This is a genomic window from Pseudomonadota bacterium (genome assembly GCA_027624955.1).
Classification (GTDB): Bacteria; Pseudomonadota; Alphaproteobacteria; order UBA828; family UBA828; genus PTKB01.
Genome location: JAQBTG010000003.1, coordinates 57,672 through 114,888, shown reverse-complemented (window position 1 = coordinate 114,888; position 57,217 = coordinate 57,672). Strand labels below are relative to the sequence as shown.

Annotated in this window: 56 protein-coding genes (2 of these 56 only partly in view); 42 read left to right on the top strand and 14 right to left on the bottom strand. The window is 58.3% G+C overall.

Going from position 1 to position 57,217, the window contains the following annotated elements:
* From O3A94_02175 to O3A94_02145, 7 genes are all read left to right on the top strand, one after another.
* Window positions 1–2,223: the 3' portion of an NADP-dependent malic enzyme gene (locus O3A94_02175; GenBank protein ID MDA1355058.1), read on the top strand. It extends 87 nt beyond the left edge of the window; 2,223 of the gene's 2,310 nt are visible here — the last part of the coding sequence; its start codon lies beyond the left edge, outside the window; it ends in the stop codon at window positions 2,221–2,223.
* Between the two features lie 6 nt (window positions 2,224–2,229).
* Entirely contained in the window at window positions 2,230–3,630 is a 1,401-nt protein-coding gene (gene mgtE / locus O3A94_02170) for a magnesium transporter (protein MDA1355057.1), read from the top strand.
* A 39-nt stretch (window positions 3,631–3,669) separates the two neighbouring features.
* Window positions 3,670–4,842 carry an isovaleryl-CoA dehydrogenase gene (locus O3A94_02165; GenBank protein MDA1355056.1) on the top strand — a complete coding sequence of 391 codons (1,173 nt, stop codon included), beginning with the start codon at window positions 3,670–3,672 and terminating at the stop codon, window positions 4,840–4,842.
* Window positions 4,843–4,974: 132 nt separating this feature from the next.
* On the top strand, window positions 4,975–6,162 hold the full coding sequence (locus tag O3A94_02160) for an acetyl-CoA C-acyltransferase (protein MDA1355055.1): 1,188 nt from the start codon (window positions 4,975–4,977) through the stop codon (window positions 6,160–6,162).
* Window positions 6,162–6,764 (top strand): urea carboxylase-associated family protein, encoded by a 603-nt coding sequence (locus O3A94_02155; GenBank protein ID MDA1355054.1) that lies wholly within the window; start codon window positions 6,162–6,164, stop codon window positions 6,762–6,764. The genes O3A94_02160 and O3A94_02155 overlap by 1 nt, the downstream gene beginning before the upstream one ends.
* A 14-nt stretch (window positions 6,765–6,778) precedes the next feature.
* Window positions 6,779–7,933, top strand: a complete 1,155-nt coding sequence (locus O3A94_02150; GenBank protein MDA1355053.1) for an acyl-CoA dehydrogenase family protein — start codon at window positions 6,779–6,781, stop codon at window positions 7,931–7,933.
* 25 nt (window positions 7,934–7,958) lie between these two features.
* On the top strand, window positions 7,959–8,561 hold the full coding sequence (locus O3A94_02145; GenBank protein ID MDA1355052.1) for a 2-hydroxychromene-2-carboxylate isomerase: 603 nt from the start codon (window positions 7,959–7,961) through the stop codon (window positions 8,559–8,561).
* 13 nt (window positions 8,562–8,574) lie between these two features.
* Here the strand turns inward: O3A94_02145 and O3A94_02140 are convergent, their stop codons facing one another.
* Window positions 8,575–9,492 carry a phytanoyl-CoA dioxygenase family protein gene (locus O3A94_02140; protein ID MDA1355051.1) on the bottom strand — a complete coding sequence of 306 codons (918 nt, stop codon included), beginning with the start codon at window positions 9,490–9,492 and terminating at the stop codon, window positions 8,575–8,577.
* A gap of 6 nt (window positions 9,493–9,498) precedes the next feature.
* Complete coding sequence (locus O3A94_02135; GenBank protein ID MDA1355050.1) at window positions 9,499–10,464, bottom strand: threonine dehydratase; 966 nt, start codon at window positions 10,462–10,464, stop codon at window positions 9,499–9,501.
* A gap of 106 nt (window positions 10,465–10,570) precedes the next feature.
* Here O3A94_02135 and O3A94_02130 point away from each other — a divergent pair, with 106 nt between their 5' ends.
* From O3A94_02130 to O3A94_02055, 16 genes are all read left to right on the top strand, one after another.
* The gene (locus O3A94_02130) at window positions 10,571–12,178 is read left to right on the top strand and encodes a methylcrotonoyl-CoA carboxylase (protein ID MDA1355049.1); all 1,608 of its coding nucleotides are present in this window, start codon (window positions 10,571–10,573) and stop codon (window positions 12,176–12,178) included.
* A gap of 4 nt (window positions 12,179–12,182) precedes the next feature.
* Window positions 12,183–12,968 (top strand): enoyl-CoA hydratase/isomerase family protein, encoded by a 786-nt coding sequence (locus O3A94_02125; protein ID MDA1355048.1) that lies wholly within the window; start codon window positions 12,183–12,185, stop codon window positions 12,966–12,968.
* 34 nt (window positions 12,969–13,002) lie between these two features.
* Window positions 13,003–13,425, top strand: a complete 423-nt coding sequence (locus O3A94_02120) for a DUF1489 domain-containing protein (GenBank protein MDA1355047.1) — start codon at window positions 13,003–13,005, stop codon at window positions 13,423–13,425.
* Window positions 13,426–13,485: 60 nt separating this feature from the next.
* Complete coding sequence (locus O3A94_02115) at window positions 13,486–14,109, top strand: DUF1326 domain-containing protein (GenBank protein MDA1355046.1); 624 nt, start codon at window positions 13,486–13,488, stop codon at window positions 14,107–14,109.
* The gene (locus O3A94_02110) at window positions 14,106–14,774 is read left to right on the top strand and encodes a DUF1326 domain-containing protein (protein ID MDA1355045.1); all 669 of its coding nucleotides are present in this window, start codon (window positions 14,106–14,108) and stop codon (window positions 14,772–14,774) included. The genes O3A94_02115 and O3A94_02110 overlap by 4 nt, the downstream gene beginning before the upstream one ends.
* 31 nt (window positions 14,775–14,805) lie before the next feature.
* Window positions 14,806–15,600: a DUF2182 domain-containing protein gene (locus O3A94_02105; GenBank protein ID MDA1355044.1), complete on the top strand. Its 795-nt coding sequence runs from the start codon at window positions 14,806–14,808 to the stop codon at window positions 15,598–15,600.
* A 117-nt stretch (window positions 15,601–15,717) separates the two neighbouring features.
* Window positions 15,718–16,674 carry a nucleoside hydrolase gene (locus O3A94_02100; GenBank protein MDA1355043.1) on the top strand — a complete coding sequence of 319 codons (957 nt, stop codon included), beginning with the start codon at window positions 15,718–15,720 and terminating at the stop codon, window positions 16,672–16,674.
* 187 nt (window positions 16,675–16,861) lie between these two features.
* Complete coding sequence (locus O3A94_02095; GenBank protein ID MDA1355042.1) at window positions 16,862–17,197, top strand: hypothetical protein; 336 nt, start codon at window positions 16,862–16,864, stop codon at window positions 17,195–17,197.
* 201 nt (window positions 17,198–17,398) lie between these two features.
* Window positions 17,399–18,112: a VWA domain-containing protein gene (locus O3A94_02090; GenBank protein MDA1355041.1), complete on the top strand. Its 714-nt coding sequence runs from the start codon at window positions 17,399–17,401 to the stop codon at window positions 18,110–18,112.
* Window positions 18,113–18,153: 41 nt separating this feature from the next.
* On the top strand, window positions 18,154–18,870 hold the full coding sequence (locus O3A94_02085) for a DnaJ domain-containing protein (GenBank protein ID MDA1355040.1): 717 nt from the start codon (window positions 18,154–18,156) through the stop codon (window positions 18,868–18,870).
* Between the two features lie 126 nt (window positions 18,871–18,996).
* Window positions 18,997–19,875, top strand: a complete 879-nt coding sequence (gene galU, locus O3A94_02080; GenBank protein MDA1355039.1) for a UTP--glucose-1-phosphate uridylyltransferase GalU — start codon at window positions 18,997–18,999, stop codon at window positions 19,873–19,875.
* Between the two features lie 23 nt (window positions 19,876–19,898).
* Window positions 19,899–21,230 (top strand): UDP-glucose/GDP-mannose dehydrogenase family protein, encoded by a 1,332-nt coding sequence (locus O3A94_02075; GenBank protein MDA1355038.1) that lies wholly within the window; start codon window positions 19,899–19,901, stop codon window positions 21,228–21,230.
* A complete protein-coding gene (locus tag O3A94_02070; protein MDA1355037.1) occupies window positions 21,227–22,612 on the top strand; it encodes a phosphomannomutase/phosphoglucomutase in 1,386 nt (461 codons plus the stop codon). Before O3A94_02075 ends, O3A94_02070 begins: the two co-directional genes overlap by 4 nt.
* 23 nt (window positions 22,613–22,635) lie before the next feature.
* Window positions 22,636–24,045, top strand: coding sequence for an amidase (locus O3A94_02065; protein ID MDA1355036.1), 1,410 nt, complete (start codon window positions 22,636–22,638; stop codon window positions 24,043–24,045).
* A gap of 165 nt (window positions 24,046–24,210) precedes the next feature.
* Window positions 24,211–25,452: a D-alanyl-D-alanine carboxypeptidase gene (locus O3A94_02060; protein ID MDA1355035.1), complete on the top strand. Its 1,242-nt coding sequence runs from the start codon at window positions 24,211–24,213 to the stop codon at window positions 25,450–25,452.
* A gap of 27 nt (window positions 25,453–25,479) precedes the next feature.
* The gene (locus O3A94_02055) at window positions 25,480–26,205 is read left to right on the top strand and encodes a hypothetical protein (protein ID MDA1355034.1); all 726 of its coding nucleotides are present in this window, start codon (window positions 25,480–25,482) and stop codon (window positions 26,203–26,205) included.
* 425 nt (window positions 26,206–26,630) lie between these two features.
* Here O3A94_02055 and O3A94_02050 read toward each other — a convergent pair whose 3' ends face one another.
* Window positions 26,631–27,131, bottom strand: coding sequence for an isoprenylcysteine carboxylmethyltransferase family protein (locus tag O3A94_02050; GenBank protein ID MDA1355033.1), 501 nt, complete (start codon window positions 27,129–27,131; stop codon window positions 26,631–26,633).
* Complete coding sequence (locus tag O3A94_02045; protein MDA1355032.1) at window positions 27,128–28,210, bottom strand: type III polyketide synthase; 1,083 nt, start codon at window positions 28,208–28,210, stop codon at window positions 27,128–27,130. Before O3A94_02045 ends, O3A94_02050 begins: the two co-directional genes overlap by 4 nt.
* 188 nt (window positions 28,211–28,398) lie before the next feature.
* On the opposite strand from O3A94_02045, the gene O3A94_02040 reads away from it, so the two are divergent.
* Window positions 28,399–29,154 (top strand): DUF502 domain-containing protein, encoded by a 756-nt coding sequence (locus O3A94_02040; protein ID MDA1355031.1) that lies wholly within the window; start codon window positions 28,399–28,401, stop codon window positions 29,152–29,154.
* Here O3A94_02040 and recG read toward each other — a convergent pair.
* Window positions 29,151–31,232 carry an ATP-dependent DNA helicase RecG gene (recG, locus tag O3A94_02035; GenBank protein MDA1355030.1) on the bottom strand — a complete coding sequence of 694 codons (2,082 nt, stop codon included), beginning with the start codon at window positions 31,230–31,232 and terminating at the stop codon, window positions 29,151–29,153. The two genes, O3A94_02040 and recG, sit on opposite strands and share 4 nt — an antisense overlap.
* Before the next feature lie 97 nt (window positions 31,233–31,329).
* On the opposite strand from recG, the gene O3A94_02030 reads away from it, so the two are divergent.
* Entirely contained in the window at window positions 31,330–31,605 is a 276-nt protein-coding gene (locus O3A94_02030) for a succinate dehydrogenase assembly factor 2 (protein ID MDA1355029.1), read from the top strand.
* 65 nt (window positions 31,606–31,670) lie between these two features.
* Window positions 31,671–35,105, top strand: coding sequence for a transcription-repair coupling factor (gene mfd, locus O3A94_02025; GenBank protein MDA1355028.1), 3,435 nt, complete (start codon window positions 31,671–31,673; stop codon window positions 35,103–35,105).
* A gap of 63 nt (window positions 35,106–35,168) precedes the next feature.
* On the opposite strand, the gene O3A94_02020 is transcribed toward mfd, so the two are convergent.
* The gene (locus O3A94_02020; GenBank protein ID MDA1355027.1) at window positions 35,169–35,507 is read right to left on the bottom strand and encodes a 4a-hydroxytetrahydrobiopterin dehydratase; all 339 of its coding nucleotides are present in this window, start codon (window positions 35,505–35,507) and stop codon (window positions 35,169–35,171) included.
* A 122-nt stretch (window positions 35,508–35,629) separates the two neighbouring features.
* On the opposite strand from O3A94_02020, the gene O3A94_02015 reads away from it, so the two are divergent.
* The 3 genes from O3A94_02015 to hpnD all read left to right on the top strand — a co-directional run bounded on the left by O3A94_02015 (window position 35,630) and on the right by hpnD (window position 38,683).
* On the top strand, window positions 35,630–36,847 hold the full coding sequence (locus tag O3A94_02015) for a 1-deoxy-D-xylulose-5-phosphate reductoisomerase (GenBank protein ID MDA1355026.1): 1,218 nt from the start codon (window positions 35,630–35,632) through the stop codon (window positions 36,845–36,847).
* Window positions 36,848–36,927: 80 nt separating this feature from the next.
* Window positions 36,928–37,770 carry a squalene/phytoene synthase family protein gene (locus tag O3A94_02010; GenBank protein ID MDA1355025.1) on the top strand — a complete coding sequence of 281 codons (843 nt, stop codon included), beginning with the start codon at window positions 36,928–36,930 and terminating at the stop codon, window positions 37,768–37,770.
* A gap of 7 nt (window positions 37,771–37,777) precedes the next feature.
* Window positions 37,778–38,683 carry a presqualene diphosphate synthase HpnD gene (hpnD, locus tag O3A94_02005; GenBank protein MDA1355024.1) on the top strand — a complete coding sequence of 302 codons (906 nt, stop codon included), beginning with the start codon at window positions 37,778–37,780 and terminating at the stop codon, window positions 38,681–38,683.
* Window positions 38,684–38,701: 18 nt separating this feature from the next.
* Here the strand turns inward: hpnD and O3A94_02000 are convergent, their stop codons facing one another.
* On the bottom strand, window positions 38,702–39,448 hold the full coding sequence (locus tag O3A94_02000) for a phosphocholine cytidylyltransferase family protein (protein ID MDA1355023.1): 747 nt from the start codon (window positions 39,446–39,448) through the stop codon (window positions 38,702–38,704).
* Window positions 39,449–39,563: 115 nt separating this feature from the next.
* Here O3A94_02000 and O3A94_01995 point away from each other — a divergent pair, with 115 nt between their 5' ends.
* Both O3A94_01995 and O3A94_01990 read left to right on the top strand, forming a co-directional pair.
* On the top strand, window positions 39,564–40,223 hold the full coding sequence (locus tag O3A94_01995) for a CDP-alcohol phosphatidyltransferase family protein (GenBank protein ID MDA1355022.1): 660 nt from the start codon (window positions 39,564–39,566) through the stop codon (window positions 40,221–40,223).
* A complete protein-coding gene (locus O3A94_01990; GenBank protein MDA1355021.1) occupies window positions 40,220–41,239 on the top strand; it encodes an NAD-dependent epimerase/dehydratase family protein in 1,020 nt (339 codons plus the stop codon). Before O3A94_01995 ends, O3A94_01990 begins: the two co-directional genes overlap by 4 nt.
* On the opposite strand, the gene cutA is transcribed toward O3A94_01990, so the two are convergent.
* On the bottom strand, window positions 41,197–41,472 hold the full coding sequence (cutA, locus tag O3A94_01985) for a divalent cation tolerance protein CutA (GenBank protein MDA1355020.1): 276 nt from the start codon (window positions 41,470–41,472) through the stop codon (window positions 41,197–41,199). The two genes, O3A94_01990 and cutA, sit on opposite strands and share 43 nt — an antisense overlap.
* A gap of 88 nt (window positions 41,473–41,560) precedes the next feature.
* Here cutA and O3A94_01980 point away from each other — a divergent pair, with 88 nt between their 5' ends.
* The 5 genes from O3A94_01980 to O3A94_01960 all read left to right on the top strand — a co-directional run bounded on the left by O3A94_01980 (window position 41,561) and on the right by O3A94_01960 (window position 47,870).
* The gene (locus O3A94_01980) at window positions 41,561–41,989 is read left to right on the top strand and encodes a DUF1801 domain-containing protein (GenBank protein ID MDA1355019.1); all 429 of its coding nucleotides are present in this window, start codon (window positions 41,561–41,563) and stop codon (window positions 41,987–41,989) included.
* Between the two features lie 112 nt (window positions 41,990–42,101).
* Window positions 42,102–43,025, top strand: a complete 924-nt coding sequence (locus tag O3A94_01975; GenBank protein ID MDA1355018.1) for an acyloxyacyl hydrolase — start codon at window positions 42,102–42,104, stop codon at window positions 43,023–43,025.
* 146 nt (window positions 43,026–43,171) lie between these two features.
* Complete coding sequence (dxs, locus tag O3A94_01970) at window positions 43,172–45,091, top strand: 1-deoxy-D-xylulose-5-phosphate synthase (protein MDA1355017.1); 1,920 nt, start codon at window positions 43,172–43,174, stop codon at window positions 45,089–45,091.
* A 111-nt stretch (window positions 45,092–45,202) separates the two neighbouring features.
* On the top strand, window positions 45,203–47,116 hold the full coding sequence (gene shc / locus O3A94_01965) for a squalene--hopene cyclase (GenBank protein ID MDA1355016.1): 1,914 nt from the start codon (window positions 45,203–45,205) through the stop codon (window positions 47,114–47,116).
* A gap of 4 nt (window positions 47,117–47,120) precedes the next feature.
* Window positions 47,121–47,870 carry a hypothetical protein gene (locus O3A94_01960; protein ID MDA1355015.1) on the top strand — a complete coding sequence of 250 codons (750 nt, stop codon included), beginning with the start codon at window positions 47,121–47,123 and terminating at the stop codon, window positions 47,868–47,870.
* Here O3A94_01960 and hpnH read toward each other — a convergent pair.
* Complete coding sequence (hpnH, locus tag O3A94_01955) at window positions 47,820–48,995, bottom strand: adenosyl-hopene transferase HpnH (GenBank protein MDA1355014.1); 1,176 nt, start codon at window positions 48,993–48,995, stop codon at window positions 47,820–47,822. The genes O3A94_01960 and hpnH overlap by 51 nt on opposite strands.
* A gap of 40 nt (window positions 48,996–49,035) precedes the next feature.
* On the bottom strand, window positions 49,036–50,007 hold the full coding sequence (gene ispH / locus O3A94_01950; protein ID MDA1355013.1) for a 4-hydroxy-3-methylbut-2-enyl diphosphate reductase: 972 nt from the start codon (window positions 50,005–50,007) through the stop codon (window positions 49,036–49,038).
* A gap of 188 nt (window positions 50,008–50,195) precedes the next feature.
* On the opposite strand from ispH, the gene O3A94_01945 reads away from it, so the two are divergent.
* Window positions 50,196–50,675 (top strand): GNAT family N-acetyltransferase, encoded by a 480-nt coding sequence (locus tag O3A94_01945; protein MDA1355012.1) that lies wholly within the window; start codon window positions 50,196–50,198, stop codon window positions 50,673–50,675.
* Here the strand turns inward: O3A94_01945 and O3A94_01940 are convergent.
* The 3 genes from O3A94_01940 to O3A94_01930 all read right to left on the bottom strand — a co-directional run bounded on the left by O3A94_01940 (window position 50,672) and on the right by O3A94_01930 (window position 53,484).
* A complete protein-coding gene (locus tag O3A94_01940) occupies window positions 50,672–52,027 on the bottom strand; it encodes an O-acetylhomoserine aminocarboxypropyltransferase (protein ID MDA1355011.1) in 1,356 nt (451 codons plus the stop codon). The two genes, O3A94_01945 and O3A94_01940, sit on opposite strands and share 4 nt — an antisense overlap.
* Entirely contained in the window at window positions 52,024–52,575 is a 552-nt protein-coding gene (locus O3A94_01935) for a CoA-binding protein (GenBank protein MDA1355010.1), read from the bottom strand. Before O3A94_01935 ends, O3A94_01940 begins: the two co-directional genes overlap by 4 nt.
* Before the next feature lie 81 nt (window positions 52,576–52,656).
* Complete coding sequence (locus O3A94_01930) at window positions 52,657–53,484, bottom strand: enoyl-CoA hydratase (protein ID MDA1355009.1); 828 nt, start codon at window positions 53,482–53,484, stop codon at window positions 52,657–52,659.
* Between the two features lie 238 nt (window positions 53,485–53,722).
* Here O3A94_01930 and rplM point away from each other — a divergent pair, with 238 nt between their 5' ends.
* From rplM to O3A94_01905, 5 genes are all read left to right on the top strand, one after another.
* The gene (gene rplM / locus O3A94_01925) at window positions 53,723–54,196 is read left to right on the top strand and encodes a 50S ribosomal protein L13 (GenBank protein MDA1355008.1); all 474 of its coding nucleotides are present in this window, start codon (window positions 53,723–53,725) and stop codon (window positions 54,194–54,196) included.
* 55 nt (window positions 54,197–54,251) lie between these two features.
* A complete protein-coding gene (gene rpsI / locus O3A94_01920) occupies window positions 54,252–54,677 on the top strand; it encodes a 30S ribosomal protein S9 (protein ID MDA1355007.1) in 426 nt (141 codons plus the stop codon).
* Window positions 54,678–54,752: 75 nt separating this feature from the next.
* The gene (locus O3A94_01915; protein MDA1355006.1) at window positions 54,753–55,019 is read left to right on the top strand and encodes a hypothetical protein; all 267 of its coding nucleotides are present in this window, start codon (window positions 54,753–54,755) and stop codon (window positions 55,017–55,019) included.
* 17 nt (window positions 55,020–55,036) lie between these two features.
* Complete coding sequence (gene argC / locus O3A94_01910) at window positions 55,037–56,092, top strand: N-acetyl-gamma-glutamyl-phosphate reductase (protein MDA1355005.1); 1,056 nt, start codon at window positions 55,037–55,039, stop codon at window positions 56,090–56,092.
* A complete protein-coding gene (locus O3A94_01905; protein MDA1355004.1) occupies window positions 56,041–56,646 on the top strand; it encodes a gamma carbonic anhydrase family protein in 606 nt (201 codons plus the stop codon). The genes argC and O3A94_01905 overlap by 52 nt, the downstream gene beginning before the upstream one ends.
* Here O3A94_01905 and phaC read toward each other — a convergent pair.
* Window positions 56,630–57,217, bottom strand: partial view of a class I poly(R)-hydroxyalkanoic acid synthase gene (gene phaC / locus O3A94_01900; protein ID MDA1355003.1) — the 3' portion only. Its footprint extends 1,194 nt past the window's final position; only the last 588 of its 1,782 coding nucleotides appear in the window; its start codon lies off the right edge, out of view; the stop codon is at window positions 56,630–56,632. The genes O3A94_01905 and phaC overlap by 17 nt on opposite strands.

Below are 57,217 nucleotides of genomic sequence, written 5' to 3'. Positions count from 1 at the left end.
GCCAATCAGCGTGATCTGGCGCTCGCCTATTCTCCGGGCGTGGCCTATGCCTGCGAGGAGATCGCCGCCGATCCAGCAGCGGCATTTGAATACACGGCGCGCGGCAACCTCGTTGCCGTGATCAGCAACGGGACGGCGGTCCTTGGCCTGGGCGCAATTGGCGCTTTGGCGGCCAAGCCGGTCATGGAGGGCAAAGCCGTCCTCTTTAAGAAGTTCGCCAATATCGATGTCTTCGATATCGAAGTGGACGAACTGGATGTCGACGCCTTCGTCGATACCGTCGCCCGTCTGGAACCAACATTCGGCGCCATCAATTTGGAAGATATCAAGGCGCCGGAATGTTTTGAGATCGAACGCAAATTAAAGGAACGCCTGAATATTCCGGTGTTTCACGACGACCAGCACGGCACTGCGATTTGTGTCGCTGCGGCGACCCTGAATGGCCTGCGCATCGTTAACAAAAACGCAGGCGACATAAAGATCGTTTGTTCCGGCGGCGGCGCGGCCGCCATTGCCTGTCTCGATATGCTGATCGGCCTCGGCGTTGCACTTGAGAATATTCGTGTTTGCGACAGCAAGGGTGTTATTCACAGCGGACGCAACGATCTCAACATCGAAAAGACGCGCTTTGCCGTCAACACGCCGGCGCGCGACCTTGCCGAGGTGATGAAGGATGCCGATGTGTTTCTCGGCCTCTCTGGGCCCGGCACGCTAAGCGCCGATATGGTAAAGATCATGGCGCGCGACCCAATTATTCTGGCGCTCGCCAACCCTGTCCCCGAGATCATGCCCGAGGATGCTCGGGCTGTCCGCCCCGACGCCATCATCGCTACGGGGCGCTCGGACTATCCGAACCAGGTCAATAATGTTCTGTGCTTTCCGTTCATCTTCCGTGGCGCGCTCGATTGCGGCGCGACGGAGATAAATATGGACATGAAGCTGGCTTGCGTGCACGCCATTGCCGATATCACCAAAGCCGAATCGAGCGACATTGTCGCCAACGCTTACGGCGACCATTCACTTAAATTTGGCCGCGAATACATCATTCCGAAACCGTTCGATCCGCGTCTGATCAGCACTGTTCCGGTCGCCGTCGCCGAAGCCGCGATGAAGAGCGGCGTGGCCACACGCCCGATCGAGAACCTAAGCGCCTATGCGGAGAAACTCTCGGGACTGGTTTATCGCACCGGCTACGTGATGAAGAGCGTGTTTGACCAGGCCAAACGGGAGCGCAAGCGTGTCGTTTATGCGAACGGCGAGGACGACCGTGTACTGCGCGCGGCGCAACAAGCAATCGATGAGGGCATCGCCAGGCCGATATTGATCGGCCGCCCGTTTCGAATCCAGGAAAAGATTGATGATTTGTCTCTGCGTCTGCGGATCGACACAGATGTGACGATCGTCGACCCCGCTAACTACGAGAACTATGATCATTATTCCAGCTCCTATCACGATTTGATGGGCCGTGCTGGCGCCTCGCCAAAAACCGCACGTATAACGCTGCGTTCGCAAAACACCGTCATTGCCGCGATGATGGTGCGCCTCGGCGATGCCGACGCCATGATCTCCGGACCGGTCAGCCTCTACCGCCCTGAACTGATGCATGTGTTGGACGTGATCCCTCTGCAACCGGGCGTCATCGCCGCCGCCGCCATGCAAGTCCTGATCCTCGACAAGGGTGTCTATTTCATCACCGACACGCATGTTACTGAGGACCCGACGCCGGAGGAAATCTATCAATCTTCAGTATTGGCGGCGGAGCAAGTGAAACGCTTCGGCTTGGAGCCCAAAATTGCACTGCTGTCTTCATCTAATTTTGGCAGCAATGATTTCAAACTTTCAGTGAAGATGCGAAAGGCGCTGCAAATCCTGCATGAGCGCGCGCCGGCGCTTGAAGTCGAAGGCGAGATGCATGGCGATACGGCGCTCGACGAAGATATCCGCAACGAAATGTTTCCGAATTCTCGCCTCCATGGACAGGCCAACACGTTGATCATGCCTGATCTGACCTCAGCCAACATCGCCTATAGTTTGGTCAAGACGCTGTCGAACGGCATCTCCGTCGGGCCGCTTCTGCTTGGCCTCTCCGCGCCGGCGCATGTGTTGCACGGCTCGGCGACCGTCCGCAGCATTCTCAATATGACTGCCGTATCGGTGGTCGAAGCGCAGACCCGCTCGATCGAGCATAATATCGCCCGGGCGCTTGACGCCCAGGCAGGCTGATTTTCCATGACAAACGGGGCGCCCAGGCGAGAGACGCCCCCCGAGGCTGGCAAGGATGAGGGCCTCTATGGCCTGACAACGGCTTTGTTGCGGGCAGTCAGGGATGCGCTCGACGGTGGCGATGAGGGCCGCCTGCAAGAATTGATTACGCCGCTGCATCCCGCCGATCTCGCCGATTTGATAGAGCGCCTACGCGGCGAAGAGCGTCATCGCTTCGTCGCCATGGCAGGTAGCCTAGTTAGCGGCGAAGTGTTTGCCTTCATTGAGGACGATGTCCGCGAGGCGATTATTCGCCAATTGGATACGCGCGACGTCGCCGCGGCCATTTCCGAACTCGATACCGATGACGCGGTGGCCGTTATCGAAGATCTCGATCCACCGCAGCAGCGTGAAGTCCTGGACGCGATGTCAGATCAGGTAGATCGCCTGGGCGTTGAACAAAGCCTGAACTACCCGGAAAACAGTGCCGGGCGACTGATGCAGCGCGAATTCATCAGCCTTCCAGATTTTTGGACGGTCGGCCAGACCATCGATTTCATGCGCGAAAGCGAGGACTTGCCAGACCAGTTTTACGAAATTTATGTCGTCAATCCGCGCCAGGAGCCGATCGGCACCGTGCCACTAAATAGCCTGCTGCGCACCCGCCGTCCGGTCCGGCTGCGCGATATTGCAAAACAGGAGCTGTACATCATTTCAGCGGATACCGACCAGGAGGAAGTCGGCTATTTGTTCGATCAATATGATTTGATTTCGGCGCCGGTGGTCGGCGCCAGCGGCCGCTTGATCGGCGTGATTACCGTCGACGACGTGATGGATGTCGCCCGTGAAGAGGCCGAAGAGGATATTTTTCGCCTTAGCGGTGTGCCGGAAGCCGATATCTATCGCGCTGCCCTACATACCGCCGGCGGGCGCTTTGTCTGGCTGCTGGTCAATCTTGGAACCGCCATTCTCGCTTCTTTCGTGATCTACCAGTTTGAAGGCACGATTCACGAGATGGTGGCGCTAGCCGTGCTGATGCCGATCGTCGCGTCGATGGGCGGCAATGCCGGAACCCAAACCTTGACGGTCGCGGTGCGCGCTATCGCCACCAAGGACCTGGCCATCGGCAACATCCGACGGGTATTGGGCAAGGAAACAATTGTCGGCTTGTTGAACGGAGTTGTTTTCGCAGTTCTGACGGGTGGGGTCGCCGCCGCCTGGTATAAGAATCCAGTGCTTGGCTTTGTGGTCGGCGGCGCGATGGTCATCAATATGCTGGTCGCAGGCATGTTCGGCCTGATCATTCCGGTCGTCTTGTGGCGCCTCAAAATCGATCCGGCGACGGCGGCGGGGGTGCTGTTGACGACCGTTACCGATGTAATCGGTTTTCTCGCCTTTCTTGGCTTGGCCGGTATGTTTTTGCTTTAATAATCCGGCAAATTCCAGAAGAGGTAGCAGATGGCGAACATGATCCCCAATCGGTGGCCCGGGCTTAATTTTGGCCTGGGTGAAACTGCCGACATGATCCGCGATACGGTGGAGAGCTTTTCTGCTACGGAAATCGCCCCCCGCGCCGAGGAAATAGACCGCAGCAACGAGTTTCCGCGCGATCTCTGGCCGCGCCTCGGCGAGCTCGGCCTATTGGGCATCACCGTGGAGGAGGAGCTTGGCGGCTCGGGCCTGGGATATCTCGAACATACCATCGCCATGGAGGAGATTAGCCGTGCGTCGGCTTCGGTCGGCCTCAGCTACGGCGCCCATTCGAATCTCTGCGTCAATCAAATCCGGCGCAACGGAACGGACGCGCAAAAGCAAAAATATTTGCCCAAACTGATTTCCGGCGAGAATGTCGGCGCGCTTGCCATGAGCGAGACCGGCGCCGGATCTGACGTTGTCGGCATGAGCACGCGGGCGGTAAAGAAAGACGGCCGATACGTGCTGAACGGTAGCAAGATGTGGATCACAAATGGGCCGGATTCTGAAGTCCTGGTGGTCTACGCCAAAACCGACCCAGAGGCCGGTAGTCGAGGTATCTCAGCGTTTCTCATTGAGAAGGGTATGGCCGGGTTTTCGACGGCGCAAAAACTCGACAAGCTCGGTATGCGCGGCTCAAACACCTGCGAATTGGTGTTCGAGGATTGCGACGTGCCGGAAGAGAATATCCTTGGTGGGCTGAACAACGGTGTGAACGTGCTGATGAGCGGGCTGGATTATGAACGCGCGGTGCTCGCTGCGGGCCCGCTCGGCATCATGCAGGCCTGTATGGATGTCGTGCTGCCCTATGTTCATGAGCGCAAGCAATTCGGCAAGCCGATCGGCGAATTTCAATTGATGCAGGGCAAACTCGCCGACATGTATACCACCATGAATGCGGCCCGGGCCTATGTGTATACCGTGGCACGGGCGTGCGACCGCGGCGAGACAAGTCGCAAGGATGCTGCCGGCGCTATTCTCTATGCTGCGGAGAAGGCGACTTGGATGGCGCTTGAGGCGATACAGGCGCTGGGCGGCACCGGCTATATCAACGAATCGCCCACCGGCCGTCTGCTACGGGATGCCAAGCTTTACGAAATAGGCGCCGGTACTAGCGAAATTCGTCGCATGTTGATCGGCAGAGAATTGTTTAATGACACAATCTAACTCGCTGCAATTGCACAGATAAATTAATTTATTGCGATTGCACACCTAAGCTCACCTGGATTTCGCAATTGCAAAATAATAGAATATGCCCAAATGGACCGGTAGGCGGTCTGCAATAGAGAGGATTTCAAAATGAATGACGATCCCATCGTTATTGTCGGCATGGCGCGCACACCCATGGGCGGATTTCAGGGCGATTTGCAGAATGTCACGGCGTCAGAATTGGGCGCTGTTGCAATCCGAGCGGCATTGGCGCGCGCCGGGCTCGCCGGCAGCGATGTCGATGAGGTCATCATGGGAAACATTCTTTCAGCCGGGCAGGGCCAGGCGCCGGCCCGGCAAGCCTCCATCGGCGGTGGCATCCCGCAGTCTGTCGGCTGCACCACGATCAACAAGATGTGCGGCTCGGGCATGAAAGCAGCGATGCTCGCGCATGACCTGATTACCGCCGGCGCCAACAACATCATGGTGGCGGGCGGCATGGAGAATATGAGCCAGGCGCCCTATCTGCTCGACCGTGCGCGCCAGGGCTATCGCATGGGGCACGGCGAGGTGAAAGACCATATGTTCTTGGACGGTCTTGAAGACGCCTATGACAAAGGCACCTTGATGGGCGTGTTTGCTGAAGCGACGGCGCAAAAATACCAATTCACCCGCGAGCAGCAGGACGAGTTCGCGATTACCTCGCTCAAACGAGCCCGCACCGCCATCGAAGATGGCTCGTTCGACAGCGAAGTCGCGCCGGTAACCGTCAAGTCACGCAAAGGCGAGACAGAGATCACACAGGACGAGCAGCCGCCCAAGGCCAATCTCGAGAAAATCCCGCAACTTCGCCCGGCCTTTGCCAAGGACGGCTCGGTGACGGCGGCCAATTCGAGTTCAATTTCCGATGGTGCCGCGGCGCTTGTTTTGATGCGCCGCTCCGAGGCCGAGAAGCGCGGCCTGACTCCGCTTGGCATTATTCGCGGCCACGCCACCCATGCGCATGAGCCGGCCTGGTTCACCACGGCGCCGGGGCCGGCGATAGCCAACCTTTTGGATAAAGTGGGCTGGCAGAAGGACGACGTCGGGCTGTTCGAAATCAACGAGGCGTTTGCCGTCGTCACCATGGCGGCGATGCGCGATTGCGACATCCCGCATGACAAAGTCAACGTGCATGGCGGCGCCTGTGCCCTCGGTCACCCGATTGGCGCCTCGGGCGCGCGCCTGATCGTCACCCTGTTGGCGGCGATGGAGAAATATGGCGAGGATAAAGGGCTCGCCGCGCTCTGCATCGGCGGCGGCGAAGCGACCGCCATCGCCGTCGAGCGCGTGCACTAATGAGCGCGACTCGGGTCACGATACCGGCACGCCTCGGCAAAGCCGTGCGGCTGGACACTGGGCAAAGCATCAAGTTGATCAATACGCATGGCTCCCAAGTGGTCGACACCTGGGCCTTCAGTGTTTCCGATTTGAGCGAATTCATGTCCATGGAACATAGCCGTACCGCCATCGGCGGCATTTTCCCTCATGTTGGCGACACCATGGTGAGCAACCGACGCGAGCCTATCCTGACTCTTGTTGAGGATAGCTCGCCCGGCATTCATGACACGCTGATCGCTGCCTGCGACCGCTACCGCTATGAAAAACTTGGTTGCAAAGGCCATCACGATAGCTGCACCGACAATCTCGCCGCGGCGCTCGGCGAATTGGGCATGGTGCCACCGGAGACCCCGGCGCCGTGGAATATGTGGATGAACATCCCCGTTGCGGCGGACGGATCGGTCAGTTTCGAGCCGCCGGTAAGCCGCCCGGGAGATCACGTTGTGCTGCGCGCTGAGCGCGACGTCATGGTGGTGTTCTCCTGTTGCCCGCAGGACATGATCCCGATCAACGGCACAGACTGCGTGCCGAAGGATTGTCACTTCGAAATTCTATCCTGATTGGAGAGCCCGCAATGCCAGCAGACGGCCGCCTATTTCTGACCGAAGAACAAGGCATGATTCGCGACATGGCGCGCGATTTCGCCGCTCGCGAGTTGGCGCCTCATGCCGCCGAGTGGGACCGGAACGGCGGCTTTCCGAAAGATATGTACAAGCGCATGGGTGCGCTCGGTCTGATGGGCATGCTGGTGCCGGAAGAATATGGCGGCGCAGAGGCTGGTCATCTTTCCTATGCGTTGGCGATGGAGGAAATCTCCGCCGGCGATGTCGGCACTGCCTCGGCGATGAGCGTCAACAATTCGCTTGTTTGCTCCGGGTTGGCCGGCTTTGGCTCTGAGGACCAGAAAGACCGGTTTTTAAAGCCTCTCGCACAGGGCGATATGCTGGGCGCGTTCGGCCTCACCGAGCCACATACCGGCTCGGATGCTTCGGCCCTGCGCACGCGCGCGGTGCTGGACGGAAATTCCTTTATTCTCAACGGCTCCAAGCAATTCATCACCAATGGCGCTAAGGCAGATGTGGCTTTGATCATCGCCGTGACCGACCCGGACGCCGGCAAAAAGGGGTTGAGCTGTTTTGTTGTGCCGACCGATATGCCGGGCTTTACGGTGCTCAAGGTTGAGGAAAAGCTCGGCCAGAGGGCGCATGACACTGCCCAGTTGGTTTTCGAGGATATCCGCCTGACGCCGGATTTGATGCTGGGCGAGCCAGGGCAGGGCTATCGCATCGCGCTGTCGAATCTTGAAAGCGGGCGTATTGCCATCGCGTCGCAGGCATTGGGTGCCGCGCGCGCGGCTTATGAAGCGGCGCTCGCCTATGCCAAGGAACGCGAGACCTTCGGCAAGCCGATCATCGAACATCAGGCGGTGAGTTTCCGCCTCGCCGACATGGCGACCGAGATCGAAGCAGCGCGGCTGTTGACGCATCATGCGGCGCGCCTGAGTGATGCCGGCCTGCCGTGCATCAAAGAAGCGAGCATGGCAAAGCTCTATGCCTCAGAAATGGCCGAGCGGGTGTGCTCAAACGCCATCCAGACGTTAGGCGGCTATGGCTACCTCAATGACTTCCCGGTCGAACGCTACTGGCGCGACGTCAAGGTGTGTCAGATTTACGAAGGCACCAGCGACGTGCAGCGCATCGTCATCGGGCGCGCCATCGCGGCGGAGTAATTCAGAGAACGGGAGATCAAGAGAGATGCCGCAAGCCATCGATTTCTATTTCGACTTTTCCTCGCCTTACGCCTATCTCGGCTCAGAACGTATCGACGCGCTCGCCGCGAAGCACAATTGTGAAGTCATTTGGCGGCCCTACCTGATGGGCGCGGTGTTCAAACAGCTCGGCACCAGCCCGTTGATTTCGCAGCCCGTCAAAGGACCCTATTCGCGCCACGACCTGGCGCGCTCGGCGCGTCTCTACGGTATCCCCTTCAATATTCCCGACCCTTTTCCGGTCAACAGCTTGGCCGCCTGCCGCGCTTATTACTGGCTTGAAGCTTCCGACCCGGCGCGGGCCAAACAATTGGCGCAAGCACTCTACCGCGGCTATTTCGTCGACAACCGCAATCTCGGTGAGGCCGACATCGTGGTTGAAACTGCCATATCGCTCGGCATCGACAAAGACGCCGTCACTGCCGCCTTGCAAGATGGCGACGTCAAAGCGCGGCTCCGTAGCGCAGTCGAAGCGGCACTCGACAAGGGCGTCTTTGGCGCGCCGTTCTTCATCTATGGCGACCAGCAATTTTGGGGCTGCGATCGCATGGACCATCTCGACAGATGGCTCGAGACTGGCGGCTGGTAGGCGCGCGTGCCGGCTAGCGCTTGTGCCAGTCTTCGGTTAGCGGCTTGGCGGCGTTGAGCTCGCCGTAGCCGCCACCGAAGGTGCCGCTTAAGCCCGGCGCCATATAGCGCGGGTCGAACGGCTCGGAAATGGGTTGCCAGCGCACATCGCACGACACGCGGACCGGCTTCGATGGCGCGCGATTGTCGAAGGCGCCGTGTATCAAATACATGCTGAACAATAATATATCGCCGACGCCAAACCGCGTCGTGAGCAAGCGCGTGCGACGCGCCTCGGCGAACTTAACGATATCGTCAGTGAGCGTCGCGCGCCGTTCGCCTTTGGCGCGTTCGAGATCGAACCCACGCATCGCCGCGACATGATCCGCCCAGAGATGCGAGCCTTCAACGACATAAAGCCCGCCTTGCTCAAACGACAAATCGCTCAAGCCGAGCCAACAGGTCAGCACGCGCTCGGTCGCTCGGGTGAAGAAAGGGAAATCGCAATGGGTAGCGGTACCGCGACCGGCGACGGCGACGCGGAGGAAAACATAATCTTGGCCGCGCGCCGGTTCACCGAAAACGGTGGATATGATATCAGCCAGGTTCGGGTTTCCGATTGCCTCACGCAGGCGGGGGCCCTCGCAAACCGATTGCAGAAATTCGCCTGCTTGCGGTTCGCTGGTCGGACGTTGGCTATTGCCGCTGAACGTCTCCCCTGGCAGATCAATCTCGCCGGCCGCCGCCAATCGCTGCAAAACCTCTCGGCGCGCTGCTAATGCCGCTGCTGGTTCGATCGCGCCGCGCAGGAGCAGATATCCGTTCTCTAGCAAACTGGCGCGAAGCGCCTCCGGATCTGCCAGCATATCGCTTGAATCGATGAGCTCGCCGATCAACTGGGCCGGCACCCGGCGACCGTCGGCGGTAAATTCGGCTGCCGATGCTCCAGTCATGCGCGATCAATTTGTCGTATGTTGCAGAACCCTTTGAATCAAATCCGGATCGGCATTGCCGCCGGATAGGATGAGACCAACTTTTTTGCCGGCCATCTGCTCTTTTTCCTGGAGCACCGCGGCGAGCGGTGCAGCGCCGGCGCCTTCGGCAAGATTGTGAGTGTCGGTTAGATAATGCGCCATGGCGTTGAGGACTTCGTCATCGCTCACTTTAACGATGCGCTCCGCGCCAGCGCGGATGATCTCCAAAGCCTCCGCGACCGGCACGCGACAGGCCATACCATCCGCGAGGGTATCAGCGCTGTTGGTGCTAATGAGTTCGCCGGCCTCAAAGGAAAGCGCATAGGCGGCGGCGTTTTCGCTTACCACGCCGACGATTTTTGTTTTCAGGCCGAGTGCGTCGCGTGCCGATATGACGCCGCAAATACCGGAACCGAGGCCAATCGGCACATAGACCGTATGCAGGTCGGGAACCATGTAGAGCAGCTCTAGAGCGTAGCTGGCCACGCCCTTCACAAGAGACATGTCGAAGGAGGGGACGAGTGTCACACCATCTTCGCCTGCGAGGGTCATCGCGTGTTCCAGCGCTTCCTGAAAATCACGGCCATGCTCGATCAATTCCGCACCAAAAGCTTGCATTGCCTTGTTCTTGCCGGGTGAGTTGCCGTGTGGCACGACGATGGTGGCGGCGAGCCCAACACGCGCCGCGGCAAAGGCGATGCTTTGACCGTGATTGCCGCGTGTTGCTGCGAGTACTCGGCGGGTGGCGCCCTGGCGCTTTAGGGTGTCCAAATAGACCAATCCGCCGCGCACCTTGAAGGCGCCGATCGGTGTGTGATTCTCGTGCTTGACCCACACTTCCGCGCCAACCCGGCGGCTGAGGAGAGGCCAGCATATTTGCGCCGTTGGCGTCAGCGTTCGGTGGACCAGCTCGCCCGCCGCTTGAAGCTCGCCAATTTCAGGTAATCTCATATTGCCTCCGGTACGCACTATAGCTCAGCCAGCAGAAACAGCGCGACGATCATGTTTCATTCGCGTGCGCAGGCGGGTAATCTTGGAGTTCAGAAGGAGTCCCTGCATGGCGCAGTTGCCGAGCAAAGTCGATACCGGCTCACCGGAATTCGCGGAGAATGCCGGCGCAATGCAATCGCTCGTGGATGATCTCAACGCCACTCTCGCTGAAATCCGGGGCGGCGGTGGAGAAAAAGCTCGGGCGCGCCACGAAGAGCGCGGGAAAATGCTGCCGCGCGCACGCATTCAGGCGCTTATTGACCCGGGCACGGAGTTTCTCGAATTTTCACACTTGGCGGCGTATGGCCTCTATGGCGGCGATGTGCCGGCGGCCGGCATTATCACCGGCATTGGCTGCATTTCGGGGCGCGACTGCATGCTGATCGTCAATGACGCGACGGTAAAAGGCGGCACCTACTTTCCGATCACCGTAAAAAAGCACCTGCGCGCCCAGGAAATCGCCGCGAAAAACCGGCTGCCCTGCATTTATTTGGTGGATTCCGGCGGCGCTAATTTGCCGCACCAAGACGAAGTATTTCCCGACCGCGACCATTTCGGGCGGATTTTCTTCAATCAGGCACGGATGTCGGCTGACGGCATTTCGCAAATCGCGGTCGTCATGGGTTCGTGTACCGCCGGCGGCGCTTATGTGCCGGCGATGTCGGACGAAACCATCATCGTCAAAGAACAGGGCACGATCTTTCTCGGCGGACCGCCGCTGGTAAAGGCCGCAACCGGAGAAGTCGTGACCTCGGAAGATCTTGGTGGCGCTGACGTGCACACGCGAATCTCCGGCGTCGCCGATCACATGGCGGACAACGATCTAGCAGCGTTGGAACGCACGCGCGGCATCGTAGCTCGCTTGAACGGCGTCAATAATCGCGCGCAGGATAAGGTTCCGCCGGTTGCGCCGATGCATGACGCCAAAGAAATTTACGGCATCGTCCCGACGTCTCTCCGCCGAATGTTTAACGTCCGCGAAGTCATTGCGCGCATCGTCGACGGCAGCGAATTCGACGAATTTAAGTCCCGTTACGGGAAGACTCTGGTGACCGGATTTGCTCGGATAGAAGGGCGCTTGGTTGGAATCCTCGGCAATAACGGCATCCTATTTTCGGAATCGGCGCTGAAGGGTACGCATTTTATCGAACTCTGCTGCCAGCGCGGCATACCGCTGATATTCCTGCAGAACATCGTCGGCTTTATGGTCGGCAAGCGCTATGAACAGGGTGGCATCGCCAAGGACGGCGCCAAGCTGGTGATGGCTGTTGCCTGTGCCGCGGTGCCGAAATTCACAGTGATCATCGGAGGCAGCTTCGGCGCCGGCAATTACGGCATGTGTGGGCGCGCCTATGATCCGCGCTTCCTGTGGATGTGGCCCAATGCGAGGATTTCCGTAATGGGTGGTGAGCAGGCGGCAAGCGTCCTGGCGCGCATCCGGCGCGACCGCATCGAAGAAGACGGCGGCATTTGGCCCGAAGAGGAAGAGGCCGAGTTCAAGGCGCCGCTCCTCGAGCAATATAATACCCAAGGACAACCTTATTATTCCTCGGCCCGCTTGTGGGACGATGGCGTAATCGACCCGGTGGATACCAGAGCCGTTCTCGCCCGCGGACTCGCGGCGGCGGCGAATGCACCGGTGGAGCAGTCAACATTTGGCATATTCAGGATGTAATCAAATGCCCGAAGGAAGTGTGCTTGTCACCATAGACTCCAAGGGTGTGGCCACGGTCACGCTCAATCGGCCCGAAGTGCACAACGCGATCGACGAAGAGACGATCGAGCGCCTGACGCGTGAATTACGGACCTTGGGCGATGACAGAGATGTCCGAGTGGTGCTGTTAACGGGCCGCGGCCAGACCTTCTGCGCCGGCGCAGATCTCAAATGGATGAAGCGAACATCGGAGTTTTCCGAAGCAGATAATTTACAAGATGCCAGTGCTTTGGCTGAACTTCTTCTAGTTTTAGATACACTTCCACAACCCACTGTCGCGTTAGTTCAAGGCCCGGCGTATGCGGGTGGTGTCGGCTTGATCTGTGCCTGCGATATCGCCATTGCAGCACGCAGCGCTCAGTTTTCGTTAACCGAGGTAAGGCTTGGGCTAATTCCCGCCGTGATCAGCCCGTTCGTCATCAGCACGATCGGCGAGAGTTACGCACGCAGATATTTCCTCACCGGCGAACGCATAAGTTCGACCGATGCGGAACGCATTGGGCTGGTTCATGAAGTCGTGCCTGACGAAGCCTTGACCGTGCGCGGAGAAACATTTGTGAAGTTGCTTCTGCAAGGTGGCCCGGTTGCCCAAGCTGAGGCCAAGGCCCTAATCAAGGACGTGCGGGGGCACTCGCTGGAAGGCGATTTATTGGTCGATCTTGCGAAGCGAATAGCGCGTATCCGTGTATCGGATGAGGCCCAGGAGGGCATGGGCGCATTTCTCGAAAAAAGGAAACCGCGTTGGCAATAACACGCCGGCGGCGGCGCGCCTATCGGGTGCTTTGATGGCCCTTCATTTGCTCAAACTTGCGGTGGGAATAGAGAATGTCGGCCATTTGCGAGCAGTTCAGGAACGCCGTTTGGCCGAAAGCGGAAAATTGTGCCATATCACCCGCTTCATGCCGCGGCGCGCCGAAAAAGTGTTAGATGGCGGCTCCTTGTACTGGGTCGTGCGCAATTTCATCCGCGTACGGCAGCGACTTCTCGATTTGCAAGTCGTTAAAAGTGAGGAAACAGGAGGGAGCAAATGCGCCTTCGTTCTCGATCCCGAGTTAGTGCTGACCGTTCCGGTGCGCCGCCGACCGCACCAGGGCTGGCGCTATTTCGAAGCCGATAGCGCGCCACCGGATCTAGGCGCGTCGATCGAAGAATTCGGCGATATGCCGGCAGAAATGGCGGCCGAACTTCGGACGCTCGGTCTCTTGTAGGATCGCCCAAGGGCGATCATGCTGGGTGTTAGTCAAGAGCGAAACGGATGGGGGAGCAACATGGCTGGGACAAGCTGGCAGATTACCGGCGATTATTTTGAGACCTGCAATTGCGATTATCTCTGCCCTTGCATCTATACCAACATGCAGGCGCAGCCGACTCATGACATCTGCATTGCCGCCATCGTGATGCGAATTAACGATGGGAATTTCGGCGATATCGATCTCGACGGTGTCGCCTTTATCATCGCCATCTCGGTCGAGGGCCCAATGGCAAACGGCGACTGGACCGTCGGGCTAATCATTGACGACAAGGCGAGTGACGCGCAGGTCGATGCCGTTGGGCAAATTTGTTCCGGCGATGTTGGCGGCCCGATGGAATTGGCCGCAGCCCTGGTCGGCAATTTTGCTGGCATTGAGCGCGCCGCCATCGAGATCGACAAACAGGCTATGTCGTTCAGCGTTAAGGCCGGGGCGCTGTTTGAAAATGCGGCGGTGGGCACGCCAAACGCGCATGACCCAAACGTGCCGATCTTCATTGATAATACCGCGCACCCGGCGAGTAAGCGGCTCGCTCTGGCAACAGGAACTAAGAGCCACATGCATGCATTCGGCATCAACTGGGACGACGATGAGGGCGGGCACAATGGCCATTTCGCACCATTTGAATGGGCCGCGGCATGACGCAGAAAACAAGACAAAGCAACGGCGCCAAGGACTACACGGATTGGCGCATCAAAGGTCCGGAATTTGGCAGCTGCAATTGCGCCTGGGGCTGCCCGTGCCAGTTTAACTCCCTGCCGACATATGGCGATTGCCGGGGCATGGCAGTGATGCATATCTACGAGGGCTATTTCGGCGATGTGCGATTGGACGGCCTCAATTGGATAACCCTTTATGCTTGGCCGGGAGCGGTGCATGAGGGCGGCGGCGAAAAGCAGAATATTATTGATGTGCGCGCCGACGCGGCGCAGCGCGACGCAATTGTGGCCCTTCAGACCGGTGACCACAGCGAGCCAGGCGCCACGGTGTTCAATGTTTTCGCCAGCGTCATCGACACCACCCACGAACCGCTGTTCGAGGTGATCGATTTTGAAATCGATGTTGCGGCGCGAACGGCGCGGGTGCACGTGCCGGGTCTGGTGCAATCGAACGGCACGCCGATTCGCAATCCAGTCACTGGCGACGAGCACCGCGCCCAGATTGTCATGCCGGGAGGCTTCGAGTTTACCGAGGCCGAAATGGGCAGCGGCACCACAAAATCGAGCACGGCCATCGCGCTCGATTTTACTGATAGCTACGGCCAGTTCGCCATGATCCACATGACGCCTGAGGGGCCCGTAACCTAGACAAGGCCAAGAAGACGCGTCAGCCGACAATATGCTCGTAGATGTCCTGAAACGCGACCGATTGGTCGTCCTCGCCAGCCTCTTTGTGCTGATATCGCTCGCTTGGGCCTATCTGATCCATTTGGCGCTCGCCATGGGCGGTATGGCGACCGATAGCGCGGGAATGGCCATGAGCGGCATGGGCGATATCGGCGATATCGCCGTTAAAATGAAGCCGTGGACCGTGGCCGATGGTCTCCTGATGTTCGTCATGTGGGCGATCATGATGGTGGCTATGATGTTGCCCAGCGCGGCGCCGATGCTACTGATCTTCGCCCGCGTCAACGCCAAGCAGCGTGACAAAGGAAATGCCTATATTCCGACTGCTATATTTGCCGCTGGCTATCTTGTCGTGTGGATTTTGTTCAGCCTGATTGCCACGGCAGCGCAGTGGGGCCTGCAAAATGCCGCACTGCTATCGCCGGGGATGGTGAGCACCAGCAAGTACCTTGGCGGCGCATTGTTCATCGCCGCAGGAATATATCAGTGGACGCCTTTAAAGCAGGCGTGTCTCAAACATTGCCGCTCGCCCCTAGGATTTGTCATGCACCATTGGCGCCCCGGAACTGCAGGCGCATTCCGCATGGGTTTGGGCCACGGCGCCTTTTGCCTCGGTTGCTGCTGGTCGGTTATGGCGCTGCTATTCGTCGGCGGCGTGATGAATTTGATATGGGTCGCCGTTATCGCAATATTCGTGGCGGTCGAGAAAATTTTTCCGCATGGCCCCTGGGTGGCGCGTGCTACCGGCCTAGCGATGATGGCGGCGGGCGGATATCTTATGGCCTAATCCACGAAGCGCCGCCGTCCAGCTTAGCGGCCACGCACAAATGAAGGGTGAAATTTTCGACCTCATCCGTCACATTGTCTGCGGCAGTTCCGGCCAGCGCATCTGCGAGGACATACCGTGAGCAATACCATCAAGGCGCTACCGCTTATTATCGATTGCGATCCCGGTCAGGACGACGCCATCGCCCTTATGCTGGCGATGGCTTCACCGGAGGAACTGGATTTGCTCGGCATTTGCGCCGTTGCCGGAAACGTCCCTTTGGTCCTGACCGAAGCCAATGCTCGGCGCATTCGTGACGTTTCAGGCCGGCCTCAAATACCGGTCTTCGCCGGTTGCCCACGGCCGATGGTGAAGATCTTGGAGACGGCCGAATATGTGCATGGCAAGAGCGGAATCGACGGCGCCGGTCTGCCCGATCCGAGCCGCCCGGTGGAAGCAGCGCATGCCGTCGATTGGCTGATCGATACGCTGCGCCACGCCGACAATCCGATTACCGTGGCGACGCTCGGGCCACTCACGAATATCGCCATGGCCATCGTGATGGCGCCGGACATCATCGAGAACATCAGCGAGCTGATCTTGATGGGGGGCGCGCTGTCGCTCGGCAATATCTCACCGGCCGCTGAGTTCAACATTTACTCGGACCCGCATGCGGCGCATATCGTTTTTGAGGCGGGTATAAAATTGACGATGATCGGCCTTGATGTCACCCATCAGGCGCGCGCGACACCAGAGCGCCTCAAAGCGATCCGCGCGATCAACAATCCGGCGGCGATCTGCGTTGCCGGCATGCTAGATTTTTACAGCGCACAATATATTGAAACATTTGGCGAGGGGGCGCCGCTGCACGATCCCTGCGTCATCGCCTATATCCTTCGGCCCGACTTGTTCACAGGCCAGGAGATGCGGGTCGATATTGAAATCTCCAGCCCGCTGACGATCGGGCGCACCGTGTGCGACCAGCATGCCCGAAGCGGCCGGGCAGCGAACGCGAATGTTCTGGAGAAAATCGATGCGGATGGATTTTTTGCGCTGCTCGGGGAACGCTTGGCGCGCTTGCCTAAAGCTGGCTAACTCGCTGAATTGATGCGGCAAAGAAACTCTTTCTTAACCACTAAGCGGCATTATCGCCAATAGCGCGATGAAGCGTGATTGTCCGGCAGCGCTCTTACTGGCGGGCAATCGTCTTCTGAGCAGCGGGAAAGGTGAATAAATACGCCCTCGGTCCTCATCCGACCGGGCCTCCAAAGGATCGGTATACATGGAAAACCCAAATGTCTTTGAAATCCAGACCCTCAAAGATGGCCGCTGGATGATCGAGCAGCGTTGCCGCAACGAAGATGAAGCCGTCGCAGAAGCTAGGGGTCTGTTTGATTCCCGCCACTTCCAATCGGTGAAAGTGGTACGAGAGGCGTTTGATCAGGCTGCCAAGCTTTATCGGGAGACAACTGTTTTTAGCCTGCCCAACAGCAATGGCGATGCCAGCGGCCCGATGTTGCAGGAGCCTAAGAAAATCGAATCAGCGCCGAGAAACGCGGTGAAAAAGAAGATAGCGAAGCCACAAAAACGCTCCTTTCTAGATTTCTTCCGCGAGTAAACTGTTTCGCGCGCCGTTCGTGCCGCGCGAGTTCCTCTTTAAGCCAGCCAAACGCGAGGCCCGACCGGCGCCGCCAAAATGCGGCACCCATTTGCGCTTACCGGCCACTTCCTCTGGCTGAACATTGAAGCGGTGCCTTAAGCCCTCTATCTACCTGCAAGCAATGACGTTAGAATCGCAGGCGGAAAAGAGAACGACTACATGTCAGAACGGAAGAACGGACTGCCGACCGAAGGCAAGCAAGCCAAGTCGGACATCGATAGATTCCTGGCCAAGGTCGCTACGACGCCCGCACCTGTCAGCGGCCAAGGTAAGGGACGCTTGCTGTTCGCTATGGACGCCACCGCCAGCCGCGAACCGAGCTGGGATCATGCCTGCCAAATCCAAGGCGAAATGTTCGACTCTACCGCTGCACTTGGCGGCCTTTCCGTGCAATTGATTTATTACCGCGGGCTTAGTGAGTTTCGCGCCACCAAATGGCTCGATAATTCACGCGCTCTGGTTCGTCATATGAGCGCGGTTAATTGCCTCGGCGGGCATACCCAAATTCGTAAAGTTCTGAAACATGCTATTCGTGAGGCCAAGCGCGAAAAATTGGGTGCTTTGGTGTTTGTTGGCGATTGCATGGAAGAGAATGTCGACGATCTGTGTGCGATGGCGGGCGAGCTTGGCCTGTTGAAAGTGCCTGCTTTCATGTTTCATGAGGGTGGCGAAACACAGGCATCGCTGGCGTTTCGCCAAATAGCCCGACTCTCCGGCGGCGCTTATCTACAATTTGACTCGCATAGCGCGGCGCAACTCAAGAGCCTTCTCGCCGCGGTGGCGGTTTATGCGGCGGGCGGGCGGCGGGCGCTGGCCAAGCTCGGCAAACGCCAAGGCGGCGCCGCCCTACAAATCTCGCATCAGGTCAAGTAACCTTGAGCGCTGTCGAGCATCTCAGAGGAATTCGCTAAGGCATGGTGAAATATTTAATACTCGGAGTCGCGCTGCTTGTCGCCGTTCTGCTCATCGCCCGCTGGTTTGAGAGCGCCAATCCGTCGCGCCTCGCCAAAGCCCTGAAGTGGGGCTTCATCGGCCTTGGCGGCGCCGTTGCGGTCTTTCTCGGCGTGACCGGCAAGATGAATTTGGCCGCGATCCCGTTGGCTCTGATATTCCTGCCGCTGCTCCTGCGCGGCATGCGCGGCGCGAGCGCGGCCGGGAAAAGCGGAACGCCCTCACCTGGCAAGCAATCCGAAGTCGAAACAGACTATTTACGAATGATGCTGGATCATGACAGCGGTGAAATGGACGGCATGGTGCTGCGGGGAGAATACCAGGGGCGCGAATTGCGCGAACTTTCACAGGCCGAACTTCTAGATCTCCTAGATGTGTGCCATGCTCATGACGAGCAATCCGCGCGGCTCATCGAAAGCTATATCGACAGGGTCTTTGGCGAAGAATGGCGAGAAAGTGAAAATACCACGCGGAGCGGACGTGCAGCGCGCAGCTCAGCCAGTCCGATGAAGCGTGACGAGGCGTTTGAAGTGCTCGGACTCGCGCCGGAAAGCAGCGATGTGGAAATTCGCGAAGCCCACCGTAAATTACAGCTCAAAAATCACCCGGACCATGGCGGTTCCGATTATTTGGCGGCAAAAATAAATCAGGCAAAGGAAGTCCTGTTGGGCGGCAAATAAGGCGATTCCGCAGACTTAGCAAACGCAGGGCGAATGCAGGCGAAAGCCTTGCCGGATGGCAAAAAAGATGAGAAACACTGCGCTGACGCGGCGCCGAGAAGACCCAAGTTCGAGGATTAACTGTGCATGATTAAGCCGGTCAAGAAGGCTGTATTTCCGGTCGCCGGTCTGGGCACGCGGTTTTTGCCTGCGACGAAAGCGATGCCCAAGGAAATGTTGCCGGTCGTCGACAAGCCGCTCATTCAATATGCGGTGGAAGAGGCGGCTGCGGCAGGGATTGAAGAGTTCATTTTCGTCACCGGGCGCGACAAAAGTGCGATCGAGAATCACTTCGACCATGCCTATGAACTTGAGGCCGAGTTGATCGCGCGCGGTAAAACGGCCGAGTTGGAGGACGTCACAAGATTCATTCCGCCGGCCGGCGCGCTCTCCTTTACCCGCCAGCAGGAGCCGCTTGGGCTAGGCCACGCGGTGTGGTGCGCGCGCAATTTAATCGGCGACGAACCGTTTGCGGTGATATTGGTTGACGAACTCGTACTTTCGAAGACGCCGTGCATGACGCAAGTCGTCGATGTGTATAATGAACGCGGCGGATGCGTTTACGCGCTCGCCGAAATTCCCAACGAACAGACCTATAAATATGGCATCGTTGATGTCGCAGCGGACGATGGGAAAATCATCGATATCAGGGGGATGGTGGAAAAACCCGCGCCCAGCGAAGCACCTTCCAACCTCTGCATTATCGGGCGTTATGTGTTGCAACCTGAGGTATTCGGCTATCTCGAACGCATGGAGCGCGGCGTCGGTGGCGAAATTCAACTGACAGATTCATTGGCCAAATTGGTTGATGACGGGATGGCATGCCACGGCCTGCGTTTCGAAGGACGGCGCTTTGATTGCGGCGCCAAAGCGGGGTTTCTCCAAGCCAACATCGCCTTTGCTCTGGAACGCCCAGATCTGCGCGACGACCTTATGGCGTTTCTCGAAAATCCGTCCGCCTCGTGAATAAAATCTAACAGGATATCACCATGCATGTTGCCATGATCGGCACAGGCTATGTCGGCCTTGTCTCCGCCGCTTGTTTCTCCGAGTTCGGCGTTAATGTTGTCTGTGTCGATAAGGTGCAGAACAAAATTGATGGCCTCAAGGCCGGGAAAATTCCAATTTTTGAGCCCGGGTTGGACGATCTCGTCAAACATAATATTGCCGCCGGCCGGCTGAGTTTTACGACCGATATCACCGAAGCGGTGCCACAGGCCGATGTCATCATGTTGGCGGTCGGCACGCCCAGCCGGCGCGGTGACGGCCACGCGGATCTATCGTTTGTGTACGCCGCGGCCGAGGAGATCGCCGATGCGATGAACGGCTATTCGGTCGTGGTGACGAAGTCCACCGTGCCTGTCGGCACCGGCGATGAGATCGCCCGCATCATCCGCTCGCGCCGCCCCGACGCAGAGTTCGACATCGTCTCCAACCCCGAATTCCTGCGCGAGGGTGCGGCGATCGCAGATTTCATGCGCCCGGACAGAGTTGTTGTCGGCGTCGAATCTGAACGCGCAAAAGCGCTGATGGCAGAACTGTATCGCCCGCTTTTTTTGATCGAAACACCGGTGGTTTTTACCGGCGTCAAAACCGCCGAACTAATCAAATATGCCGCCAACACTTTCCTTGCCACCAAGATCACATTCATTAATGAGATTGCCGATATTTGCGAAGAGATTGGCGCCGACGTGCATGATGTTGCCAAGGGGATCGGATTGGATGGCCGTATCGGCAACAAATTTCTGCATCCAGGCCCGGGTTACGGCGGCTCCTGCTTTCCCAAGGATACGCTCGCCTTCGTGCGCATTGCCCGCGAATGCGGCGCGCCCAGCCATATCGTTGAGGCGGTGGTAGATATCAATGAAAAACGCAAGGCGCGGATGGCGCAGAAGATCATCGCGGCGAGCGGCGGCACGGTCGACGGCAAACGGATTGCCGTGCTCGGCGTCGCGTTCAAACCCAATACCGACGATGTCCGCGACAGCGCCAGCCTGACGATTATCCCGGCGTTGCAGCAAGAGGGCGCCTCGATCCATGCCTATGATCCCGAAGCCATGGGGGAAGCCGAACAATTGCTCCCGGGTGTCCAGTGGTGCGCCAATGCGTACGGGACCATGAAAGGCGCGGACGTCCTCGTTATCTTGACCGAATGGAATGAGTTTCGCGCTCTCGATCTGGAGCGGGTTAAGCAATTGCTTGCCAGCCCGGTGATCGTCGATCTGCGCAATATCTATGAGCCCCGTGCCATGGCCGCAGCCGGGTTCCAGTATATCTGCGTCGGCCGCCCCGCGCCTGAACCCGCCGCTGCCGGCATATGAACGGGGGTCACCGTTTCGACCCGACGGTGCTACGCGAATATGATATTCGCGGCGTCGTTGGACGCACCCTCGGCCGCAACGATGCCGAGGCGATAGGTCGCGCCTTCGCCACCATGGCAGCGCGGGACGGCGCCACCAAAACCATTTGCGTCGGCTATGACGGGCGCGTCAGTTCTCCGCAATTGGAAGCGGCGCTTATCGCTGGCCTCAACGCCGCAGGGGCCAATGTGATCCGCGTCGGGCTCGGGCCGACGCCAATGCTTTATTATTCGGTTCATAGCCTCAACGCCGATGGCGGCATCATGGTTACCGGCTCGCACAACCCGCCAGACAATAACGGCTTCAAGTTTATGCTCGGTAAAAGCTCCTTTTTCGGCGCCAGCATCCGGGAGCTTGGCGCATTGGCCGGGAAGGGCGCCTACCGTGTGGGCGCTGGGATACAGCGTGACGATCCGATGTTGGCCCGCTATGTCGCCCGCTTGGCGGAGGAAAGCGCGTCCCTATCGCCGTTGAAAGTGGTCTGGGACGCTGGAAACGGCGCAGCCGGAGAGGCCATGGCCTTGCTTACTGCCAAGTTGCCGGGCGAGCATATTCTCCTCAACGAGCGCATCGACGGCAGCTTTCCGGCTCACCATCCCGACCCGACGGTGCCCGAGAATTTGACCCAGTTGATTGAAGCGGTACACGCGGGTTCTTGCGATCTCGGCATTGCCTTCGACGGCGACGGCGACCGTATTGGCATCGTCGATGGCGATGGTGAAATATTGTGGGGTGATCAAATTCTCGCGTTATTGTCGCGCGAGGTGCTGCGTAAACAACCAGGCGCCACGATCATTGCCGACGTCAAAGCGAGCCAAGTGTTGTTCGACGAAGTCACGCGGCTCGGCGGGACGCCTCTCATGTGGAAGACTGGCCATTCTCTGATCAAAGCTAAAATGGCCGAAACTGGGGCGCCGCTCGCGGGCGAAATGAGCGGCCACATTTTCTTCGCCGATCGCTATTTCGGTTACGACGACGCGCTCTATGCCGCCGTTCGAATGCTCGGCGTGATCGCCGAAGAAGGGCAGAGCCTAGCGGCGCTGCGCGCCTCTCTGCCGGAGCGCATCAACACTCCGGAATTACGATTTCCGTGCGACGATGCGCGCAAGTTCGGCGCCATCGAGGAAGTCCGCGGGCGTTTGGGAGCCAGCGATGCCGATGTGAATGCGATCGACGGCGTGCGGGTCAGCACCGCAGATGGTTGGTGGCTATTGCGCGCTTCAAATACGCAGCCAGTGTTAGTGGCGCGCTGTGAAGCAAAGGACGCGGCAGGTTTGGCGCGCCTGAAAAATGCGCTGGTGGCACAATTGAGTGAGAGCGGCATTCAACCGCCAAATTTCTAAGAACATGACCGGGAGAACTGACTGTGAGTAGCGAAATTTGCGCCATGTCCGCCACCGAGTTGCTGGCCGCCTATGAGTCAGGTGATCTTTCACCGGTGCAGGCGACAGAATCCGTTCTCGAGCGAATTCATGACCACAACGACAGCTATAATGCCTTTTGCCTGATTGACGATGACGGCGCTCTGGCGGCAGCGCGGCGTTCGGAAAAACGTTGGCTCGCTGGCGCACCCGAAGGGCGCCTCGACGGCGTGCCGGCGTCGGTCAAGGATCTGGTGCTGACCAAGGGTTGGCCGACATTGCGGGGCTCCAAAACCACGAAGCGCGATCAGCCATGGGACGAGGACGCGCCTGCCGTTGCCCGCCTGCGCGAGCACGGCGCCGTACTGCTCGGCAAGACCACGACGCCCGAATATGGCTGGAAGGGTGTCACCGACAGCCCGCTTACCGGTGTGACAAAGAACCCGTGGAATCCTGCGCACACACCGGGCGGCAGCAGCGGCGGCGCAGCCGTCGCCGCATTATGTGGCATGGGGCCACTTCATATCGGCACCGACGGCGGCGGATCGGTACGCATCCCGTGCGCGTTTAGCGGCATTTTCGGAATCAAAGCGAATTTTGGCCGCGTGCCAGTTTATCCGGCCAGTCCGTTCGGCACCTTGTCGCATCTTGGCCCGATGACCAGAACCGTCGCGGATGCGGCGTTGATGCTCACCGTCATGGCGGAGCCTGATACGCGCGACGCTCATGCCTTGCCGTTCGACGCGCGCGATTTCGGCGCAGCGCTTGAGGGCGGTGTCAGCGGTATGCGCGCGGCGTTCAGCCCAGACCTTGGCTATGCCAGCGTCGATCCGGAAGTCGCGGAACTGGTGGCAGCGGGGGTAAAATCACTTGCCGCCCTCGGTGTCGAGGTCGAGCAAACCGATCCGGGGTTCGACAATCCGCAAGATATTTTCCGCTCGCATTGGTACGCCGGCGCAGCATTTGTCTTGCGCGCAATGACCGAGGCGCAGCGCGAACTGGTCGATCCAGGATTGCTGACAGTGGCCGAGAGAGGCGAGGCCATCACGATGGAGACTTATCTGAAGGCCGCCATGGCGCGCAGCCACTTGACTTCTCTCATGCGGGAGTTTCACCAAAGCTATGATTTGTTGCTCACGCCGACGATGTCGTTGCCGGCCTTTTCGCTCGGTAGCGACACGCCGATCGGCCCCAACGGATCATCCTGGGACGATTTTAGCCCGTTTACCTATCCCTTCAATTTGACCGGCCAGCCGGCGGCCACCGTGCCTTGTGGTTTTACTTCGAAAGGCCTGCCGGTGGGCCTGCAGATCGTCGGACGGCACTATGACGAAATAAGTGTCTTGCGTGCCGCCTACGCCTTCGAAGCAGCCAATCCAGAGCACAGTAAATCGCCCAACTTTTCCGTCGCATGATCTTCCATGCGCATTGATTACAAGAAAAACCAAGAATCAGTTGGTGAAACAAAAAATCTTAATCTGGTGTTAGACTTGACGCGAGAATCAATTCTGCTTCATAAGGGATAATTCCTGATTCGCAAGACAACCAGTATTATGGGCAATTTGGTGGCGAGCAGACACGTGAATAGGCGATCCGACGCGTTGCGGCTTGTGGTTTTGTGCTGCGCAGTTTTGTTGATTGCCGTCGCGGTATTGCTCGCGAGCGCTAAATCGAGTGAAGCGGGTTACGCCTCAATCATTCTCGACGCCGATACCGGTGAAGTGCTGCGCCAGCGCAATGCTGATACGCGCAACTATCCCGCATCGCTTACCAAGATGATGACCCTCTACATGCTGTTCGACGAACTTGACGCAGGACGCATGCAGTTGAGTGACAAGTTAGCCGTCTCAAAGCGGGCAGCGGGCCAACCACCGACGAAATTGGGCCTAAAGCGCGGCACGACGATCACGGTAGAGCACGCGATCTTCGCTTTGGCGACAAAATCGGCAAACGATGTCGCCACAGTCATTGCCGAAGGCATCAGCGGTACGGAATGGGAATTCGCGGTGGCGATGACTAAGCGGGCACGTGGGCTCGGCATGAAACACACCCGGTTTAAGAATGCGTCCGGGCTTCCCAATAGAAAGCAACTCAGCTCAGCCCGCGACATGGGCGTGCTGGCGATGGCTATTCTCCGGGATTTTCCACATTATTATGATTATTTTTCAGTAAAATCTTTCCGCTTCAATGGAAAGACCCATCACACCCACAATAATTTGTTGAACAGCTATCCGGGCGCGGACGGCATGAAAACCGGATATATTCGTGCCTCGGGTTTCAATCTGGTGGCGTCTGCAATGCGCGACGGCCGACGCATCATCGCCGTTGTATTTGGCGGTCGCACCGCAAAATCGCGCGACCAACATATGGTCAAGCTACTAGACCTTGGGTTCGAACGCGTGGCGCAGCGCGATCAACGCTTAGGGGTAAAGCGAATCGTCGTTTTAAACAGTCGCAAGGTTCCTCTTCCTGTCTTCAAGCCCGTTGCAGCCGAAATGCAATTGGCCTCGGCCGGCGTCAAGCCGCCAGTGCAGCGCACCGAATCCGGCCAGTGGGCGATTCAGGTCGGCGCTTATCAAACTGTCTCTGCTGCCGAGAGTGCCTTGCGGACGGTATCCTCGCGGCTACCTGATCTGCTCAGCCATGCGTCAGCCGCTCTGACACCGATCGAGATGAAACGCGGCGATATTCTCTATCGTGCACGATTCCTCGGTCTCTATAAAGGAGAGGCGAAAGAAGCGTGCGCCACTCTCAAGGCCGTGACCATGCCGTGCACGGTCGTGCCCAATCCAGATTTCCGCTTGGCTGATCGTTCCTCCTAAGCAATTCGCTTTGGCATGAGATCAGGTATGAACAATTCTTGGCCGGGGCGGGCTCAAAACCTATTCATCATATGTTTTGTCGTGCTGCTCTTGGGCGCGTGTGAATATGTCGAAAGGCCGGACAATGTGGTCGAGCGGCGATTCACTTGGTTCAGCTATCTTGCGGGCGAAGATTTGAAAGAATCTTGTCGTACTCACGGACCGCCGCGATATCGCTTCATCTATAATGCGATATTTTCCGAGGAAGTTCGGACCTACGAGATAAATGGGTTTTCCGATGGCGGCGGAGGCATGATCGACGTCGAAATAATGTCATCTGAAGCGAGCCCCGACTTTCTAGTGCGTTTTCCGTCTTGGCCGTGGTCGGGAAAGCGCTCGATCGGCCAAATAAACGAAGTTGAAATGGAATTGCTACGCACGTCTCTTGAGGCCAGCGGATTTTCCGATAGACCGCCGGTCGGTGAGATCCTCGACTCCCATTCGTTTTATTGGCTGGTCAGTGCCTGCGAGGGCAGCCGTTTTCACTTCAATGTGTGGGTCCATCCGTCGCGGGAATTCGCTAATATTCGCTTCGCCGAGATCCTGCAACAGCTTGACGGCACCTTGGCCGCGCTGCCTGAAGCACGCGACCTGCCCGCAGAAGAAACGGAATTCCGTCCCCGGCCGGCGGTCGCGCAAAACATTGGTCTCGGATATTACCGCTTTTTCGCCGAGATCCTGCCCGATGGCTTGAGAGCCGCTGCTCAACCCTAGACAGGGGAGCAAGGGCGCTCGAATTTAGCAACGCAATTCTCCACCGTTTATCATCAAACAAAATTCACGGGTTAGGCCATTTGAGTCAGACTTAAGCGCGGGAAAAATCTATTTGAATAATTTCTGACAATCGCCACTTGGCGAATTTAAATCCCTCCCCATCTAATATTTATAAGGATGAGCGACAAACATTTGGTGGAAAGAAGATCATGGCGAGAAAGCGGAGTTCCGTGAGACCGGCCACTTTCGCACTGGCCCTGTCAACCCTGGGACCGGCTTGGGCAGCACGTCTGGAAACGCCAACCTATGTATCAAACAGGGGCGGAATATTCAGACGCGTGGCACCCTGTCATGTTGTCAACGGCACATTCGCGACGTTCCTTTGCTTGATCGGTCTGTCGATTTAATTAGGCACTCAACGGAATCTATTTGAGTTGGCTAAGCGCATCGTTCTCGACACGGATACGATGAAATAGCAGGACGCCGTTGAGAAGTGAGAAAACAAGCGCCAGCGGCCAAGCGTTGAAAACTAATGGCAGCACCGCGATTTCGGCGCATACCAGCCAATAGTTCGGATGGCTGATAAAACGGTACGGTCCGGCGCGGACTAGCGGCGCATCCGGCAGAATAATTACTCGGGTCGTCCAGCGCTCTCCCAGACTAATTAAGATCCAGGCGCGGAATATCTGCAACGCGCCATAGACCGCGACCAATGGCCAAATGACATTCTCCAGATCGACAAATATCAGCCACAGCGCCAGTGCTACGAGCCAGGCGCCGTGCAGAAGCGCAAATAGTGGATAGTGGCGGGCGCCGAACTCCTGGCCGCCTTTGGCCAGTAATCGGCGGGTGTTGGCGCGTGCGTAAACAAGTTCACTGAGGCGTTGGGCCAGGACCGCGAGAAGAATTATCCAGGCGGCGATCATGCGCCTTCGAGAACCAGAAATCCGGCGGTGAAGCCCGGCCCCAGGCTCGACATCATGCGCCGTCCACCATTTTTACCGGCGCCCTTCGCGTCACCATGTGCGAGCGCGCGTTCAAGCACGAACATGATTGTCGCCGCCGACATGTTGCCATATTGGCGCAACGTCTCGCGGCCATGCTCCAGACCGCCGGATTGCAGACCAAACGCCTCTTCGAGAGCCGTCAGCACTTTTGCGCCGCCCGGATGACAAACAAATTCGTCGATATCCTTGAGCGCAAGGTCATGATCTGCCAAAAATTCCTCGGCTGCTGCGCGCATTTTCGAGCGTACCAAGTTGGGGATATCGCGCGAAAACAGCACGCCGAAACCGTCATCTTCAATGCGCCAGCCCATGATTTCGAGGGTATCGGGCCACGTATGTTCACCCCAGGCCGAAATTTCCGGCCCCTGCATCTCAGTGTTCACGACCGCGGCGGCGGCGCCATCACCGAACAATGCCGTGGCGATCACGTTACTTTTACTGCGGTCGTTGAAGCGGAAGGTCAGTCCACACAGCTCGACCACGGCGAAAACGACATTGGCGCCCGGCATGGCACGCGCCAGGGCGCCCGCCCGTGCCAAGCCGATCACGCCGCCGGCGCAGCCGAGGCCGAAGATCGGCAGTCGCTGCACATTACGCCGCATCTCAAGACGTTCGAGTAACAGCGCATCCAGGCTGGGCGCAGCAATACCCGAGGTTGAGGCAACCACCAGGGCGTCGACGTCTTCGATGGCGAGGCCGGCGCGTTCCAAACAACGCAAAACTGCCTGCTCAAGGAGGTTCACGGCGTTCTCTATGAACAATGCATTGCGCTCGGCAAAGCTATGCTCTTCCAAATACCATTCGATCGGGACGCAGGAATGGCGCGTGCCGATGGCGGCATTCTTGAATACCGGAATCAACCGCTCGAAATCATGAAAGGAGCCCTGAAATAGTTTTGCCGCGCCGCGCATGACGTCTTCCTGATTCAACACATGATCTGGAACGGCTGTTGCCAGCCCGCCGAGGCGCGCGTTCGCTGCTGTTGCGGTCGATGCCATAGTTATATTCCTGCCAGGCGCGCGTTATGCGCATTATATATGCTTATACCATTTATGAATTATCACGGCGAAGGCTTCTGTGCCCGCCGTCACTGCGCTCTTTTGCGTGCATGTCGCTTGCAAAAAAATGCTGTAATCGCCGCGGTCGTTGATGTTATCGGCCCATTAGGTACGCTCGATAGGTACGTATGAACGCGAAAAAGACCAAAAATAGTCCGACATCGGAGGCCGGCAGCAAGGAACGCCCGGTCCTGATCAAGCCGGCGCCCAAGCGCGGCTTGCTGGCCCGGCTGCGCCGTTATTTTCTCACCGGTATCGTTGTCTCTGCGCCGGTCGGCATTACGATCTGGCTGATTTGGCTGTTCGTCGCCTTTGTCGACGACACAGTGGTGCCGCTCATTCCGGACGCCTACAACCCGTCCAATGTGCTCGGCGTGAGCGTGCCCGGCATCGGCGTAATCGTGGTGCTATTTGTGGTCACCATCATCGGCTTCCTGGTGACCAATTTATTTGGCCGTTTCATGGTCAAATTGGGCGAGAACATGGTTTCGCGCGTCCCCGTGGTACGCACGATATATGGCGTCTTGAAGCAAATATTCGATGCCGTATTGGCGCAATCGGAAGGCGCCTTCCGCGAAGTCGTTTTGATCGAATATCCGCGCAAGGGCATTTGGGTGCTCGGATTTGTGACCAGCAACACCCAGGGCGAAGTTCAGCGCGTGACGGCAGATGAGATGGTCAATGTTTTCCTGCCAACGACGCCAAACCCCACATCTGGATTCCTTCTGTTCGTCCCGCGTAAGGACTGCATCACCATGAACATGACGGTAGAAGAGGGGGTAAAGTTGGTCATCTCAGGCGGCATTGTGTCGCCGCCTGATTCAAAGAGCCCGCCAGCGCCCGGGGATGGGGACGGTACGGTCGACCAATCGAGCCAAACTTAGGCCGAGCGCAAATAACGCGCCGCGGCGTCGCGCTCAAAGAGATATAGCAGAACACGCAGGGCGTTGCTGCGCTCAGACTTCAATTCCGGATCGCGCTCCATAATCAGGCGGGCATCGTCGCGTGCCGTTGCCAACAATTCGCCGTGCCGGGCGAGGTCGGCGAGGCGAAGCTCCGGCAATCCGCTCTGGCGCGTACCCAGCAATTCTCCGGCGCCACGCAGTTTGAGATCCTCTTCGGCGATACGAAAGCCGTCATCGGTTTCGCGCAAGATTTCGAGGCGTGCGCGCGCGGTCTCGCCGAGTGGTGGCGCATACAACAGCAGGCAGTTGCCGGGCTTGTCCGAACGCCCCACGCGGCCGCGCAATTGATGTAATTGGGCGAGACCAAAGCGCTCCGCATGTTCGATCACAATGATTGTGGCATCAGGCACATCTATGCCGACTTCGATCACCGTGGTTGCTACGAGAACGTCAAGCGCGCCGCTGGCGAAAGCAGACATGGCGGCGTCTTTTTCGTCGCTTTTTAGGCGGCCATGCACAAGACCGACACGGGCGCCGAATATGCTCTTGAGTTGCCCATGGCGCTCTTCTACTGCCGCCAGGTCGAGGGCTTCCGATTCCTCGACCAAGGGACAAATCCAATAGACTCGTGCGCCTGATTCCACGGCTCTCCTGATACCGGCGACAACCTCTTCCAATCGCTCGATCGGCAGCACACGGGTTTTGATCGCGGCCCGGCCGGCGGGCTTCTCAAGCAAGCGCGAGCTCTGCAAATCGCCATAGGCGGTCAGCATGAGGGTGCGCGGAATGGGCGTTGCCGTCATCACAAGCACATCCACCCCTTTGCCCTTGGCCGCCAGGGTCATGCGTTGATGCACGCCAAACCGGTGTTGCTCGTCGACGACTGCTACCGCCAGATCGGAAAATTCTACGCCGCTTTGGAAAAGCGCATGGGTGCCTACGGCAATATCCACTTCGCCTGCAGCAAGGCGCGCCAATACGGTCACACGTTCACTCTTCTTGGCGCGCCCGGTCAGCAGCGCCACGGTCACACCACTCTCCGCTAACAGTTTTTCAAGCGTCGCAAAATGCTGGCGCGCCAGGAGTTCGGTCGGCGCCATCAATGCCGCTTGGGCGCCGGCCTCGACAGCGATCAACATGGTGAATAGCGCGACCACCGTCTTGCCGCTGCCGACATCTCCCTGCAGCAGGCGCAGCATTCGGTGCGGTTGCCCAAGATCGGCCTCAATTTCTTGAACTGCCGATATTTGCCCGGCGGTGAGCGAAAACGGCAACTGGGCGCCGACAGTCTCGCGAAGTCGCCCATCGCCCTTGGTTTCGCGTCCTTTAGCACGCTGGAGAGAAGCCCGTAACAGCGCTAGAGCCATTTGATTGGCCAGCAATTCGTCATAGGCGAGGCGCTCGCGCGTGCTCGAATTAGCGTCCAAATCTGCTTCGCCTTGCGGTTGGTGCGCGGCCATCAAAGCGGTTTTCCACGCCGGCCATTTCTGGCGCGCAAGATAGGCCGGGTCACACCATTCCGGCAGTTCAGGCGCGCGATCGAGTGCCGCCTGTATCGCTTTCGACAGCGGCTTCAAGTTCAAACCCGCCGTCAAAGGATAGATCGGCTCGACGCTCAGCAGGTTTTCGATCTCATCCTCGCGCGCAATGTGATCCGGATGCACCAGCTGAATTTCGTCGCCATAGCGCTCCGTCCGCCCGCTGACTACGCGAATTTCGCCAATTGGCAGGTTTTGGAGCAGATATTTTTCACGCGCATGGAAAAACACCAGGGAGAGTTCGCCGCTTTCATCGGAACAGCGCACTTTGTAAGGCAACCGGCGCATTGCGGGTTTGTGGTGGGACTCGACGCGCACTTTCAAGGTGACGATGACGCCGGCCGGGGCCTCAGCGATTGTCGGTGAGAACCGCCGGTCAATGAGACCGCTTGGCAGATGCCACAACAGGTCGACGACCAGCGGCCCGGCGCACTGCTCGATGGCCGCAGCGATGCGCGGACCCACCCCGGGAAGAGTGCTCACTGGGGCGAAAAGTGGGTTCAAAATTTCCGGACGCATGGTACTCAGAGGCTACCTCCGCACCGGCAAAGCGGCAATGGCTGACAACGCCGCAGAGCTCTCCTATTATCCCGCGCGAACAGCGCCGGAATACCCCATGGAACATAGTTTAGAGACCCGCAGAAAACGTCTGCGCTACCGCACCAACCACACCGGCACCCGGGAGACGGATGTCCTGTTAGGTGGCTTCGTGGCGGAGTATGGCGATTGCTTTGATACCGAAGCGACGGGCGCCCTCGAAGATCTGTTGGACGGCGCCCATGATCCAGAAATTCTCGACTGGATTACTGGCCGCCAACCGATTCCGCAGCGCTTCCAGACGAGCACCATGGACCGGCTTCTAGAATTTATCAAAGAGCGGCACAGCTCTTGAATCCGGTGGCCTCCAGTTTGCGATCCCTCGCGCTCGACCGCCCTGGGCGCGTAGCTATCGGCGGTATGCCGGAGGGCTATGATGCACTTATATTGGGCCGGTTGGCCGCCCAGGCCGCACAGACGACGCTCCTGTTCATCGCGCCCAATGACGTCCGCCTCGCCAACACGCGCGATTGTCTCGGTTTTTTCGCCCCCGAAGTCGAATGCCTGCTCATTCCAGCTTGGGATTGTCTGCCCTATGACCGTATCTCACCGCGCAACGATCTGGTGAGTGAGCGGATTTCCTCGCTGGTGAAGTTAGCGACGAAGGGAAACGGCCCGCGCGTGGTGCTGGCGACCGTCAATTCGTTGCTTCAGCGCGTGCCGCCCAGAGACGCATTGGCGCGCGCCACATTTACGCTGAAGAAAGGTACCGAGCTCAATCTCGACGACTTGTTCGCCTATCTAGAAAGCAATGGCTTCACCCGCGGTGGCACGGTGATGGAGGCAGGTGACTATGCGGTGCGCGGCGGTATCGTCGATATTTTTCCTCCCGGTTCGGAAATACCGGTGCGTCTCGACCTATTCGGCGAGACGCTTGAGGCGATCAAGACTTTCGATCCAGTGACCCAGCGCAGCGAAGGCGTTTTGGCTAGCGTGCAACTCGTACCGGTTAGCGAAGTGGTACTTAACGAGGCCTCGATCGCTCGATTTTGCGCTGGTTACCGGAGCCAATTCGGCGCCGTCACCGATGCCGACCCGCTGTTCGAAGCGGTAAATACTGGGCGGCGCTATCCCGGCATGGAGCATTGGCTGCCGCTGTTTCACAACAAGCTTGAAACCATTTTCGACTATTTGCCGGGAGCGCCGGTCTTTTTTGATCAGCTCGCAGAAAATGCCTGCGACGACCGCTGGGAAGCTATTGACGATTATTACCGGGCGCGCACGGAGGGACCGGGCGCCGTAGCGGGTATGGCGATTGAGAATTACAAGCCACTGCCGCCGGAGATGTTGTACCTGACCCGCGAAGAGCGCGATTCACGCCTCGACAAACATCCGTTCGCGGTGCTTTCGCCGTTTACTGCGGATGCCGCGCCAGATCGGCAGATATTCGACCTTGGAGGACGGCAGGGCAGGGTGTTTGTCGCCGAACGCAGCAAGCTCACCGGCGATCTATTCGATGCGGTGCGTGGCCATCTTGGCGCTGAGGCTCGGGCCGGAAGGCGTGTTTTGCTCGCCGGCTGGAGCGTGGGGACACGGGAGCGTATCGGCCGCCTGTTGGCGGAACACGGCGTTCAATCCCTTACCGCGGTCGATACGTGGCGCGCCGTCGAAAATCTTGCCGTCAGCAGTGGCGCGTTGGCCGTGCTGCCGATGGAGCATGGCTTTACCTCGCCGACGCTTACCGTTATCGCCGAGCAGGATATTCTCGGTGATCGGCTGAACCGCCGCCAACGCCGCCGGCGCGTAAAGGCGGCGGACTTTCTCGCCGATGCTTCCGAGCTATCACAAGGCGATTTGGTGGTTCATGCCGATCATGGCATCGGGCGCTATGACGGGCTGGTGACGCTCGACGTCGACAACGCGCCGCATGATTGCCTGCGTATCCTCTATGGCGGCGACGACCGCCTGCTTCTGCCGGCGGAGAATATTGAGCTTCTGTCGCGCTTTGGCTCCGCCGACCAACCGGTTTCGCTCGACCGTCTCGGCAGCGCCGCGTGGCAGGCGCGCAAGTCACGCCTCAAAAAGCGCGTCAAGGAGATGGCCGGTGAATTGATGAAGATGGCCGCCCAGCGGGCGTTGCGTACAGCCCCTGTATTGCAGGCGGATCAAGGGGTTTTCGAAGAATTCTGCGCGCGCTTTCCGTTTACCGAAACGGACGATCAGGCCAACGCAATCGATGAAACCCTCGGCGATATGGCGAGCGGGCGGCCGATGGACCGCCTCATCTGTGGCGACGTGGGGTTCGGCAAAACCGAAGTCGCCCTGCGCGCTGCGTTCTACTGCGCAATGAGCGGCAAGCAGGTCGCGGTCCTGGTGCCAACCACGCTGCTGAGCCGTCAGCATTTCAAAAATTTTAAGGAACGGTTCAATAATTTGCCGGTGCGGATCGAACAATTGTCGCGGCTGGTCAAACCCAGCATGGCCGGCGAAATCCGCGAGGGCATGAAAGCCGGCACGGTCGACATCGTAATCGGTACCCATGCGCTTCTCAGTAAGGCCATCGAATTCGCCGATCTCGGTCTGTTGATCGTCGATGAAGAGCAGCATTTCGGCGTGGCGCATAAGGAGCGGCTCAAGAAGATGCGCGCCGAAGTACATGTGCTGACTCTGAGCGCCACGCCGATTCCGCGCACGCTTCAAATGGCGCTGACCGGTGTGCGCGATATGACCATCATCGCCACGCCGCCGGTCGACCGTCTGGCGGTGCGGACGTTTATCATGCCGTTCGATCCGGTGGTCACGCGCGAAGCCTTGATGCGGGAGCATTTTCGCGGCGGTCAAAGTTTTTACGTTTGCCCGCGTATCGCCGATCTTGACGGTGTCGCCGCGCGGATTAGATCGCTGGCGCCGGAAGTTAGAGTGAGGATCGCGCATGGCGGCATGCCGGTAGCCGAACTGGAAGCGGCCATGGAGGATTTCTACGACGGCAATTTCGACGTGCTTGTCTCTACCGCGATTATTGAATCAGGCCTCGATCTGCCGCGCGTCAATACGATGATCGTGCACCGTGCTGATATGTTCGGCCTCTCACAGCTCTATCAGTTGCGCGGTCGTATCGGGCGCTCGAAATTGCGCGGCTACGCCTATTTTACCTTGCCGCCGGCGCATAAGGTGACGCCGACGGCGCGCAAGCGGCTTGAAGTGATTCACCGCCTCGACAGTCTGGGTGCTGGGTTTAGCCTGGCCAGCCACGACATGGACATTCGCGGCGCCGGAAACTTACTGGGCGGCGAACAGTCGGGCCATGTCCGTGAAGTCGGCATCGAGCTCTACCAGCATATGTTGGAAGAAGCCGTCGCCCAGGCGCGAGCTGAAGCCGACGGTACGTCCGATACGTTGGTCGCCGAGTGGTCGCCGCAAGTAAGCCTTGGCACGGCTGTGCTAATCCCGGAGAGCTATGTTGAGGATTTGGATGTGCGCCTGACGCTATACCGCCGCGTGTCACGCCTTGAAGACAGCTCCGAAACTGAGGAATTTATCGATGAACTGGCCGACCGGTTTGGCCCGGTGCCGGAAGAGGTGCGCTATCTACTTGATATCGTCGCCATCAAACGGCTGTGCCGCGCCGCCGGCGTTGGGCGAATTGATGCCGGACCCAAAGGCGCGGTGCTGACCTTCCGGCCCGATACCGCGGTCAATCCTGAACAGCTGATCGCCCATATCGCCAACCCCTCGCACGGCCTCAGGCTCCGCCCCGACAACAAGCTCGTCGTCACGCGCAACTGGCCGGTGGCAGGGCAGCGCCTCGAAGGCGTACAGCGTGTGCTTTCGACCTTAGGCGGAATGGCCGCATAGACGTGATTCACCAGAGCGGAGCACCCCTAACCTCGCTCTATTGGCAGCGGAATAGCCGCCTTACTAGGCCCCATCGCCCACCAATTCATTGACCTTGGCAGCCATGATGAAATCATTCTGGTGTAGACCCTTGATCTTGTGGGTGTAGAACAAAACGCTGCAATAGCCCCATCCGAAGCTGATATCTGGGTGGTGGCTTTCGGCTTCGGCAAGCGCGCCGATTTTGTTGACGAACGCCAAAGTGGCGGCGAAATCGCTAAGTTTGAATTTGCGCCTAATTTTGGTGGCATCGTCGAGCAATTCCCAGCCCGGCGCGCTGGCAAGTAATTGTCGCGCTGAGGAGGGCTCCAGAGGCGCTGCTCCACTGCGGCAGGGGATGCAGTTATGTTGCGTCAAATCCATGATCTCTTCTCCTAGAACCTCATATAAGCCATTTTATGTTGCGTCACGTGCAAGCTGTTGAGAGAATCGCGGCAACCGGTCACTCCAACGCCGGAAGGGGTGTGGTCTGTGGTGGTTACATAATGGATGCGGCGGCGAAAATTGCCAGCGATACGGCGAGCGTCAACCTGCCTCTTCGCGACACGGAGCCGCGCAGCGTCACGATATTGGGCTCAACCGGCTCGATCGGCAGAAGTACCATCGACCTCCTGCAGCGGCATAAGGGCTCCTTTACGGTTGAGGCATTGACGGCGCACAGCAATATCGAGCTGTTGGCTGAGCAAGCCCGGCTGACCGGCGCAAAAATGGCCGTCACCGCAGACTCTAGCCGCTATCAGGACCTGAAGGACGCGCTCTCAGGAACGAATATCAGTGTCGCGGCGGGGCCCGAGGCGGTGGAAGATGCCGCTGCCGCGTCGGCTGACTTCGTGATGGCCGGGATTGTCGGCGCCGCCGGTCTTGGCCCGACCATGGCGGCAGTCAAGCGCGGCGCCATCGTCGGCCTGGCCAACAAAGAATGCCTGGTTTGCGCCGGCGAATTGATGTTACGCGAAGTAACGCGCGCCGGCGCGACACTGCTGCCGGTCGATTCCGAGCATAACGCCATCTTCCAGGTGTTTGATTTCAAGCGCGAGGCTAGCGTTGCGCGCATTATCCTGACGGCTTCTGGCGGGCCGTTCCGCAAAGCTGATATGGAGCATATGGTCAACGCTTCGCCGGAGCAGGCGGTTGCCCATCCCAATTGGGATATGGGGGCGAAAATCAGCGTCGATTCGGCGACCATGATGAACAAGGGCCTGGAGATGATAGAGGCCTTTCATCTGTTTCCGGTGTCCGTGGCCCAGATCGACGTGTTGGTGCACCCGCAGTCAGTGATTCACAGCATGGTTGAATATATCGACGGCTCCGTCCTGGCCCAACTAGGGACGCCTGATATGCGAACGCCAATCGCCTATTCACTGGCGTGGCCGGAGCGCATCAGCACGCCGAGCGCCAAGCTTGACCTAGCCGAGATGGCAACATTGACCTTCGAAAAGCCTGATTTGCAACGCTTTCCCTGTTTGCGGCTGGCGCAAGAGGCGTTGAATGATGGCGCGTCGGCGGCGATTGTTCTCAATGCTGCCAACGAAGTCGCGGTGCGCGGCTTCCTCGACAGAAATATCGGCTTTATGGATATCCCGCGCGTCGTCGAATCATGTCTTGAGAGCCATGAAGCGGGCCCTGTGACATCGATCGATGTGGTCAAACAGATTGACGCTCAAACGCGTATTTCCGCCGCAGAGAAAATCTCAAAACTTTAAAATTATCAAATGTTTCCGACGATTTTTTATTATTGATATTGATGGCAGTTAATGTGGCTGGTGGCAAAATGACCAGGCGGATGGCGGATCAAATCGAACCCGGCGAAAATGCGCGGCAATTGATCGACGCCAATACGGAAAATTTTCCTGTCGGATCATTTCTTATCCCGCGCGAGTTTCGCCCGCACGTTCATGCCTTCTATATATTCGCCCGCCAAGCCGACGATATTGCCGATTCACCGGATATCACGGCGCCGGAGAAAGTGACGCGGCTCAAGGCGGTGCAACGCGCCCTTGGTGTCGATGAGACGTCCCTGCCGGACTGGGCGCTGCCCTATCATCAAAGCTTGCTGGCGAGCGGCAAAACGCCGGCCAATGGGCGCGATCTGCTTTCCGCCTTCATCCAGGACGCAACTAAGCTGCGCTATCACGACTGGGCTGATTTGATCGATTATTGCATGCGCTCCGCGGCGTCCGTCGGCCGAGTGATGTTGGACATTCACGGGGAGCGAGACGCGGATATCGAGGGCTCGGACGCGCTTTGTTGCGCCTTGCAGATGCTCAATCATTTGCAAGATTGCAAAAAGGACTATCTGGCGCTCGACCGCGTATATTTGCCTGAGCCGTGGCTCAAGGAGGCTGGCGGCAGCGTTGAAGATCTGAGGCTGGACAGCGCGACACCGGCGGTGCGCCGGGTGATCGACCGTTGCCTGGACGAGACTGAAACATTGTTGCGGCGCGCCGACGCGATGCCGCGCAGCGTGCGCCGCCGTGGCCTGCGCTGGGAGAGCGCATTTATCCTCAAGCTCGCTTGGGCATTGGCGGGTCGGCTAAGGCGGGAAGATCCGATTGCCGGGCGCGTCGAGGTGAGCAAAGCTGGCTGGCTGGCCTGTGGCCTGCGCGGCATTCTCGGCGCATGGTGAGGCGGCCATGGTAAGCGCCGATCAGGCGGGAAATCTGCCGACGGATTTTGACGGCCTGCCGATACCGGCGACCGACGATCCCAAACAATATGTCGCCGAAGTGACGCGCGCGTCAGGCTCGTCTTTCTTTTTGCCCATGATGCTACTGCCGCGGCCCAGGCGCGAAGCCATGCTGGCGCTGTACGCGTTCTGCCGAGAAACCGACGATGTCGCCGACGAGATCGAGGATTCCGCCCTTTCCAGCGCGCTAATCAAGGCCTGGGCGGAGGAGATCGAAGCGCTGTTCGCCGGGCATCCCAACCATCCGGTGAGCCACGCACTGGTCACACCGATAGAGCGCTACGGATTATCGAAGGGTCTATTTCTCGACATTCTCGAAGGCTTCGAGATGGATCGTTCGGGCGCCATGCTGCGTCCCACTCTGGCCGAATTGGAGCGCTACTGTTATTGCGTCGCGTGCTGCGTCGGCTTGCTCTCGGTAGAGATATTCGGCTATCGCTCACCCGCTATCCCGGACTTCGCCCTCCATCTCGGGCATGCCTTTCAGCTCACTAATATCCTGCGCGATGTGGCCGAGGATGCCGAGCGCGGGCGCATCTATCTACCGGCCGAACTGCTCGCCAAACACGGGCTGGAGAACGTCACGCCGGATGAGATCATCCATGCACCCGGCGTAGAGAAAGTTTGCGCCGAGGTCGGTGCGATGGCGCGCCGGCGTTTTCTTGAGGCCGCTCGCGCCATGCCGACTTCAGAGCGCCGCCGTATGCGCCCGGCACTGCTGATGCGCGGCGTTTACGAACCCTATCTCGACCGGATCGAAGCCGGCGGGTTTCGAGTCGACGGCCCGCGCATCAAATTCGGCAAGCTGCAGAAATTATCGATGGTCTTTTCGGCCCTGCTGCGCACACTTTAGAGTTAACGGTCCAGAGAGTTAGCGGTCTACCGCAATCAGTCGCGGCAGGATTTCGTTCTCCGCCCGCGCCAGATCCGCGGCGAAATCGATTTCGATCCAGGGCAGGCCGGTGATGTCCTCGAAGCCGAAACGGCCTTTGGGTGAGACGAGGAGCACGTCGCGGATGGCTTCCTCCATGTAATCACTGCGTCCGCCCTTGGAGATGATTTGTCGGGCCGCCGCCGAGAGGTCTCGCGCCGCGGATTCATCGAAGCGGAAGAAACCGACCGACTCACCGTAATATTCATGCGCCCGTTCCAAGATTTTTCGAAAATCTACCGGATGGCCAGCGGCAATTGCGAGTTTCATTGGCTCCTCGCCAGGTTCGACGTCGCGGTCCAACAGAAAGAGGTTTCGGTGTGGGCTGGCGAGCAACCGTTCCAACATGCGTCGGTCGTAGAGCACGTCGCCGTCCATGAGAAGAACATCGCCGCCGCGTGTCATCGCACGCTCAAGTACCGCCATGGTGACGACACTGCCTTCGCGGTAATCCGGGTTGTGCACCAGTTCCACTTTTCCGGCATTCAGGCGCGCTAGCTCGGCCGCGATATGGGCCGCGCCATGTCCGACGCCGAGGGTGATTTCCTCGATGCCCAGAGCGCCGAGTTGGGTGAGATGCCGTTCCAGCAGGCTTCTGTTGGCGAAGCGCAGCAAGACCTTGGGCATATCTTCCGCCGCACCGCCGAGCCGGCTACCAAGGCCGGCGGCGAATATCACGGCCCGCATGGCACTCGCCTCCCGGCAGGAAGCTGTTGCAGCGCATGCACTTCGTCGCGGATAATCATATGCCACGCTCTTAGCTCACCCGCTTATTCGGCGCAACCGCATCGCCCTTACCCGCATGACCGATCGACCGCAACTAGAACAGAGCCCGGAGAAGGCGCAGCGCAAGGGACCGTGGGACCAGCGCATCGCGCGCTTTTTGGTGCGCCCCTTGGTGCGTACACGGGTCACGCCCAATCACATCACCACTTTGCGCCTGTTATCGGGGCTGGGCGCTTGCGGTTGCCTGGCCTATGGCGAGACACCGCTGATCCATTGGGGGGCAGGGCTGTTCGCGCTCTCCAATTTTGTCGACCACATGGATGGCGAGTTGGCACGCCTGAGCGGCAAAAGCAGCCGCATCGGCCATCTCTACGATCTCGCTTCCGATGTGGTGGTCCATATCTTTCTGTTCGTGTCGATCGGTATCGGCTTGTCCGATTCCTGGCTTGGCGACGCCGCCTGGATCATGGGAATCATCGCCGGTATTTCGGTCAGCGGCCTGTTCGCCCTGTTCCAATATCTCGAAACCCGCATGGGACAGAAGCAAGCCGGCCTGCCGCGCTATGCCGGCTTCGAGGTCGAAGATGTGCTGTATCTGATCGGCCCGGCGATCTGGGGTGGCGGCCTCATACCGATACTTATTCTGGCCACGATCGGCGCGCCGTTGTTCGGGGTATGGGCGCTTATCCGCTACCGCCGCGAAATATTCTGGCCACAAAGAACCGCGCCCGAATGACCACGCTGATCACCGGCGCAACCGGATTTCTCGGCTCCGCCGTGGTGCGTTTGCTTGTGGCCGAGGGCCGAGAAGTCCGCGCGCTTGTCCGCGGCGCAAGCGACAGCCGCAATATCGAAGGTCTCGACATCGAGCGCGTGACCGGCGATCTCACCGATAGCGCTTCGCTCAAGGCGGCGGCGAAAGGTTGCGATGCCCTCTATCACGTCGCTGCGGATTACCGCCTGTGGATCCCGAAGCCGAAGGAAATTTATGACATCAACGTGGAAGGCACGCGAAATTTAATGCGCGCGGCGGGAGAGGCTGGTGTGGCCCGCATCGTCTATACCTCCAGCGTTGCCGTGCTCGGCCTCACCAAGGACGGGACACCCGCCGACGAAGACCTGCCGGTCGGCGTCGGCGATATGACCGGCCATTACAAGCGCTCGAAATATCTCGCCGAGCAAGCGGTGCGCGAGATGGTCGTTCGTGACGGCCTGCCGGCAGTGATCGTCAATCCCACCGCGCCGATCGGTGCACGCGATATCAAACCGACGCCAACCGGGCGGATCATTGTTGATTTCGTCAATGGCCGCATGCCGGCCTATGTCGATACCGGTCTCAATCTGGTGCATGTCGACGATTGCGCGCGCGGCCACCTGCTTGCGTTCGAACGCGGAAAATCGGGAGAACGCTATATTCTCGGCGGTGAGAACCTGACTTTGCGCGATATTCTGCTCGCCCTCGGGCGCATCACCGGCCGCCCGGCGCCGGGTTTGCGCCTACCGAACCGTCTTCTCATGCCGCTAGCCTATGTCGCCGAAGGGTGGTGCCGTGTAACCGGCACCGAAACCCGATTGACCGTGGATTCTCTGAAAATGGCGCGAAAGCACATGTTCTTCTCGTCTCAAAAGGCTGCTCAGGAATTAGGGTTTTCGTCGCGCTCGGCCGAACAAGCGCTGACGGAGGCGATCCATTGGTTCGGCCAAAACGGCTATTTCAAATCGCAAGTCTCGTCGGCAATCCGATCGAAATAACACCGGCTGCCAGACGCCACCGGTAGAACAAGGATTCTTGGGCATTCGTAGCTATGCATTGCCTCGGTCTGCTGCACTGCCGCCTCTTCAATTTTGCCGTGCCAACGGTAGAGAGAAACGACGCCAGGGATGATGTTCGCCGATGCGATCAGGCGCGCTTCCAATAGCGACTGCGTGATCTCTTTTGCTTCCGCCTGCTTCGCAGTGGTGATGCAACGGAGGACAGGTTTCAAAATCGCATGATTCTTTTGCCGATTTTACCCGGACACCGGTCATGATACATTCGCGCGGCCTACAAATGGTGCTTGGAATTGGCTGGTTATGGAACCCTTTCAGAATTCAGAGGTCAAAGACATATTTGGCGCCTATCCCGGCAAGCTCAGAGCGAAACTGATGCGATTGCGCCATCTCATATTTGCGACGGCCGCGGAACTCGAAGATGTCGGCCCCCTAGAGGAAACGGTGAAGTGGGGTCAGCCAAGCTATCTCACCACCGAAAGTAAAAGCGGCACGACAATCCGCGTCGATCAAATCAAATCGAAACCGGGGCGATATTGCATGATGGTTCACTGCCAGACATCTCTACTGGCGACTTACCGGGAATTCTACTCGGATGTTTTGCGCTTTGACGGTAAGAGATGCATTGAATTTGACGTCGAAAAAGATCCGCCTGAAGAAGCGTTGCGCCATTGCATCGAGTTGGCGCTGACCTACCACCGCAACAAGCGCCGTGATCGGCTGCCGTTTTGATTCTGAACGGATCATTCAAAATATTTTCGAAATTTTCCGTTGAATTGCCAAGCAGACGCCGAAACACTACAAGCGCAGTGAAACTGGGGTTGGAAGCGGGTTTTGTATGGCGATGATTCGGCGAATTATGGTACTGGCAGGCGCACTATTCCTGGGCGCAATGTTGAGCGGGGGGGTGGCGGCACAGGACTCCGGTGCGCAGGGCAGTATCTTGCATGAAATAGCCGCGGCGGGCAGCGCCGCTGACTTCGCCGACACGCGCGCGGCCACGTCTTCCTCTGAGCGCCGCGCGTCGGCGGCGCGTTTCAGCGCTGCGGTCATATCGGCATTGGCCAACCATCCTCAGCACGCCACCGCCATATTGCGAACTGCGATGGCATCGGCGCCGCGCCACAGAAAATATATCGCCACTACCGTCGTGGCAGCCTTTCCCGGATATAGAGATCTCGCCTTTCGTGAAGCCAATAACCCGCAATCCGCTTCACTCTTGGTGCGCACATCGGCCCAAACGGGCGATTCCGACGCATCTGAGGCCTATGGTGAGCCAGAGCGATCGCACGAGGGATTTGGCTTGAGCGCCATTGTTATCGGTGGCGGCGGACATGATGTCGGGGTGTTCGGAAACCGCAAAGAATCCGGAAAAGACGTCAATATGGAACTGCGATTCACGCCATTTGGCGGCTGGTTGTGGGATTTCATATTGTCCCCCGAGCCGCATATTGGCGGCCACTACAACACCGACGGCAACACCAATCAGCTTTATGTAGGCGGAACCTGGATGTTTGATCTGGGCTGGGGGCTTTTTGCCGGCGGCAGCCTGGGATTTGCGCTGCATGACGGTGAAACCGATACCGATTTACTGGATCGTAAGGAATTGGGCCTGCCGGTGCTGTTTCGCGAATCATTGGAGTTCGGCTATCGGTTCGACGAGCATCACGGCCTATCGTTTCATCTCGATCATATTTCGAACGCCGGCATTGACGAAAATAATGAGGGTCTGGATACGTTTGGCCTCAGATACACCTACCGTATTTAAACAATATCAACGGTTTAACCACGAACCACTCCGCAAATTTAAACAAAAGGCGCTTGCTCGTTTCATGAGTTGGTGTAATTTATAACAGGCGTGGAATCGAAAAAAATCGAAAATCGAGAAAGTCCCGCGCGCCACGAAGAGGGGTACTGAGCATGCCGGATACGCCATTGCTGGATCGTGTGAATACGCCGCAGGATCTTAAACAATTCTCGATCAAAGAGATAAAGCAGGTATGCGACGAATTGCGTACGGAAACGATCGACGCGGTTTCCGTAACCGGCGGCCATCTCGGCGCGGGTCTCGGCGTGGTCGAGCTGACCGTCGCGCTCCATTATGTATTCAATACACCGCACGATCGCCTTATTTGGGATGTTGGCCATCAGGCCTATCCACATAAAATCCTGACCGGACGGCGCGAAAATATCCGCACCCTTCGTCAGCCAGGCGGGCTGTACGGGTTCACCAAGCGCAGCGAAAGCGAGTTCGATCCGTTTGGCGCGGCACATTCCTCGACTTCTATTTCTGCCGGCCTCGGGATGTCAGTGGCGCGCGAATTAAAGGGTGAAAAACGCAATGTGATTTCCGTCATCGGCGATGGCGCCATGACCGGCGGCATGGCCTATGAAGCGATGAATAATGCCGGCGCCATGGACGCCCGACTGATCGTCATCCTGAATGACAATAAAATGTCGATCGCGCCGGCTGTGGGTGCGCTCAACGCCTATCTATCGCGCCTGTTATCCAGCCACTCCTATCGCAGCCTGCGTGAGATCGCCAAGCACTTTTCGAAGAAGCTGCCGCGGCCGGTCGGCGAGGCGGCGCGCAAGGTCGAGGAATATGGCCGCGGCATGGTCACCGGCGGCACCTTGTTCGAGGAGTTGGGCTTTTACTATATCGGCCCGGTAGACGGTCACAATATCGATCATCTGATTCCGATTCTCAACAACGTCAAGGACGACGAAACGCCCGGGCCGGTGCTGATCCATGTTGTGACGCAAAAGGGCAAGGGCTACGAGCCGGCGGAAAGTTCAAGCGATAAATATCACGGCGTGGCGAAATTCAATGTCGTCACCGGCGAACAAAAAAAGGGCGCCTCGGGACCACCGAGCTATACCAACGTCTTCGCCAATGCGCTGATCAAGGAGGCCGAGCGCGACGAAAGCATCGTCGCCATTACGGCCGCCATGCCGAGCGGCACGGGCATCGATAAATTCACCGAGGCATTTCCGGACCGGGCTTTCGATGTCGGCATTGCCGAGCAGCATGCAGTTACCTTTGCCGCCGGTATGGCGACTGAAGGGCTCAAGCCGTTTGTCACGATCTATTCGACTTTCCTGCAGCGCGCCTACGATCAGATCGTGCATGACGTCGCGATCCAATCCCTACCGGTGCGCTTTGCGATCGATCGGGCAGGGCTGGTCGGCGCGGATGGCCCGACCCATGCCGGCAGTTACGACATCACCTATCTTTCCACCTTACCGGGATTCGTCGTTATGGCGGCGTCGGATGAGGCTGAATTGACGCGCATGGTGCGCACCGCCGTGGAGATCAATGACCGCCCCTGTGCCTTCCGCTACCCGCGCGGCGAAGGAACCGGCGTTGAAATTCCCGAGATGCCCGCAGCGCTCGAAATCGGCAAGGGGCGCATTTTGCGCGAAGGAACGTCGATCGCGATCCTTTCGTTCGGTGCGCATTTGAAAGAGAGCCTCGAAGCGGCAGATGAATTGCAGGCGCATGGTCTCTCTTGCACCGTCGCCGATGCCCGCTTCGCCAAGCCTTTGGATGAGGACATGATTCGCCGTCTGGCGCGCGAGCATGAGGTCATGATAACCATTGAAGAAGGAGCTATTGGCGGATTCGCGGCGCATGTCCTGCAATTCCTGGCCAAGGACGGCTTGCTCGACCACGGCCTCAAAATTCGCCCGATGACTTTGCCGGACCGCTTCATCGCCCACGGCACGCCAGATGGCATGTATGCGGATGCCGGCCTGACGACGATTGATATCGTCAACACAGCGTTGGCGACGCTGGGCAGCAATTCGGCGATGGCCGATTTGAGGGCCTAAGCCCGGGAAGGTCCGGGCCCAAACGGTATCGTGACCCAAGTCTCGCAATTTCATCGGAGCGCCGAAAACCCTGCAACAGTTGCGGCCGCTGACCATAGTAAACTTGTTTCCGTGTCCGATGAGGACCTGCAACGAGTCATAGAGGATGCCACCCGTGAATTGCGTGGAGCGCGGCGCGAAGATGGGCATTGGCTGTTCGAACTCGAAGCCGATGCGACGATCCCCTCCGAATATGTACTGCTCAATCATTTTGTCGATGAAATCGACGACGTCGTGGAAACGCGGCTCGCAGTATATATTCGCTCGCGCCAAGGCGCACATGGTGGGTGGCCGCTCTTTCATGGCGGCGAATTCGATATCAGCTGCACGGTCAAAGCCTATTTGGCATTGAAGCTAGTCGGCGACGACCCCGAAGCGCCACATATGAAAAGGGCGCGCGAGGCCGTTCTGGCGCATGGCGGCGCGGCGCGCTGCAATGTGTTTACGCGCACAACGCTCGCCTTGTTTGGCCAAGTGCCCTGGCGTGCGGTCCCGTCGATGCCGATCGAGATCATGTATTTTCCGCGCTGGTTTCCCTTTAGCCTCAGCAAGATTTCTTATTGGTCGCGCACCACCTTGGTGCCGCTTCTTGCGCTCATGACGCTTCGTCCGCAGGCGAAGAATCCACGCAACATCGATATCCGCGAATTGTTCGTCACCCCGGCATTCCAGGAGCGCCACTATTTTCAGGGCCAGCGAGGCATAGGGCGGGTCTTCCTCGGCATCGACCGATTGTTGAAGGGCTATGAAAAAATCATGCCGATGGCGTTTCGCCGGCGCGGGATCGACCGAGCGCTGGCGTGGTGCATGACACGCATGAATGGCGAGGACGGACTGGGCGCGATATTTCCGCCGATGGCTAATTTACTGATGGTTCTGGACAGCCTCGGCTATCCGCAAGAGCATGAAACCCGCAAGACCGTTCGGCGCTCGCTTGACCTGCTGCTGACCAAACCCACCGACGGTAGCCAATATTGTCAGCCCTGTGTGTCTCCCATTTGGGACACTTGCCTCGCCGCGCTCGCGATGATGGAAGCCGGCGAAGAACCGGACGGCGAGAGCATGCGAACGACCAACGAATGGATGGTGGCGCGCCAGATTACCGACGTTAAGGGGGATTGGGCTGAAACGCGGCCCGACGCGATAGCAGGTGGATGGGCCTTTCAATATAACAATGATTACTATCCCGATGTCGATGACACGGCGGTCGTCGCCATGGCTCTCGACCGCGCCGATCGGGAAAAATACAGCAAGCCGGTGCGCCGCGCCGCCGCCTGGATCGAAGCCATGCAAAGCTCGAACGGCGGCTGGGGCTCGTTCGACGCAGAAAACGAAAAATATTACCTAAATCATATACCGTTTGCCGATCACGGCGCCTTGCTTGATGCGCCAACAGTCGATGTGAGCGCACGCTGTATCAGTTTTTTGGCGCAGCTCGGTTATCCCGAAGACCATCCCGTGATGAAAAAGGGCCTCGATTTTTTGCTGCGCGAACAGGAAGAGAATGGCTCCTGGTTTGGCCGCTGGGGAACAAATTATATTTATGGCACCTGGTCCGTCTTATGCGCCCTTGCCGCCGCCGGAGTAGATACGGACTCAGCGCCGGTCCGTAAGGCAGTAGCCTGGCTTGAATCGAAACAACGCGGTGATGGTGGTTGGGGTGAAACGGGGGACAGTTATTATCCTGAGCGGACGGAGAAATCCTTCGCCAAACTGAGCACGCCGTCGCAAACCGCCTGGGCCGTGCTCACCCTTCTGGCCGCAGGTAAAGCCAACAGCGAGCCGGTGCGACGTGGCGTTAATTTTCTACTTAGCGCCGAGCGTAGCGGGCCAAAATGGGATGAAACGGAATTTACCGCCGTCGGATTTCCGCGCGTGTTCTATCTTCGCTACCACGGCTATAGCGCCTATTTTCCGCTTTGGGCGCTAGCGCGTTACCGCTCCTTGAAGGACCTCAACGACCCGCGAACCCCTTACGGAATGTAGCTTCATGGCGGCGCCCGATGGTTTTCGCAACGCCGGCTTCATTTGCGGTTTGCAAGATGAGGCGCGCTGCCTGAGGGCTTCCGGCATCGAACAACGCATTGAAATTTCAGGCGCTAGAACGGCACGCGCGGTTGAAATGGCGCAAAAGCTGCTCTCCGCTGGCGCCGAATCTCTAGTCAGCTTCGGTCTTGCCGGCGGGCACGATCCGCGCCTCGGCCCTGGATCGGTCATCGTTGCCGATCGCGTGTTTGCCTGGCATCAGCCGCTGCCAAACGGACATGACAGTTCCATTTTGCGTGAGATGGCGGCCGACGATGGCGGTCTCCAGGCCGATCCGGAGCTGACCGGCCAATTGCTTGGCGTGCTCGGTGACGACAGCTGGCGTGGGGCGATTGTCGGGGTCAATCAGGCGGTACGGGCGCGGGCCGAGAAGCTTGGCCTTTTCACGCATACAGGGGCGCTGGCCTGCGATATGGAAAGCCATGCTGTGGCCGCGGTGGCGCGCGACGCTGGCGTACCATTCGTGGTGCTAAGGGTTATTTCCGACCCGTTCAGCAGAAATATTCCCAAATCGGCCTTGGCCGGGGTAACGCCAGAAGGCGCCATATCGATTGGCGCTGTTTTGGCAAGTTTGGTCGTGCGACCGTGGGAGATCATCGGACTGTTGTCGTTGGCGCCGGACGCGCGGACCGCCTTCTTAGCGTTACGCCGCGTGGCTCGCCTGAGCACTCCGCTTTTTGGCTCCGTCGGGTGACGGCGAATTTTCGCCACCTTCGATTTCCTCGAGCATGGTCTCGACATGAGTCTCAAACAGATACTCCGCCGGCCGAGCGTTCTTCAAATCGATCTCGGGCGCGAGCGGCCCGGTCGTCTTGACGCCGCGCAAATTCACCCAAAGTGCCTTCAACGGGTTCGACAAGGTATCCTCGACGGCGGTCGCCTCATAACCACAATGAACCATGCAATCGGCACATTTATCATATTTTCCGGTGCCGTATTTTTCCCATTCCGTATCTTCCATGAGCTCTTGGAAGGTCGCCGTATAACCCTCTCCCAACAAATAACAGGGCTTCTGCCAGCCGAAGATGTTGCGGGTCGGATTGCCCCACGGCATGCATTCATAGGTTTCGTTGCCGGCGAGGAAATTGAGGAACAGGCTGGATTGGCTGAAGCGCCATTTCTTATTTTGGCCGAGACGAAATATCTCGCGAAACAGAGTCTTGGTCTTTGAACGGTTTAAGAAATGTTCTTGGTCCGGCGCGCGCTCATAGGAGTAGCCGGGCGACACGGTGATGGCGTCAATCTTTAGGTCATGGGTAACGAAATCGAAAAACTCCGCCACTTCCTCCGGCGCGTGGCCGTCGAATAGGGTGGAATTCACATTGACACGAAAGCCGCGTGCTTGCGCCTCTTTGATCGCGGCAACCGCGCGTTTGAAAGTTCCCTTTTGCGCGACCGCCTTATCATGTGCCTCTTCCAGGCCGTCGAGATGGATCGAAAAAGTCAAATAGGGGCTAGGCGTGTATTGATCGAGTTTCTTGGCCAGCAACAAGGCATTGGTGCAGAGATAGACGAATTTCTTGCGCGCCACGATGCCTTCAACGATCTGCTTCATCTCAGGATGAATCAGTGGCTCGCCGCCCGGAATGGAAACAATTGGCGCGCCGCATTCATCGACCGCCGCCAGGCAGTCTTCCAGGCTGAGGCGCTGATCGAGGATCGCCGCCGGGTAATCGATCTTGCCGCAACCGGGGCAGGCGAGGTTGCAACGGAACAACGGTTCCAGCATGAGCACTAACGGATAGCGCTTGGTCCGCCGGATGCGCTTCGAAAGCACATAAGCGCCGACGCGAATTTGTTGTATGAGAGGTACCGACATTTTCTATACGGCCTTTCCGGGCTCTGCTGTCGCGTTCTGGCTAGGGTGCGGTGATTTGTTCATGGCCGGGCGTGCGGCCATCTTCACCCGCGCGGACAAGTTCTTCCGGCAACTTAAAGCGCACACGCTCTTTGATGCCATCCTGGAATTTGAGTTCGACGTCGGAAAATTCACCCAGCTTCTCATATAATTCGCGCACCAATTGCTCGGGCGAAGAGGCGCCGGCGGTAATGCCGACCCGGTCCACGCCGGCAAACCAGCCGTGATTCAAATCGCTGGCATCTTCCACGAGGTAGGTCGGCACGCCCATTTCCTCGCCGATCTCGCGCAGGCGGTTCGAGTTGGAACTGTTGCGCGCTCCGACCACCAAGATGAGTTGAACGTCTTCCGCAAGGGCTCGCACGGCTGCCTGGCGGTTTTGCGTTGCGTAGCAAATGTCTTTGACGTCTGGGCCGGATATTTTCGGAAAGCGCTTTTTCAACGCCTCGATAACCTCGCGTGTATCATCGACGCTAAGGGTGGTTTGGGTGACATAGGCCACTTTGTCGGGGTTGGACACGCTGACCGACTGCACATCTTCGGCCGTCGCGACAATCTGTGGTCCTTTGCGCAACCGGCCGCTGGTGCCTTCAACTTCGGGGTGGCCTTCATGTCCGATCAGGATGACTTCGTCGCCATCAGATTCATAGCGCTGCGCCTCGACATGGACTTTGGCAACGAGCGGGCAGGTCGCATCTATCACCGGCAGGCCGCGTTTGCGCGCCTCGATTTCGACGCTTTCGGCAACGCCATGCGCACTAAAGATCGTCACCGCGCCGTCGGGTACCTCACTCACTTCCTCAACGAAGATCGCGCCTTTTTCGCGAAGCTCAGCTACGACGCGTTTGTTGTGGACGATTTCATGTCGCACATAGACCGGTGCGCCATAAACTTCGATTGCGCGCTCAACGATTTCGATGGCGCGCTCTACTCCGGCGCAAAAGCCCCTCGGTTCCGCTAATATAACCTGCATCGACTGGCCCCAATATTTGGCGATTCCTACCGGCACTTGTAGCCAAGCCCGATGATGGTGACAAGCTCATCGATGAATTTAGCGGCTTCAATTCGTGGCGGCAATCGGCGAACAGCCACCATTTTCATAGGGATTTTTCCGGCGGGCGGTGAAATAATAACAAATCGTCTCCAGGATTGGCTGCCGGAATGCCCGCATTAACCATTCGTTGCGCTCGGTTTTCCCCGGATACCTCCGCTATTCGCGACCTCATTCGGGAATATATTGCCACCATCGACGAAAACGCCTGCCGCGACGAAGTTGAGGCGGGCTTGCGCGTCCTGCCGGCGTCCTATGATTTTCCCGGAAACAACTTTTTTCTTGCTGAATACGGCGAATCGATTGCCGGCGGCGTGGGGTTTGCGCGTCTCGATGATACTGTGGCGGAAATGTCGCGGCTATTTGTGCGCCCGGACTATCGCGGCCGCGGCATCGCCCGCGCTCTGATATCTCGCGCTCTAGCAGAAGCGGCAGCGGCCGGTCATCAGCGCATGGTGCTGCACACCCTGCCGGGGTGGCGGGCGGCACGGGCGCTCTACGGCGAATTGGAATTCGAGCTGATTTCGCCCTATGCCGGCGTCACCGTGGCTGAAGCGGTGTGCTACGCCCGCGACCTCATGCACCCCTAAATAGAAGCCAGGGCCTGATCCAGATCGGCGATAATATCCTCGACTGTTTCGATACCGATAGAGAGACGCACCACGTCCGGCCCGGCGCCCGCGCCAATTTGTTGTTCTTCAGAGAGTTGGCGATGGGTGGTCGAAGCGGGATGAATGATGAGGCTCCGCGTATCGCCGATATTGGCGAGATGCGAAAACATATTGACCTTATCGACTACTTGAATGCCGGCCTCGTAGCCGCCTTTGACGCCAAAGGTGAACACGGCGCCGCATCCCTTAGGCAGGTATTTTTTCGCCAGTTCATGATACGGACTGGACTTCAGCCCGGCATAGGATACCCAAGCCACTTTTGGATGTGCTTCGAGATACTCGGCCACGGTTTGCGCATTGCTGCAATGTCGTTCCATCCGGAGCGGCAGGGTCTCCACGCCCTGTAGTAGATTCCACGCCGCCATCGGCGCCAGCGTCGGGCCATAATCCCGAAGCGCCACAGCGCGAGTCTTCATCGTGAAGGCGAAATCGCCGAACGTCTCGGCGAAGGTCAGGCCGTGATAGGCCGCATCAGGCTCGGTGAGGGCAGGGAACTTGTCGTTCTGGAACCAGTCGAACTTGCCCGATTCCACGATCATTCCGCCCATCGTATTGCCATGGCCACCAATGAATTTAGTGGTCGAATGGACGATGATATCGGCGCCCCATTCGAATGGCTTCAGCAAATACGGTGACGCCAGGGTGTTGTCGACCACCAGGGGCACGCCATGGCGGTGTGCGACTTCGGCAATTTTTTCGATGTCGAGCACAATGCCACCAGGATTGGCGAGAGCCTCACAAAAGATAAATTTCACTTTGTCGGTCATCGCCTGCGCGAAATTCTCAGGATCGCGTGGATCGACGAAGTGGCATTTCCAGCCGAGCTTTGGAAAGCTGCTACCGAATTGCGTTACCGATCCGCCGTAGAGATTGCGCGAAGCGAGGAACTCGTCGCCACTTTCCAACAGGGTCACACCGATGAGAAACTGTGCGGCATGTCCGGACGCCGCAGCCAGTGCGCCGCGCCCGCCTTCAAGCGCCGCGATTCTTTCCTCGAGCACCGCCACCGTCGGATTGGTCAGGCGCGAATAGATAAAGCCGAAGGTCTGAAGATTGAAGAGTTCAGCCGCATGCTCGGCATCGTCGAAAACGAAGGCAGTGGTTTGGAAAATTGGCGTCGAGCGGGCGCCAGTCACGGGGTCGGGCCGCGCGCCGGCATGAAGTGCCAGCGTTTCTATGCCGTATTCATGCGGCGTTTCCGCTCCGCCGGGAACGTTGGAAACAGTAGCTGCGGAAACAGTAGCTGCTGAGGGCTTCTTTGCCTTTGTCATGCTCTTGGCGGCCTCAAGCTCTTGGATGTTATAATTTTGGTATTGATGCCGCTCCAGCCCAATTCGCCGGAGAGACGAGCAAATTCAATCTTCGGACAGCGGTTCATGATTACGGTCAAACCAGCGGCCTCCGCCAGTTCAGCCGCCTTGTCGTTGCGGACCGTGAGCTGCATCCACAGCACGCTAATACTCTTATCTTCTCTGCTCGCGATGACCTCCTTGGCAATGTCATAAGCATCCTCCGAGGCGCGGAAGATATCGACCATATCGAGATTGCCGGGAATCTCCGCAAGGCTGCGATAAACTTTCTCGCCGAGGATCTCATCGCCGGCGCGTGTTGGGTTAACCGGTATGACCCGGTAGCCTTTTTTCAACAAATATTTCATGGCGTAAAAACTGGGTCGCTTCCAGTCGCCGCTGGCGCCGACCATCGCAAATGTGCGGATTTTGCTGAGAATGCCGCGCAGCAGTTCATCGGAATAGTAATCGTGGTGCGGCAGATAGGCGAGCGGATGCCCATCGGACGATTTAATGGCAACATCTACCATTTGCGGACCCTTCGAACTTAAGATTTATTGTCGGGAATGAGTGGGAAAGCTGCAACCGGGGCGGCGTTTATTCTGAACCAACTAACCACGCCGATCCATATCGCGTTTGCCGCTCCAGATCGGCGCGCGCTTTTGCAGAAACGCATCAATGCCTTCTTCGGCATCCTTGGCCATCATATTTTCCGTCATCACCTGGCTGGCATAGTCGTAGGCTTCCTCCAGCTCCATTTCGAGCTGGCGGTAAAACGCTTGTTTACCGGTCGAGACAGTGAGGGGGGACATACCGGCGACCTTAGCGCACAAATCATCGACCACCTGGTCGAGCTCCGCATCGGCAACCGCATGATTTATCAAACCCCATTTTTCCGCCGCTTGGGAATCGATAGCTTCGCCGGTCAGCAACATTTCCATCGCGGCTTTGCGTGAGACATTGCGGCTCAGCGCCACCATCGGAGTCGAACAGAACAGGCCTATATGGACGCCCGGCGTACAAAAGTGTGCGCTCATGCCAGCGACCGCCAAGTCGCAACTCGCCACCAGCTGGCAGCCCGCCGCTGTCGCCATGCCCTGAACTCGCGCGATCACCGGCTGTGGCAGCTTGACGATACTGGTCATCAATATTGCGCATTGGTTGAACAGCGCCTGATAGGCCTCACGGTCGGGATTGGCGCGGATTTCTTTAAGATCATGCCCAGCGCAAAATATATCGCCCGCAGCGGCGATGACGACGACACGCACATCAGCGTCCACGCGGATTTCATCCAATTCCGCCTGCAGCGCCGCCATCAAGCCGGTCGACAAGCTGTTGCGCGCCTGAGGCCGGTTGAGGGTTAGCTTGACCACACCGTCGGCATCGCTGCGTAGAAGAGGCATATCTTCCTGTTGTTGCTTCTGAGCGCTTATCGACATGGCCTATTTTCCCGGATTGTTATCGCAATATATAACGCACGGCAGGTAAGTCGCCAGCCACCTGAGATATATCAACGCACTACTCTGATACCACTACTTAAATAAATGAAATAAAACGCTCTTTCAAGTTGACCACCTGATTTTCCATGGCATACTGCCGCCTGTTTGAAGCGTCTAGCTAGCTTCTTTCAATCGTCGTAGCGACAGTGACAATTCGTTTACACAGGCAATGCATGTCATGAAAACATACTCGGCCACTCCCAAGGATATCGTCAAGAAATGGCTGTTGATTGATGCCGAGGACGTTGTCCTCGGGCGTCTCGCGGTCATCGCCGCCACGCGTCTCAGGGGCAAACATAAGCCGACCTATACCCCGAACATGGATTGCGGCGACAATGTCATCGTGATCAATGCGGAAAAAGTTAAGCTCACTGGGAACAAGCTCCAGGACAAGATCTATTACCGCCATACTGGCTATCCCGGCGGTATTCGCAGCCGCACGCCGGCTAGCATTTTTGCCGGACCAAACCCGGAAGCCGTGGTGTCGCTGGCGATTCAGCGCATGGTTCCGAAGGGACCACTTGGCCGCAAGCAGATCAGCAATCTTAAGGTCTATGCCGGTTCTGAGCATCCCCATGAGGCGCAGCAACCTGAAATTATCGATGTCGGCGCCATGAACCCGAAAAATAAGAGGAGCGCGATCCGTGGCTGAGGAAGAAACCCGCACACTCGACAGCTTGGCCGAACTGAGCCAAGTCGCGGAAGCGATTGTGGACGTCAGCGCGCCGGAACCGTCAATCGACCCGCAAGGCCGCACTTACTCCACCGGCAAGCGCAAAAATGCCGTGGCCCGGGTATGGATCAAACCAGGCACCGGCCAGATCACCGTCAACAAACGCCAAGTAGAGGTCTATTTTGCCCGCCCGGCGCTGCGCATGATTATCAATCAGCCGTTTGATGCCACCAACCGGCGCGATCAGTACGATATTATCTGTACAGTGGGCGGCGGCGGCCTTTCCGGGCAAGCCGGTGCAGTGCGCCACGGCCTGTCACGCTGCCTCGTAGCGCGTGAGCCGGATCTCAGAAAAGTGTTGAAATCGGGCGGCTTTCTCACCCGCGACAGCCGCGTGGTCGAGCGAAAGAAATACGGCAGAGCCAAAGCACGACGAAGCTTCCAGTTCTCCAAGCGCTAGGGAATTTGGGGATAGCTGCTGCCCGGTGACGGCCACGCATTAGCGGGGCGGGAGACTTTTGGCGGGGAGGCCAGCTTGATTTATCCCCTATCAGACACCCGATCCGAAAATCTCGATGTTAATTTCTTCATCGCGAATGATGTTCAGATCAGCGGCGGCATCGGCGCTACGATCACCGCCAACGCGCCCATCGTTTGCGGCATCGGCGTTGGGCGCTCCGCAATGGTCGGCGCGGGCTGTGCGGTTACGGGTGAACTACCGGAATATCGCCTAGGCGACGGCAGCGCGGCGCGTATCGCTGGACGGGTCAACGAAAAGGGCGATATCGTCAAACGTCGGTAAGATTCAACGTGACGGGTATGAACACAAACGGCGATAAAAAAATACGCATCGGAATTCTTGGCGCCAGCGGTTACACCGGCGGTGAGTTGCTGCGCCTGTTGGCTGGGCATGATGGCATGGACGTGGCAATGCTTTCCGCCGAGCGCCGCGCTGGACGAAGTCTCGCGGAAGTGTTCCCGCATCTAGCTGCAATGCGGGCGCCAGATTTGATCACTATTGATGCCTTCGATTACTCCGCTCTCGATGCGGTATTTTGCTGTCTGCCGCACGGCACCACGCAGGAAGTCATTGCTGGGCTGCCGCAGCATTTGAAAATCGTGGATCTGTCGGCGGATTTCCGGCTGGCCGATCCGGCGCTTTATGCCGCGTGGTACGGCCATGAACATCGCGCTATCGAGTTACAGCAAGAAGCGGTCTACGGACTCACGGAATTGAAACGAGATGCTGTTTCCAGCGCCCGGCTGGTCGCCAATCCGGGCTGCTATCCGACCGGCCCGCAGCTCGCCCTGGCACCGCTGCTGATGGCCGGACGGATCGCGGTCGAGGACATTATCATCGATGCCAAATCGGGTGTCAGCGGCGCCGGCCGCGAACCCAGGCAGGACACACTTTATTCCGAAGTGGGCGAGGGGGTGCACGCCTACAGCGTGGCCAAGCACCGCCACGCACCGGAAATAGAGCAAGGATTATCGGAAGCCGCCGGGGCGCCAGTTAGCGTCAGCTTCACGCCGCACCTGATGCCGATGAATCGCGGAATTTTGGCCACCATCTACGTCCGGCTCGCCGCCGGCGCGACACTCGATGAGGTCCGCGCCATCCTGGCGGAGCGTTACGCGGATGAGCCATTCGTCCATCTGGTGCCGGAAGGGGTGTCGCCGGCAACGCGTCATGTGCGCGGCTCCAACCATTGCTTGATTGGTGTCTTTGCCGACCGCTTGGCGGGCCGCATCATCATCGTGACGGCGATCGACAATCTGGTGAAAGGTGCCTCGGGCCAAGCGCTGCAAAACATGAATTTGATGTGCGGCCTGCCGGAGACGACAGGGCTCAAACAATTGTCGTTGTTCCCTTAGGCACCATGGGCATCCAAGGCGCTTATATCCTGCCGTTCCGCAATGTCCTGCCGCGCCTTGCGCCCGGGGCGTTCGTGGCGCCGGGCGCAAGCGTCATCGGTGATGTTGAGATGGCGCAGGATTCTAGCCTGTGGTTCGGTGGGGTGATTCGCGGCGACGTCAATTATGTCCGCATCGGCGCGCGCTCGAACATTCAAGACGGCACGGTCATTCACACTGCGACGCGCGATGGCCCGACACTGATCGGCGAGGACGTCGTTGTCGGCCATCACTGCCTACTGCATGCCTGCATTTTGGAAGACGCCTGCATGGTCGGCATGGGCGCGGTGGTGATGGATTATTCGGTAGTCGAAACCGGCGCCTGGGTCGCGGCGGGCGCGTTGGTGCCGCCCAACAAGCGGGTCAAGAGCGGAGAATTGTGGATGGGCAGTCCGGCCAGATTCGTGCGCCCGGTGAGCAACGCAGAGCGCGAAGAGATCGAACGCGTTGCCGCCGCCTATGCCGCCCGCGCCAGGGAATATAGCGAGATGCCGGAGATTAAGTCCTTACCTTGACGTAGCTGCCGGGCGCGTCCTCGATGATCTCAAGCTTGCCGGCGCCCGGTTCGCGCGCCGCAACTTTCTTGCCGGCTCGCCGGGACTGCCAAGCGTGCCAATCGCGCCACCACGAACCTTCTTGCCGCGCCGCGCCGGTGAGCCAATCCTCGGCGCTTTCTCCGGCATTCAACTCTCCCGTCCAGAAACCGTACTTTCCAGCGTCAGGCGGATTAACAACGCCGGCGATATGGCCCGACTGGCCGAGCACAAAACGAGTTTTTCCCGAGTACAGGCCGGTCGCCTTAAAGCAAGACTGCCACGGCGCTATATGGTCCTCATGCGCGGCCAGAACATAGACCGGCAGGTCGATCTTGCCGAGATCAATCGGCACGCCGCCGAGTTCGATGCCGCCTGGCCGGGCTAGGGCGTTTTCCTGATACATTTTGCGTAGATAGAAACTGTGCATCTCCGCCGGCATGCGGGTGGAATCTGAGTTCCAAAAGAGCAGGTCGAAGGGGAAGGGCTCCTTGCCCATCAAGTAATTGTTGATCACGAACGACCAGATGAGGTCGTTGGCGCGCAACAAGTT

Bases quoted from the DNA above. Each gene is read 5' to 3' on its own strand.
- O3A94_02140 (MDA1355051.1), bottom strand. From the start codon at position 9,492: ATGACTGGAGCATCGGCAGCCGAATTTACCGCCGACGGTCGCCGGGTG.
- hpnD (MDA1355024.1), top strand. From the start codon at position 37,778: ATGGTAAGCGCCGATCAGGCGGGAAATCTGCCGACGGATTTTGACGGC.
- O3A94_02155 (MDA1355054.1), top strand. From the start codon at position 6,162: ATGAGCGCGACTCGGGTCACGATACCGGCACGCCTCGGCAAAGCCGTG.
- O3A94_02120 (MDA1355047.1), top strand. From the start codon at position 13,003: ATGGCCCTTCATTTGCTCAAACTTGCGGTGGGAATAGAGAATGTCGGC.
- O3A94_01930 (MDA1355009.1), bottom strand. From the start codon at position 53,484: ATGTCGATAAGCGCTCAGAAGCAACAACAGGAAGATATGCCTCTTCTA.
- O3A94_02075 (MDA1355038.1), top strand. From the start codon at position 19,899: ATGCATGTTGCCATGATCGGCACAGGCTATGTCGGCCTTGTCTCCGCC.
- O3A94_01995 (MDA1355022.1), top strand. From the start codon at position 39,564: ATGACCGATCGACCGCAACTAGAACAGAGCCCGGAGAAGGCGCAGCGC.
- O3A94_02030 (MDA1355029.1), top strand. From the start codon at position 31,330: ATGGAACATAGTTTAGAGACCCGCAGAAAACGTCTGCGCTACCGCACC.
- O3A94_02020 (MDA1355027.1), bottom strand. From the start codon at position 35,507: ATGGATTTGACGCAACATAACTGCATCCCCTGCCGCAGTGGAGCAGCG.
- O3A94_02045 (MDA1355032.1), bottom strand. From the start codon at position 28,210: ATGGCATCGACCGCAACAGCAGCGAACGCGCGCCTCGGCGGGCTGGCA.
- O3A94_01960 (MDA1355015.1), top strand. From the start codon at position 47,121: ATGGCGGCGCCCGATGGTTTTCGCAACGCCGGCTTCATTTGCGGTTTG.
- O3A94_02150 (MDA1355053.1), top strand. From the start codon at position 6,779: ATGCCAGCAGACGGCCGCCTATTTCTGACCGAAGAACAAGGCATGATT.
- mfd (MDA1355028.1), top strand. From the start codon at position 31,671: ATGCCGGAGGGCTATGATGCACTTATATTGGGCCGGTTGGCCGCCCAG.
- O3A94_02165 (MDA1355056.1), top strand. From the start codon at position 3,670: ATGATCCCCAATCGGTGGCCCGGGCTTAATTTTGGCCTGGGTGAAACT.
- O3A94_02015 (MDA1355026.1), top strand. From the start codon at position 35,630: ATGGATGCGGCGGCGAAAATTGCCAGCGATACGGCGAGCGTCAACCTG.
- O3A94_02145 (MDA1355052.1), top strand. From the start codon at position 7,959: ATGCCGCAAGCCATCGATTTCTATTTCGACTTTTCCTCGCCTTACGCC.
- O3A94_02000 (MDA1355023.1), bottom strand. From the start codon at position 39,448: ATGCGGGCCGTGATATTCGCCGCCGGCCTTGGTAGCCGGCTCGGCGGT.
- O3A94_01975 (MDA1355018.1), top strand. From the start codon at position 42,102: ATGATTCGGCGAATTATGGTACTGGCAGGCGCACTATTCCTGGGCGCA.
- galU (MDA1355039.1), top strand. From the start codon at position 18,997: ATGATTAAGCCGGTCAAGAAGGCTGTATTTCCGGTCGCCGGTCTGGGC.
- O3A94_02055 (MDA1355034.1), top strand. From the start codon at position 25,480: ATGAACAATTCTTGGCCGGGGCGGGCTCAAAACCTATTCATCATATGT.
- O3A94_01980 (MDA1355019.1), top strand. From the start codon at position 41,561: ATGGAACCCTTTCAGAATTCAGAGGTCAAAGACATATTTGGCGCCTAT.
- rplM (MDA1355008.1), top strand. From the start codon at position 53,723: ATGAAAACATACTCGGCCACTCCCAAGGATATCGTCAAGAAATGGCTG.
- recG (MDA1355030.1), bottom strand. From the start codon at position 31,232: ATGCGTCCGGAAATTTTGAACCCACTTTTCGCCCCAGTGAGCACTCTT.
- O3A94_02090 (MDA1355041.1), top strand. From the start codon at position 17,399: ATGTCAGAACGGAAGAACGGACTGCCGACCGAAGGCAAGCAAGCCAAG.
- O3A94_02010 (MDA1355025.1), top strand. From the start codon at position 36,928: ATGGCGGATCAAATCGAACCCGGCGAAAATGCGCGGCAATTGATCGAC.
- O3A94_02160 (MDA1355055.1), top strand. From the start codon at position 4,975: ATGAATGACGATCCCATCGTTATTGTCGGCATGGCGCGCACACCCATG.
- ispH (MDA1355013.1), bottom strand. From the start codon at position 50,007: ATGCAGGTTATATTAGCGGAACCGAGGGGCTTTTGCGCCGGAGTAGAG.
- O3A94_02110 (MDA1355045.1), top strand. From the start codon at position 14,106: ATGACGCAGAAAACAAGACAAAGCAACGGCGCCAAGGACTACACGGAT.
- mgtE (MDA1355057.1), top strand. From the start codon at position 2,230: ATGACAAACGGGGCGCCCAGGCGAGAGACGCCCCCCGAGGCTGGCAAG.
- O3A94_01935 (MDA1355010.1), bottom strand. From the start codon at position 52,575: ATGGTAGATGTTGCCATTAAATCGTCCGATGGGCATCCGCTCGCCTAT.
- O3A94_02130 (MDA1355049.1), top strand. From the start codon at position 10,571: ATGGCGCAGTTGCCGAGCAAAGTCGATACCGGCTCACCGGAATTCGCG.
- O3A94_02070 (MDA1355037.1), top strand. From the start codon at position 21,227: ATGAACGGGGGTCACCGTTTCGACCCGACGGTGCTACGCGAATATGAT.
- O3A94_02105 (MDA1355044.1), top strand. From the start codon at position 14,806: ATGCTCGTAGATGTCCTGAAACGCGACCGATTGGTCGTCCTCGCCAGC.
- O3A94_01945 (MDA1355012.1), top strand. From the start codon at position 50,196: ATGCCCGCATTAACCATTCGTTGCGCTCGGTTTTCCCCGGATACCTCC.
- hpnH (MDA1355014.1), bottom strand. From the start codon at position 48,995: ATGTCGGTACCTCTCATACAACAAATTCGCGTCGGCGCTTATGTGCTT.
- argC (MDA1355005.1), top strand. From the start codon at position 55,037: ATGAACACAAACGGCGATAAAAAAATACGCATCGGAATTCTTGGCGCC.
- O3A94_01940 (MDA1355011.1), bottom strand. From the start codon at position 52,027: ATGACAAAGGCAAAGAAGCCCTCAGCAGCTACTGTTTCCGCAGCTACT.
- O3A94_02040 (MDA1355031.1), top strand. From the start codon at position 28,399: ATGAACGCGAAAAAGACCAAAAATAGTCCGACATCGGAGGCCGGCAGC.
- O3A94_01990 (MDA1355021.1), top strand. From the start codon at position 40,220: ATGACCACGCTGATCACCGGCGCAACCGGATTTCTCGGCTCCGCCGTG.
- O3A94_02125 (MDA1355048.1), top strand. From the start codon at position 12,183: ATGCCCGAAGGAAGTGTGCTTGTCACCATAGACTCCAAGGGTGTGGCC.
- O3A94_02085 (MDA1355040.1), top strand. From the start codon at position 18,154: ATGGTGAAATATTTAATACTCGGAGTCGCGCTGCTTGTCGCCGTTCTG.
- O3A94_02135 (MDA1355050.1), bottom strand. From the start codon at position 10,464: ATGAGATTACCTGAAATTGGCGAGCTTCAAGCGGCGGGCGAGCTGGTC.
- O3A94_02095 (MDA1355042.1), top strand. From the start codon at position 16,862: ATGGAAAACCCAAATGTCTTTGAAATCCAGACCCTCAAAGATGGCCGC.
- O3A94_02050 (MDA1355033.1), bottom strand. From the start codon at position 27,131: ATGATCGCCGCCTGGATAATTCTTCTCGCGGTCCTGGCCCAACGCCTC.
- O3A94_02115 (MDA1355046.1), top strand. From the start codon at position 13,486: ATGGCTGGGACAAGCTGGCAGATTACCGGCGATTATTTTGAGACCTGC.